Source organism: Marinobacterium profundum, assembly GCF_001528745.1.
GTDB classification, from domain to species: Bacteria; Pseudomonadota; Gammaproteobacteria; order Pseudomonadales; family Balneatricaceae; genus Marinobacterium_A; species Marinobacterium_A profundum.
In genome coordinates this window covers 57377-114281 of the sequence record NZ_BCNS01000207.1, presented here as the reverse complement: position 1 = coordinate 114281, position 56905 = coordinate 57377, and the positions used below count along the sequence as shown (strand labels likewise).

The 56905-nt window shown below is 58.5% G+C and carries 54 protein-coding genes (2 of these 54 cut by a window edge); 33 read left to right on the top strand and 21 right to left on the bottom strand.

Annotation, left to right across the window (positions count from 1 at the left end):
- Window positions 1-635, bottom strand: the 5' portion of a protein-coding gene (locus MPRO_RS23010) for a FadR/GntR family transcriptional regulator (protein ID WP_067298639.1). Its footprint begins 85 nt before the window's first position; only the first 635 of its 720 coding nucleotides appear in the window; its start codon is at window positions 633-635; its stop codon lies off the left edge, out of view.
- Window positions 636-764: 129 nt separating this feature from the next.
- On the opposite strand from MPRO_RS23010, the gene acuI reads away from it, so the two are divergent.
- From acuI to MPRO_RS22985, 5 genes are all read left to right on the top strand, one after another.
- The gene (acuI, locus tag MPRO_RS23005; protein WP_067298638.1) at window positions 765-1748 is read left to right on the top strand and encodes an acrylyl-CoA reductase (NADPH); all 984 of its coding nucleotides are present in this window, start codon (window positions 765-767) and stop codon (window positions 1746-1748) included.
- Between the two features lie 150 nt (window positions 1749-1898).
- Complete coding sequence (locus MPRO_RS23000; protein WP_216821360.1) at window positions 1899-2750, top strand: cobalamin-binding protein; 852 nt, start codon at window positions 1899-1901, stop codon at window positions 2748-2750.
- A 31-nt stretch (window positions 2751-2781) separates the two neighbouring features.
- Window positions 2782-3294, top strand: a complete 513-nt coding sequence (gene cobU, locus MPRO_RS22995; RefSeq protein WP_067298691.1) for a bifunctional adenosylcobinamide kinase/adenosylcobinamide-phosphate guanylyltransferase — start codon at window positions 2782-2784, stop codon at window positions 3292-3294.
- The gene (gene cobT / locus MPRO_RS22990; protein ID WP_102136354.1) at window positions 3294-4361 is read left to right on the top strand and encodes a nicotinate-nucleotide--dimethylbenzimidazole phosphoribosyltransferase; all 1068 of its coding nucleotides are present in this window, start codon (window positions 3294-3296) and stop codon (window positions 4359-4361) included. Before cobU ends, cobT begins: the two co-directional genes overlap by 1 nt.
- Window positions 4358-4984 carry a histidine phosphatase family protein gene (locus MPRO_RS22985; protein ID WP_067298637.1) on the top strand — a complete coding sequence of 209 codons (627 nt, stop codon included), beginning with the start codon at window positions 4358-4360 and terminating at the stop codon, window positions 4982-4984. The genes cobT and MPRO_RS22985 overlap by 4 nt, the downstream gene beginning before the upstream one ends.
- A 96-nt stretch (window positions 4985-5080) precedes the next feature.
- Here MPRO_RS22985 and MPRO_RS22980 read toward each other — a convergent pair whose 3' ends face one another.
- From MPRO_RS22980 to MPRO_RS22970, 3 genes are all read right to left on the bottom strand, one after another.
- A complete protein-coding gene (locus tag MPRO_RS22980; RefSeq protein ID WP_067298636.1) occupies window positions 5081-5377 on the bottom strand; it encodes a hypothetical protein in 297 nt (98 codons plus the stop codon).
- 76 nt (window positions 5378-5453) lie between these two features.
- Complete coding sequence (locus MPRO_RS22975; RefSeq protein ID WP_067298635.1) at window positions 5454-6014, bottom strand: cob(I)yrinic acid a,c-diamide adenosyltransferase; 561 nt, start codon at window positions 6012-6014, stop codon at window positions 5454-5456.
- A 33-nt stretch (window positions 6015-6047) separates the two neighbouring features.
- The gene (locus MPRO_RS22970) at window positions 6048-6998 is read right to left on the bottom strand and encodes a ketopantoate reductase family protein (RefSeq protein WP_067298634.1); all 951 of its coding nucleotides are present in this window, start codon (window positions 6996-6998) and stop codon (window positions 6048-6050) included.
- 315 nt (window positions 6999-7313) lie between these two features.
- On the opposite strand from MPRO_RS22970, the gene MPRO_RS22965 reads away from it, so the two are divergent.
- Complete coding sequence (locus MPRO_RS22965; RefSeq protein ID WP_067298633.1) at window positions 7314-7796, top strand: YajQ family cyclic di-GMP-binding protein; 483 nt, start codon at window positions 7314-7316, stop codon at window positions 7794-7796.
- A gap of 50 nt (window positions 7797-7846) precedes the next feature.
- On the opposite strand, the gene MPRO_RS22960 is transcribed toward MPRO_RS22965, so the two are convergent.
- From MPRO_RS22960 to MPRO_RS22950, 3 genes are all read right to left on the bottom strand, one after another.
- Window positions 7847-8095, bottom strand: a complete 249-nt coding sequence (locus MPRO_RS22960; RefSeq protein WP_067298632.1) for a PA4570 family protein — start codon at window positions 8093-8095, stop codon at window positions 7847-7849.
- Window positions 8096-8162: 67 nt separating this feature from the next.
- Window positions 8163-9569, bottom strand: coding sequence for an AmpG family muropeptide MFS transporter (locus MPRO_RS22955; RefSeq protein WP_067298631.1), 1407 nt, complete (start codon window positions 9567-9569; stop codon window positions 8163-8165).
- 188 nt (window positions 9570-9757) lie between these two features.
- Window positions 9758-10519, bottom strand: a complete 762-nt coding sequence (locus MPRO_RS22950; RefSeq protein ID WP_067298630.1) for an SDR family oxidoreductase — start codon at window positions 10517-10519, stop codon at window positions 9758-9760.
- Between the two features lie 361 nt (window positions 10520-10880).
- Here MPRO_RS22950 and MPRO_RS22945 point away from each other — a divergent pair, with 361 nt between their 5' ends.
- The 5 genes from MPRO_RS22945 to MPRO_RS22925 all read left to right on the top strand — a co-directional run bounded on the left by MPRO_RS22945 (window position 10881) and on the right by MPRO_RS22925 (window position 17344).
- Window positions 10881-11366, top strand: coding sequence for an FxsA family protein (locus tag MPRO_RS22945; protein WP_067298689.1), 486 nt, complete (start codon window positions 10881-10883; stop codon window positions 11364-11366).
- Between the two features lie 318 nt (window positions 11367-11684).
- Window positions 11685-11978, top strand: a complete 294-nt coding sequence (locus tag MPRO_RS22940; protein ID WP_067298629.1) for a co-chaperone GroES — start codon at window positions 11685-11687, stop codon at window positions 11976-11978.
- Between the two features lie 59 nt (window positions 11979-12037).
- Entirely contained in the window at window positions 12038-13681 is a 1644-nt protein-coding gene (gene groL, locus MPRO_RS22935) for a chaperonin GroEL (RefSeq protein ID WP_067298628.1), read from the top strand.
- 369 nt (window positions 13682-14050) lie between these two features.
- Window positions 14051-15379, top strand: a complete 1329-nt coding sequence (gene pepQ / locus MPRO_RS22930) for a Xaa-Pro dipeptidase (RefSeq protein ID WP_067298627.1) — start codon at window positions 14051-14053, stop codon at window positions 15377-15379.
- Window positions 15380-15415: 36 nt separating this feature from the next.
- Complete coding sequence (locus MPRO_RS22925; RefSeq protein WP_245635189.1) at window positions 15416-17344, top strand: RecQ family ATP-dependent DNA helicase; 1929 nt, start codon at window positions 15416-15418, stop codon at window positions 17342-17344.
- Window positions 17345-17509: 165 nt separating this feature from the next.
- Here the strand turns inward: MPRO_RS22925 and MPRO_RS22920 are convergent, their stop codons facing one another.
- Window positions 17510-20500 (bottom strand): transglycosylase domain-containing protein, encoded by a 2991-nt coding sequence (locus MPRO_RS22920; RefSeq protein ID WP_245635188.1) that lies wholly within the window; start codon window positions 20498-20500, stop codon window positions 17510-17512.
- Between the two features lie 274 nt (window positions 20501-20774).
- Entirely contained in the window at window positions 20775-21008 is a 234-nt protein-coding gene (locus MPRO_RS22915; RefSeq protein ID WP_067298625.1) for a hypothetical protein, read from the bottom strand.
- Between the two features lie 51 nt (window positions 21009-21059).
- Between MPRO_RS22915 and MPRO_RS22910 the strand changes: the two genes are divergently transcribed.
- The 9 genes from MPRO_RS22910 (at window position 21060) to MPRO_RS22870 (ending at window position 33797) form a co-directional block, all read left to right on the top strand.
- Entirely contained in the window at window positions 21060-22703 is a 1644-nt protein-coding gene (locus MPRO_RS22910) for a fatty acid--CoA ligase (RefSeq protein ID WP_067298687.1), read from the top strand.
- A 266-nt stretch (window positions 22704-22969) separates the two neighbouring features.
- Window positions 22970-24373, top strand: a complete 1404-nt coding sequence (locus MPRO_RS22905) for a sodium-dependent transporter (protein ID WP_082709079.1) — start codon at window positions 22970-22972, stop codon at window positions 24371-24373.
- Window positions 24374-24460: 87 nt separating this feature from the next.
- Window positions 24461-25537: a coiled-coil domain-containing protein gene (locus tag MPRO_RS22900; RefSeq protein ID WP_067298624.1), complete on the top strand. Its 1077-nt coding sequence runs from the start codon at window positions 24461-24463 to the stop codon at window positions 25535-25537.
- Window positions 25538-25688: 151 nt separating this feature from the next.
- Window positions 25689-26270 carry an RNA 2',3'-cyclic phosphodiesterase gene (gene thpR / locus MPRO_RS22895; protein WP_245635187.1) on the top strand — a complete coding sequence of 194 codons (582 nt, stop codon included), beginning with the start codon at window positions 25689-25691 and terminating at the stop codon, window positions 26268-26270.
- Window positions 26271-26795: 525 nt separating this feature from the next.
- The gene (locus MPRO_RS22890; protein ID WP_067298623.1) at window positions 26796-28067 is read left to right on the top strand and encodes a M24 family metallopeptidase; all 1272 of its coding nucleotides are present in this window, start codon (window positions 26796-26798) and stop codon (window positions 28065-28067) included.
- Between the two features lie 27 nt (window positions 28068-28094).
- Window positions 28095-29141 carry a threonine aldolase family protein gene (locus MPRO_RS22885; protein WP_067298622.1) on the top strand — a complete coding sequence of 349 codons (1047 nt, stop codon included), beginning with the start codon at window positions 28095-28097 and terminating at the stop codon, window positions 29139-29141.
- A gap of 108 nt (window positions 29142-29249) precedes the next feature.
- Window positions 29250-30677, top strand: coding sequence for an aldehyde dehydrogenase family protein (locus MPRO_RS22880; RefSeq protein WP_067298621.1), 1428 nt, complete (start codon window positions 29250-29252; stop codon window positions 30675-30677).
- A 43-nt stretch (window positions 30678-30720) separates the two neighbouring features.
- Window positions 30721-32034 carry an amidohydrolase gene (locus tag MPRO_RS22875; RefSeq protein WP_067298620.1) on the top strand — a complete coding sequence of 438 codons (1314 nt, stop codon included), beginning with the start codon at window positions 30721-30723 and terminating at the stop codon, window positions 32032-32034.
- A gap of 257 nt (window positions 32035-32291) precedes the next feature.
- Window positions 32292-33797, top strand: coding sequence for a fumarate hydratase (locus tag MPRO_RS22870; protein ID WP_067298619.1), 1506 nt, complete (start codon window positions 32292-32294; stop codon window positions 33795-33797).
- Window positions 33798-33976: 179 nt separating this feature from the next.
- Here MPRO_RS22870 and MPRO_RS22865 read toward each other — a convergent pair whose 3' ends face one another.
- Window positions 33977-34306, bottom strand: coding sequence for a hypothetical protein (locus tag MPRO_RS22865; protein ID WP_067298618.1), 330 nt, complete (start codon window positions 34304-34306; stop codon window positions 33977-33979).
- Window positions 34307-34478: 172 nt separating this feature from the next.
- Between MPRO_RS22865 and MPRO_RS22860 the strand changes: the two genes are divergently transcribed.
- Entirely contained in the window at window positions 34479-34925 is a 447-nt protein-coding gene (locus MPRO_RS22860) for a flavodoxin domain-containing protein (protein WP_067298617.1), read from the top strand.
- Window positions 34926-34979: 54 nt separating this feature from the next.
- Here MPRO_RS22860 and nfsA read toward each other — a convergent pair whose 3' ends face one another.
- Complete coding sequence (nfsA, locus tag MPRO_RS22855; RefSeq protein ID WP_067298616.1) at window positions 34980-35717, bottom strand: oxygen-insensitive NADPH nitroreductase; 738 nt, start codon at window positions 35715-35717, stop codon at window positions 34980-34982.
- An 80-nt stretch (window positions 35718-35797) separates the two neighbouring features.
- The gene (locus MPRO_RS22850) at window positions 35798-36400 is read right to left on the bottom strand and encodes an alpha-ketoglutarate-dependent dioxygenase AlkB family protein (RefSeq protein ID WP_067298615.1); all 603 of its coding nucleotides are present in this window, start codon (window positions 36398-36400) and stop codon (window positions 35798-35800) included.
- A 266-nt stretch (window positions 36401-36666) separates the two neighbouring features.
- On the opposite strand from MPRO_RS22850, the gene MPRO_RS22845 reads away from it, so the two are divergent.
- The 3 genes from MPRO_RS22845 (at window position 36667) to MPRO_RS22835 (ending at window position 39107) form a co-directional block, all read left to right on the top strand.
- Window positions 36667-37074, top strand: coding sequence for a CBS domain-containing protein (locus MPRO_RS22845; protein WP_067298614.1), 408 nt, complete (start codon window positions 36667-36669; stop codon window positions 37072-37074).
- A gap of 85 nt (window positions 37075-37159) precedes the next feature.
- The gene (locus MPRO_RS25345) at window positions 37160-38386 is read left to right on the top strand and encodes a DnaT-like ssDNA-binding domain-containing protein (RefSeq protein ID WP_067298613.1); all 1227 of its coding nucleotides are present in this window, start codon (window positions 37160-37162) and stop codon (window positions 38384-38386) included.
- A complete protein-coding gene (locus MPRO_RS22835) occupies window positions 38304-39107 on the top strand; it encodes a replication protein P (protein ID WP_245635186.1) in 804 nt (267 codons plus the stop codon). Before MPRO_RS25345 ends, MPRO_RS22835 begins: the two co-directional genes overlap by 83 nt.
- An 18-nt stretch (window positions 39108-39125) precedes the next feature.
- On the opposite strand, the gene MPRO_RS22830 is transcribed toward MPRO_RS22835, so the two are convergent.
- The 4 genes from MPRO_RS22830 to MPRO_RS22815 all read right to left on the bottom strand — a co-directional run bounded on the left by MPRO_RS22830 (window position 39126) and on the right by MPRO_RS22815 (window position 44232).
- A complete protein-coding gene (locus MPRO_RS22830; protein WP_067298612.1) occupies window positions 39126-40178 on the bottom strand; it encodes a DUF3549 family protein in 1053 nt (350 codons plus the stop codon).
- Between the two features lie 74 nt (window positions 40179-40252).
- Window positions 40253-42223 carry a monovalent cation:proton antiporter family protein gene (locus tag MPRO_RS22825; RefSeq protein ID WP_067298611.1) on the bottom strand — a complete coding sequence of 657 codons (1971 nt, stop codon included), beginning with the start codon at window positions 42221-42223 and terminating at the stop codon, window positions 40253-40255.
- A 327-nt stretch (window positions 42224-42550) separates the two neighbouring features.
- The gene (locus tag MPRO_RS22820; protein WP_067298610.1) at window positions 42551-42877 is read right to left on the bottom strand and encodes a YqcC family protein; all 327 of its coding nucleotides are present in this window, start codon (window positions 42875-42877) and stop codon (window positions 42551-42553) included.
- Window positions 42874-44232 carry a class II 3-deoxy-7-phosphoheptulonate synthase gene (locus MPRO_RS22815; RefSeq protein WP_067298609.1) on the bottom strand — a complete coding sequence of 453 codons (1359 nt, stop codon included), beginning with the start codon at window positions 44230-44232 and terminating at the stop codon, window positions 42874-42876. The genes MPRO_RS22820 and MPRO_RS22815 overlap by 4 nt, the downstream gene beginning before the upstream one ends.
- A gap of 264 nt (window positions 44233-44496) precedes the next feature.
- Here MPRO_RS22815 and MPRO_RS22810 point away from each other — a divergent pair, with 264 nt between their 5' ends.
- Window positions 44497-44886: a carboxymuconolactone decarboxylase family protein gene (locus MPRO_RS22810; protein ID WP_067298608.1), complete on the top strand. Its 390-nt coding sequence runs from the start codon at window positions 44497-44499 to the stop codon at window positions 44884-44886.
- 170 nt (window positions 44887-45056) lie between these two features.
- Here MPRO_RS22810 and MPRO_RS22805 read toward each other — a convergent pair whose 3' ends face one another.
- The 3 genes from MPRO_RS22805 to MPRO_RS22795 all read right to left on the bottom strand — a co-directional run bounded on the left by MPRO_RS22805 (window position 45057) and on the right by MPRO_RS22795 (window position 48273).
- Complete coding sequence (locus tag MPRO_RS22805) at window positions 45057-45971, bottom strand: LysR family transcriptional regulator (protein WP_067298607.1); 915 nt, start codon at window positions 45969-45971, stop codon at window positions 45057-45059.
- A 157-nt stretch (window positions 45972-46128) separates the two neighbouring features.
- Window positions 46129-47034 (bottom strand): ornithine carbamoyltransferase, encoded by a 906-nt coding sequence (argF, locus tag MPRO_RS22800; protein WP_067298606.1) that lies wholly within the window; start codon window positions 47032-47034, stop codon window positions 46129-46131.
- Between the two features lie 45 nt (window positions 47035-47079).
- Window positions 47080-48273, bottom strand: a complete 1194-nt coding sequence (locus tag MPRO_RS22795; protein ID WP_067298605.1) for an aspartate aminotransferase family protein — start codon at window positions 48271-48273, stop codon at window positions 47080-47082.
- Between the two features lie 325 nt (window positions 48274-48598).
- On the opposite strand from MPRO_RS22795, the gene grxD reads away from it, so the two are divergent.
- Together grxD and MPRO_RS22785 are read left to right on the top strand one after the other, a co-directional pair.
- Window positions 48599-48937: a Grx4 family monothiol glutaredoxin gene (grxD, locus tag MPRO_RS22790; RefSeq protein ID WP_067298604.1), complete on the top strand. Its 339-nt coding sequence runs from the start codon at window positions 48599-48601 to the stop codon at window positions 48935-48937.
- A 97-nt stretch (window positions 48938-49034) separates the two neighbouring features.
- Window positions 49035-49637 (top strand): peroxiredoxin, encoded by a 603-nt coding sequence (locus MPRO_RS22785; RefSeq protein WP_067298603.1) that lies wholly within the window; start codon window positions 49035-49037, stop codon window positions 49635-49637.
- A gap of 116 nt (window positions 49638-49753) precedes the next feature.
- On the opposite strand, the gene rnt is transcribed toward MPRO_RS22785, so the two are convergent.
- The gene (rnt, locus tag MPRO_RS22780; RefSeq protein ID WP_439646792.1) at window positions 49754-50410 is read right to left on the bottom strand and encodes a ribonuclease T; all 657 of its coding nucleotides are present in this window, start codon (window positions 50408-50410) and stop codon (window positions 49754-49756) included.
- Window positions 50411-50632: 222 nt separating this feature from the next.
- Between rnt and MPRO_RS22775 the strand changes: the two genes are divergently transcribed.
- Window positions 50633-51490, top strand: coding sequence for a flagellar protein MotY (locus MPRO_RS22775; RefSeq protein WP_067298682.1), 858 nt, complete (start codon window positions 50633-50635; stop codon window positions 51488-51490).
- Window positions 51491-51620: 130 nt separating this feature from the next.
- Window positions 51621-52847 (top strand): argininosuccinate synthase, encoded by a 1227-nt coding sequence (locus tag MPRO_RS22770; RefSeq protein WP_067298602.1) that lies wholly within the window; start codon window positions 51621-51623, stop codon window positions 52845-52847.
- 245 nt (window positions 52848-53092) lie between these two features.
- Here the strand turns inward: MPRO_RS22770 and MPRO_RS22765 are convergent, their stop codons facing one another.
- Complete coding sequence (locus MPRO_RS22765; RefSeq protein ID WP_067298601.1) at window positions 53093-53905, bottom strand: inositol monophosphatase family protein; 813 nt, start codon at window positions 53903-53905, stop codon at window positions 53093-53095.
- 133 nt (window positions 53906-54038) lie between these two features.
- Here MPRO_RS22765 and MPRO_RS22760 point away from each other — a divergent pair, with 133 nt between their 5' ends.
- The 4 genes from MPRO_RS22760 to iscU form a co-directional block, all read left to right on the top strand.
- Window positions 54039-54773, top strand: a complete 735-nt coding sequence (locus MPRO_RS22760) for an RNA methyltransferase (protein ID WP_067298600.1) — start codon at window positions 54039-54041, stop codon at window positions 54771-54773.
- A 126-nt stretch (window positions 54774-54899) separates the two neighbouring features.
- Window positions 54900-55400: a Fe-S cluster assembly transcriptional regulator IscR gene (iscR, locus tag MPRO_RS22755; RefSeq protein ID WP_067298599.1), complete on the top strand. Its 501-nt coding sequence runs from the start codon at window positions 54900-54902 to the stop codon at window positions 55398-55400.
- Window positions 55401-55423: 23 nt separating this feature from the next.
- A complete protein-coding gene (locus tag MPRO_RS22750; RefSeq protein WP_067298598.1) occupies window positions 55424-56638 on the top strand; it encodes an IscS subfamily cysteine desulfurase in 1215 nt (404 codons plus the stop codon).
- 31 nt (window positions 56639-56669) lie between these two features.
- A protein-coding gene (gene iscU, locus MPRO_RS22745; RefSeq protein WP_020683723.1) for a Fe-S cluster assembly scaffold IscU crosses the window boundary here: on the top strand, window positions 56670-56905 show its 5' portion. Its footprint extends 148 nt past the window's final position; only the first 236 of its 384 coding nucleotides appear in the window; its start codon is at window positions 56670-56672; the stop codon falls past the right edge of the window.

The following is a 56905-nucleotide window of genomic DNA, read 5'->3' as shown; positions in this document are numbered from 1 at the left end:
AGGGCTTCGATCAGGCGCTGATGCTGGGTGCTGACCAGAGTCCGGTCACGAAAGCGGTGTGCCACCATGTTGGTCACCGGCTGCAGGGCCTCGATCACCGAAAACATGACAAATCCGAGCAGACGATTGCCGCTGGCATCGGCCAGGGTGCGGTGCAGGGCGACATCAGAGGCGCAGAAATCTTCGCCGCTCAGGCTACCGTCACGCTGGAGTTCCAGTTGCTGGCGCATATGCTCAAGCTGCGCCTGGGTTCTGTTCTGTGCCGCCAGCCGGCAGCATTGCAGCTCCAGCAGTTCGCGGGCTTGCAATACCTCGTCCATATTGAAGGCGTCCATGCCCACCAGCAGGGTAGTGGCGCAGGTGAGGGATTCACTCAAATCGTTGACGCTAGGACAGTTGATAAAGGTGCCGCCAGTGGGGCCGCGCTTGGAGCGGATCAGGTTCTGGGCGGCAAGAATTTTCAGGGCTTCACGAATGGTCGGGCGTGACACGCTAAAGCGCAGAGCCAGTTCGTCTTCGGTGGGCAGGCGGTCATCGGCGCGCAATTCGCCATCGACAATGGCGCGGCGCAGCTGATCGGCGATCTGACGCGAAAGGTTGTCCCGTTTTATTGGCTCGAAGGCTGAGTTCGTCATCTGTGCTCCCGGTTGTGGCGCTCAGTATTTCACAGAATGACCTATTTGTTAATTTGCTTTACAAATAGACGAATTACTCCTAATGTTAATTCGTCTTACAAATAGAAATTGCAGCAAATTGGAGGCGATATGTTCAGAGCACTGGTACTGGATCAGCAGGACGGCAAAACTCAGGCGCAGGTCAGGACGCTGGAAGAATCGGCCCTTCCCGAGGGCGAAGTCCTGGTGGCGGTGGACTATTCGTCGCTTAATTTCAAAGACGGTCTGGCAATTACCGGAACCGGCAAGATCGTCAATCAGTTCCCGATGGTACCTGGTGTCGACCTGGCCGGCCGGGTACTGGAATCTGCGGATGAGGCTTTCTCCCCCGGTGATGCGGTAGTACTCACCGGCTGGGGCGTGGGGGAGCGTCACTGGGGTGGCATGGCCGAGAAGGCGCGTCTAAAAGCCGACTGGCTGGTGCCCATGCCCCAAGGCATGGATGCCCGTACGGCTATGATGATTGGTACCGCAGGGCTTACGGCCATGCTGTGCGTGATGGCGCTGGAAGAAGGCGGCCTGACGCCTGGGGCCGGTCCTGTGCTGGTGACCGGTGCTGCCGGGGGTGTAGGTAGCGTGTCGGTGGCGATTCTGGCCGGGCTGGGGTATGAGGTCCATGCAGTTACGGGACGGCCGGAGACAGAGGCCTATCTCAGGGGGCTGGGTGCCCAGGCGCTGGTGAGTCGTGAAAGCATGGCGGCCAAGCCCCGGGCGCTGGAAGGGCAGCGCTGGGCCGGCGCCATTGATACCGTGGGTGACACCATTCTGGCGCGAGTGCTGGCGGAAACTTGTTACGGCGGCACGGTGGCGGCCTGTGGCCTGGCGGCGGGCTTCAGCCTGCCGACGACGGTGATGCCGTTTATCCTGCGTAACGTACGCTTGCAGGGGGTGGATTCGGTTATGTGTCCGCTGTCACGGCGCCAGCAGGCCTGGCAACGCCTGGCGCGGGATCTGCCCGCTGCGGCACTGGGTGAAATCGGTCACAGTATCGGGCTGGATGAGGTGCGGGACTATGCCCAGCGTATCGTCGAGGGTCAGGTGCGAGGCCGCGTGATCGTCGATATGTCGCGCTAGCCTGCCAGCGACAGGCCTGGGGGCAGGGGGGCGTATCCAGGTCTGCGTCCAGGCCTGCACCGGGGTATAATGGCGCCTTTTTCGCAGCGGCCCATTATGCTACATCTTCGTTCACAGCTCCTTAGGCTTTGCCTGTCATTTGTGTGTTTGGTGCTGGTGCGGCCCGCTCTGGCCGCGATCACTGTGGTGGACAACGGGGGGCTCAGTGTCACCCTGGAGCAACCCGCCAGGCGCATTCTCGCCCTGGCGCCCCATATTACTGAAAACCTCTTCAGCATTGGCGCAGGCGATCTTATCGTTGGCGCTGTGGCGCATAGCGACTATCCAGCGCAGGCGCAGGCAATCCCCCGCGTGGGGAGTTATGGCCAGCTGAATCTGGAGCAGGTGCTGGCATTGCAGCCGGATCTGGTGATTGCCTGGTCAGGCGGTAACACGCCGGCACAGCTGGAGCGTGTACGCCAGTTTGGTATTCCTGTTTTCGAATCGGATCCTCACAGTTTTGCCGCCATTGCCGCCAATCTGCGCCTGTACGGCGAGCTTACAGGGCTGCAAACCCTGGCCGAGACCGCAGCCTCCGGGCTGGAGTCGAGAGTGGAACTGTTGCGTCTGAAGCATCAGAATGCAGCGCCGGTGCGGGTGTTCTATCAGCTGTGGCATGAGCCCCTGATGACGGTGAACCGTACACTGCTGGTCGATCAGATGCTGCGTCTGTGTGGCGGTGAAAACCCCTTCGCCGATAGGCCAGAGGCGGTGCCCCAGCTTGGCGTAGAGTCGGTGCTGGCGGTACGTCCCGAAGTCATACTGACCACAACTGAAGAAGCCCCCCACGACTGGATCGAACGTTGGCAACGCTGGCCCGAATTGCCGGCGGTGCAGCACGAACTGTTCTATCAGCTTAATGCCGACTGGATGCACCGTGCGACGCTGCGGGCGCTGTCCGGCGCCGAGCAGTTGTGCCTTCATCTGGATGATGCTCGTAAAAAACTCGGACAGGGTAAGTAGTTTTAACGGATAACGGATAATGGAGAAGTGCGTGAAGCAATTGATACTCGGCGGTGCCCGCTCAGGCAAGAGCCGGCTGGCGCAAGAGCGAGCGCTAGCCAGTGGTCTGCCGGTGGCACTGGTGGTCACCATGGTTCCGGGGGAGGATGAGGAGCTGTCCGAGCGCGTTCGCCGTCATCAGGCGGATCGCCCTGCCGACTGGCGTCTGGTGGAAGCGCCCACTGGCTTGGCCGCTGCGCTTGAGCCGCTGTTGCTAGCAGGCTACTGCGTACTGGTAGACTGCCTGACCTTGTGGCTGACTAACCTGTTGCTGCTGGAGTGCGATGCGACCCTGCAGGCTGAACTGGATGCACTGGATGCGCTGCTGGCACGCATCGATGGAAACCTGATCATGGTGAGCAATGAAGTTGGTATGGGGATTGTACCCATGGGGGCGCTCAGCCGGCGCTTTCAGGATCAGACCGGTTGGCTGCACCAACGCATGGCGGCGGTCTGTGATCGTGTGACCCTGAGCGTGGCCGGTTTGCCGCTGGAGGTAAAGTGATGGCCTTTTCCCTGGCCTCCAACTGGCTTGACGAACCGATGCAGCAGCCCAATGCCGAGGCCGAGGAGCAAGCCAGAGCCCATCAGCTGCAGCTGACCAAGCCCGCAGGCGCTCTGGGCGAGCTCGAGCAGCTGGCGGTTCGTCTTGCCGGCTTGCAGGGGCGGGTTTATCCCCGTGTGGATGCCTGTCATATCAGCCTGTTCGCTGCCGATCACGGTATCGCTGCTGCCGGCGTATCGGCTTACCCCCAGGCGGTCACCGCGCAGATGCTGGCCAACTTTGTCTCTGGTGGTGCAGCCGTTGCGGTATTGGCCAAACTTGCCGGTGCCCGTTTCGATGTGGTGAATCTGGGAACGCTGCAACGGCCTGAGCCCGACCCAAGAGTGGTTGATCGCTGGCTGGGGCCGGGCACGGCGGACTTTAGTCAGCAGGCCGCGATGACGGCTGAGCAACGCGACGCCGCCTTGCTGGCCGGGGCCGAGCGTTTGGCCGAGGCGCAGAAGGCCGGTTGCGAGCTGTTTATTGCCGGCGAGATGGGCATTGGCAATACCAGTGCTGCAACGGCGCTCGGTACCGTGTTGCTTGAACTGGATCCAGCGCAGCTGGCGGGCCCTGGGACCGGCGTCAACGCCACTGTGCTGGCCCACAAGGTGGCATTGATTCGTCAGGGGCTCAGTCTGCATACCGGCGATAACCCTGCTGTGCTTGAGTTACTACGCCGCCTGGGGGGCTTTGAAATCGCCGCCATGGTGGGGGCTTATCTGCACGCAGGTCAGTGCGGCGTGCCGGTGCTGGTAGATGGTTTTATCAGTACCCTGGCGGCGCTGGTGGCGGTAAGACTCAAGCCTGATCTGGCACCCTGGCTGCTCTATGGTCACTGTTCGGCCGAACCCGGCCACGGGCTTATGCTGGAGGCGCTGGGCGCCAGGCCTTTGCTGATGCTGAATATGCGACTTGGAGAGGGCAGTGGAGCGGCATTGGCGTTGCAGATCGTCCGCAGTGCCTGTGAATTGCACAGTGGCATGGCAACCTTTGCCCAGGCCGGTGTGGCGGGCCCCGGCGGTTGAACGTACTGACGCTGGATCTGCTGCGCCACGGCGACGCTGAAGATGCTGGCTGCTACCGCGGGCGCACCGATTCTGCCCTGACGCCCCTGGGCTGGCGCCAGATGCAGGCCTATGGTGCCGAAAGCTCTGGCTGGCAGCGCATCCTTTGCTCGCCATTGCGTCGTTGCGCGCAGCCCGCAGCAGAACTCGCCCAGGCGTTGCAGCTTGAGTACGCTGCGGATGCGCGCTTGCTGGAGCTGGATTTTGGCCGCTGGGACGGCCGCCCTTATGCGGACGTCTGGCAGCAGGAGCAGGCAGCGGTAATGGCCTTCTGGCGAGATCCGCAAGCGCATCCGCCGCCCGGTGGGGAAACCATAGCGGCCTTCTGTGCGCGTCTGGCCTCACTGCAGCACGAATTAAAGACAGAAAGTTTTGCCGCGGCCCAGGGCGATACCCACCTGCTGTTGCTGACTCACGCTGGGGTCATACGGGGACTTCTTGGCGAGGCACTAGGACTGGAGGTCAGCAACTGGTCACAGCTGCGCGTTGATACCGGTTCCCTGAGCCGACTTCGGCTGGGGCAGGATGGCGCCCATGGCTGGTGTGAATTGTCGTTTATGAACCGGGTGAGCGATATCAGTTGAAAACTGCTTTTTCGGTTAGGTGTGACAGTTGGCTATTGCAACAGCGCTCTTCACCGCGGAGAGCGCTATTGCTGTCAGTGGGAGAGTGTCACTGCATCAGGGCTCGCTAATACCCTTGATAAAGGACTTTGTGCCTTCCCAGGCATCCTTGCTGGCTTCTACTGCCGCATCGGCACCTTCCTTGCCGAGCTCGACCGCGGTTTCGGCGCCCTTGCCCGTTGAGCAGATGGCGCGTTGCACGGCGCAGCGCGCCTTGCATCCGGTGACAGCGGCGTCATCGGTGAAGTGCCGGATTTCGCATTCGGTGCGACAAAACTGCTGATCCAGGGCGCAGTCGGCGAACGCCAGTTGGGGTAGCCAGGCCAGTATCAGTGCGGGCAGAATTCTTTGCATTTTTATCCTCCTTGGCTTGAATGAAGTATAACCGATCCGTTGCTGCTGCCGGTGCGACAGTAACGGCTGATGCTGTTCAGCGTTTGTTGCGCGCCTGCCAGTAAACCTCCTGACCGTCGCCGCGGCGCGCCAGTACCCTGGCGCAGACAAACAGCAGATCAGACAGGCGGTTAATGTAACCCAGGGCATGGGGGTTGACCGACTCAAGCTGTGCCAGTTCCACCAGGCGCCTTTCAGCCCGCCGGCACAGGCTGCGACTTTGCTGGCACAGGGCGCTGACGCGGTTGCCGCCTGGCAGGATAAATTCGCGCAGGGCGGGCAGCTCCGCGTTCAGGCTGTCCAATTGCTGCTCCAGTGCGCTGATGGCGGCGTCGTCCAGCACCCAGTACTGTACATCGACCATTGCCAGCTCGCCGCCCAGGTCAAACAGGTCGTGCTGCAGGCCGGGAAGGAAGCTATGCAGAGTATCATCGGGGCCAAGTTCCGCGATCAGTACGCCCAGGCTCGAGTTCAGCTCGTCGATATCGCCCAGGGCTTCGATACGCGGATGATATTTTTCTACCCGGCGACCATCGGCAAGGCCGGTGGTCCCCTTGTCGCCGCTGCGGGTGTAAATGCGATTAAGACGATCCGACATTGTGTGGGTTCCCTGTCTGAGGTGATTCTTGGGTTAGCTCGAAGGTGAGTTCGGTGATTCTGAACACAGGTCTGAGGCTTTACCACTGTTGCGCTGCAGTTGGCGTACCTGCTGCAGCGCTGCGCGGTTGCGGGGCACATCAATGCCAGCCAGTTGGGCTTGGTTGCACAGAAAACCGGTGATCTGTTCAATCTCTGTCGGGCGCTGATGGCGAATATCCTGCAGCATCGACGAATAGTTATTTGCGGTTGCGCGCGCGACCATCAGGGCCTGTTCGTGCAAGGGGCCTTCAAAGAGTGGGATGTTACACGCCTGGGCTACGGCTTCGAATTCTTTGCACAGGGCTTCGAGCGCATGGCTATAGGCGGGTACTGTTGCCAGCTCGCCGTTGCGACAGCCATAGAGCGCTGTCAGCGGGTTAATGGCGCAGTTGATCGCCAGCTTGCGCCAGAGGGTGGTTTCAATCGCCGGGTCCTGTCGCAGTTGCAGCCCGAACTTTGGGCCGAAATCCGGCAGTGATGCGTCCGTGCTGTAGAAGCGGCCAATGGCGGTTTCACCTCGCCCTGCATGAACGACTTCGAAGGGCGCGCGCATGTAGGCACCATCGGTGGTGGAGCCGATCAGCACGCGGTCATTGCCGGCACGCTCAATAACCTGTTGCTGACTGCCCATGCCATTTTGCAGTACCAGAATGTGACTGTCGGCATTGAGTCTGTGCCACACGGACTCCAATGCCCTCTGGCTGTCGTACGCCTTGGTGCAGAGTAGCAGTTGCGCAATAGACTGGGGTGTTGCCGCCAGGGTGGCGTTTAGCGGGCAGAAAGTTTCGCCGCTATCGTCAATCAGCTTAATGCCGCCACGCTGCCGGAATTGTGCCAGGCGTTCAGGGCTGCGCAGAACCAGGCTGACCGAAGCCCCGGCGCGCTGCAGGTGCGCGGCCCAGAGGCAGCCGATGGCGCCGGCACCAAGGATTGTCCAGTGCATGAGAAATCCGTCGTTGAATAAAAGTGCGTACTAAATTGTGAGAACAAACGGGCGCTTTGCACCAGTTGTTCATCCTTGCCCTGAAAATTAGCGCAAGTGCAGGCGCTTGGGGCATTGTTCCTGAGAAAGCCCCGGTGATGACGTAGCGGTGCTTTATGTAGCAACTTTGCCGGTAAATCACAGCGCTTATGATAACCAGAGTGAGCAATGGGTGAAATGGCCACGTGCCTTCGTTAAAATGCCCTCACTTAGGTTCGACCCGGTGCTGTGCGCTGTGGAGTCTGCGGGCCGCTTCAATTTAGAGGAGATCGGGTAATGCCGTCATTTGACATAGTGTCCGAGCTGGACATGCATGAAGTCACCAACGCCGTAGATCAGGCCAACCGTGAAATTCAGAACCGCTTCGACTTCAAGGGTATCGATGCGCGCTTCGAGCTGGGCGATGGTCATGTGGTGCTTTGGGCCGAAGTGGACTTCCAGCTGCAGCAGCTGCAAGAAGTGCTGCGTGCCAAGCTGACCAGCCGCAAGATTGATATACGCTGCATGGACGTTAAAGATGCAGAAAAGGCGAATATGCGCGCCCGCCAGCAGGTAGATCTCAAGCAAGGCCTGGATCAGGCGCTGGCCAAGAAGATTATAAAGCTGATCAAGGATGCCAAACTCAAGGTGCAGACCCAGGTGCAGGGCGAGCAGGTGCGGGTAACAGGTAAAAAACGTGACGATCTGCAGGGCGCGATGGCGATGCTGCGGGCGGCTGATCTGGAACTGCCACTGCAGTTCAACAACTTCCGCGATTAAGCTTTGTGGAGCCGGCCTGCAATGGGCCGGCGTCGTTACACCCTGGCTTGTTAGTGCGGCTCGCCGGTCTCGCTCAGGCAGCGGCCGCCTTCCAGGCAGGCCAGTACAAACAACTCCTGAACCAGTTCCTTGCTGCAACATTGTGATTGCTGCAGATCCTGTGGGCAAATCACGCCCTGCTCCAGCAGGGTGGCGATTCTCTCGTTACGCCATTCAATAACGCGGATGCCGGTATGGCGATGGGTGATACGAAGGTATGGATCTGACCGTTCCAGCCAGGCGTCGATGATATAGCTCATAGCAGTCCCTTCTCTTGAGTGGTGTAAGGACTCTATGATATCGATTATAATTTGTAAATGATAATCGTTACTGTTTGGTGGGCGCTTCTGCCTGAACCGGTGCATGGCGTGCCGCCAGCCAAACCAGGATCAGTACCGGCAGACCAAGCACCGCAGTACCGGCGAAGAATAGCGGATAGCCCATCAGATTGACCGCATCGCCGGAGAAGCCCGCCAGAAACTTTGGCATCAGCAGCATGACCGAGCTGAAAAGTGCATATTGCGTTGCGGTATAACTGATGCTGGTTAGGCTCGACAGGTAGGCGATAAAGGCCGCGGTGGCGATGCCGGCACTGAAGTTATCCAGGGATACCGTCACTATCAGAAAGCCGACGCTGTGGCCGGTCAGTGCCAGGGCAGAAAACAGCAGATTGGTAGCGGCAGCCAGCACGGCGCCGATAAAGAGTATCCGCATCACGCCAAAACGGTACACCAGCAGTCCGCCCACCAGGGAGCCTGCAATCGTCATCAGGGTGCCGAACAGCTTGGTGATTTCCGCCACTTCAACCTTGGTGAATCCCATGTCGACGTAAAACACATTGGCGATGATACCCATGACGACATCAGCGATGCGGTAGCTGCCGATCAGCGCCAGAATCAGTAGCGCAGGTTTGCCATAACGGCTGATAAAATCGGCGAAGGGGCAGTAGGCCGCAACATAGAACCAGCCCAGTAGCCGTGCCAGGGCGTGGGGCAAATGCTGGCGCTGTTCCATAAAAGCTTCGATGTCTTGTCTTTTCTGCTCGGCTGCGGCGCCATCGGGCGTGGGTTCTGGCGCACACAGTGTCGTTATAATGCCGACGCTCATCAGGGCAGCCATGGCCCAGTACGCCATCTGCCAGGACTCGCGGCTATAGCTGTCGGCGCCCGGGTCGTGCCAGGCGGCGATCAGCAGGGCGCCTGTGGTCGCCAGTATCATGGCCAGACGGTAACCGAGCATGTAGGTGGCGGCCATGGCGGCCTGAATGCGCGGCTCGGCCGATTCGATGCGATAGGCGTCGATGGCTATGTCCTGGGTGGCAGAGCAAAAGGCGACGGCGAGGGCGAACCAGGCCATGAGTTCAAGGTTTTGCTGCGGGTCGGAATCGGCCAATCCGACTAGGCACAGGGCGATGAGCAGCTGTGCCGTCAGCATCCAGCTGCGCCGCCGGCCCAGCCAGGCGGAGAGTAGTGGAATGGGCATGCGATCAATAATCGGTGACCACACCCACTTGAAGGCGTAGGCCAGGGCGACCCAGGAAAAGTAGGTTATGGTGCCGCGGTCAATGCCCGCTTCACGCAACCAGTATGACAGGGTGGAGAATACCAGCATGAGTGGCAGGCCGGCGGAGAATCCAAGGAATAACAAAGTGATAGGTCGAGGTTGCAGATAGACACGGGCGCTGTATAGCCACTCTTTCCAGCTTTGGGTGTGCTCGGCGTTTTCAGATTGCATGGTGGGGCATTTCCCTGGGTGTCCGTGAACAAGCATTGTGTCCATCGGCCGCAGGCTTGTAAACGGCGGCGGCGGTGGATGTGCCACTCGGGCGGGCTGCGCCAGCTTGGTCATTGTAAAAACGCATAAAAAAAACCGGCTCAGGCGCCGGTTTTAAAGGTGAATAAATACTTTTTCAGGAAGGAAAACTAGATACGCAGAGCGCCGTCGACTTCGATGCAGCGGCCGCTGATGTAGTCGTTTTCAAGAATAAAGGTTACGGTGCGGGCGATCTCTTCAGGCTGACCAAGGCGCTTGGCAGGAATACCCGCTGCCATTTTTTCCAGCGCTTCGGGTTTCATGGCCATGACCATGTCGGTGGCGATAAAGCCCGGTGCGATTGAGGCTGCGCGGATGCCGTAGCGTGCCAGTTCCTTCGCCCAAGTCACGGCCATGGCCTGAGCGCCGGCTTTGGTGGCAGTGTAGTTGGTCTGGCCCATGTTGCCGGAGCGGGAAATGGAGGAAATGTTGATGATGCAGCCAGGGTTACCCAGCTCGATCATTTTGCACGCGGCTTCACGGGCACAGAGGAAGGTGCCGGTGAGGTTAACGTTCATGACCATGTTCCAGTTGTCCAGGGTCATCTTGGAGACAACCTTGCCGTCTTTGGCTTTTACCAGCAGGGCATCGCGGGTAACGCCGGCGTTGTTGATCAGACCGTTGATGGCGCCAAAGTCCGTGGCGATATCAATGAACAGTTGCTCGACCGCGGCTTCTTCGGTGACGTTGCATATATAGGAGCGTGCTTCTACGCCTTTTTCCATGCACAGGCCTGAGGTTTCATCTAGGTCCGGACCGTTCATGTCGACCAGAGCAATGCGTGCGCCCTTGTCAGCCAGTTCCAGTGCCATGGCGCGACCCAGACCACGACCGCCACCAGTGATTACGATTACCTTGTCTTTAATGTCCATTGTTTTCACCTGATTCCAAGTATGATTCTTGTATTGTTTTATTATTGTGCGCTGCAGTATGTTGCATTGCACAAAGCTATATCGCTTGTGCACAAATGTCTACCCGGTTCAGCTGCCTGTCATCAAACTGTTGCTGAAGCTTGTTATGAATAGCTCTGAATTTCTGCTTTTTCTGATTTTAAGTCACTGATTTTAATGAGTTTTATTTTTAGTCCTGTTTTAGGCAAAAATATTCTTATACTTTGGTCTAATTTTGCTGCAGCATTTTGCCACGGCGGCACAAGTACCTGCTTGAGGGCATTTAAGTTGCGGATTCAGCCATCATCTGGTGTGATGAGGAAAATTATTTCGGACTATGGCAATGCGGTTTCTTTTTCTGCTTTTTATCATCATCCCAATTATCGAAATTACCCTGCTGATCAACGTCGGTCAGGCCATCGGTGCCTGGTACACGGTGGGGCTGGTGCTGCTGTCGGCCTTTATCGGCGTTAATATGCTGCGCTATCAGGGGTTGTCGACGCTGGCGCGGGCGCAGCAGAAGATCAATGCCGGCGAGATGCCGGCCGGTGAAATGATCGAGGGCTTGGTGTTGGCCGTGGGCGGTGCGCTGCTGATCACGCCGGGTTTTTTTACCGATGTCATCGGCTTTTGTTGCCTGATTCCCTTTACCCGCCAGCTGCTGTCAAAAGCGCTGGTGAGTCGCTTTACCCTGGTGGCGGCGTCTCACCGACGCCCTCCCTTCGAGGGGCCCGAGGTTCCGCCGGGGCCGGGCCGCCCCCGGCCGGATCCCCGTGTCGATGGCAAGGGTGACACCATTGATGGCGAGTACCGCCGCGAAGACGACTAACCAGAGGCCAGAGCCGCGACCTTCCAGTAACAGCGGGTCACCCCGTGTTTTTGTCCTTCCTTATACAGGCGCCGTTGGCGCCTGTTGTTGTTTGGGCTCTGGCCCGTACTTTGTGGGCTACTTCAGCGTGGGGCTTTGGATTACAGCATAGGCGTAAGCAGGGCAGAAATTTTTCACATTTTTTTGCTGGCGCTGTTGAAATGCATTTCCCCGCCCCCATTATCCTGATCATCCAGTATTTGGGGCAGCAGATGGCCTGTTGTCCTTTCTCTGTAAACAATAGCTTTGGATCCTAATAAGATCAGGAGAGTAGAACAGATGAAAATTCGTCCGCTTCACGACCGAGTAGTAGTTCGTCGCAGTGAAGAAGAAACCACCAGCGCTGGCGGCATCGTTCTGCCGGGTTCTGCTGCAGAAAAGCCGAACCGCGGAACTGTAATTGCAGTAGGTGAAGGGCGCACGCTGAACAACGGTGATGTGAAAGCACTGACCGTTAAAGAAGGTGACGTCGTTCTGTTTGGCCAGTACTCAGGTAGCAACGTCGTCAAGCTTGACGGCGAAGAGCTGCTGATCATGAACGAAAGCGAAATTTTCGGTGTGGTTGAAGGCTGATCAGCTGTCCTGCCCCGCTAATTCCCGACTTAATAGCATTTGTATAGGATTATTAGACAATGGCTGCAAAAGACGTACGTTTTGGTGATGATGCACGCAAGCGCATGCTCAAGGGTGTCAACATCCTGGCTGACGCTGTAAAGACTACTCTGGGGCCTAAAGGCCGTAACGTAGTACTGGAAAAATCCTTTGGTTCCCCGCTGGTAACCAAGGATGGCGTTTCCGTTGCCAAAGAAATCGAACTGAAAGACCGCTTTGAAAACATGGGCGCGCAGATGGTCAAGGAAGTTGCTTCCCAGGCCAGTGACGTTGCCGGTGACGGTACTACCACTGCAACTGTTCTGGCCCAGGCGATCGTTAATGAAGGCCTGAAATCTGTTGCTGCCGGCATGAACCCGATGGACCTGAAACGCGGTATCGACAAGGCAACCATCGCCGTTGTTGAAGAACTGCGCAAAATGGCTGTGCCTTGCACAGACTCCAAAGCCATTTCCCAGGTTGGTTCCATCTCCGCCAACTCCGACACTGATGTCGGCGAGCTGATTGCTGAAGCAATGGAGCGCGTTGGCAAGGAAGGCGTCATCACCGTTGAAGAAGGCACCGGCCTGCAGAACGAGCTGGACGTTGTTGAAGGCATGCAGTTTGACCGCGGTTACCTGTCGCCTTACTTCATCAACAACCAGGAAAACATGTCGATCGATCTGGATCACCCTTACATCCTGTTGTTCGACAAGAAAATCTCCAACATCCGTGATCTGCTGCCGACTCTGGAGCAGGTTGCCAAGTCTTCCCGTCCGCTGCTGATCATCGCCGAAGACGTTGAAGGCGAAGCGCTGGCAACTCTGGTTGTCAACAACATGCGCGGTATCGTCAAGGTTGCTGCCGTTAAGGCGCCAGGCTTTGGCGATCGTCGCAAGGCCATGCTGGAAGACATCGCTGTTCTGACCGGCGCAACTGTCATCGCTGAAGAAGTGGGTCTGAGCCTTGAAACTGCCACGCTGGAACAGCTGGGTCAGGCCAAGCGCATCAACATCACCAAAGAAAACACCGTTATCGTTGACGGTATTGGTGAAGCCACTGATATCCAGGCTCGCGTACAGCAGATCCGCGCTCAGATCGAAGAAACCTCTTCTGATTACGACCGCGAAAAACTGCAGGAACGTGTTGCCAAGCTGGCTGGCGGCGTAGCCGTTATCAAGGTCGGTGCTGCCACCGAAACTGAAATGAAAGAGAAGAAAGCCCGCGTTGAAGACGCCCTGCATGCAACCCGTGCAGCCGTTGAAGAAGGCGTGGTTCCTGGCGGCGGTGTTGCACTGATCCGCGCTCTGTCCAACGTACAGGGCCTGGAAGGCATCAACCACGATCAGACCGTGGGTATCGAGCTGGCATTCCGTGCCATGGAAGCTCCGCTGCGTCAGATCGTTGAGAACGCCGGCGAAGAAGGATCCGTGGTTGTCTCCAAGGTTCGCGCAGGTACTGGCGCCTTTGGTTACAACGCTGGTACTGGCGAATACGGCGACATGCTGGAAATGGGTATTCTGGATCCGGCCAAGGTGACACGCTCTGCTCTGCAGGCGGCGGCATCTGTTGCTGGTCTGATGATCACCACCGAAGCCATGATCGCTGATCACCCTGAAGACAAGCCGGCCATGCCGGATATGGGTGGCATGGGTGGCATGGGCGGCATGGGCGGCATGATGTAAACAGCCTGCCCAGGCTCCTTTGACTCGCCTTTGGGCGGATCATTGCTACAAGCTAGGTTCGTACGGCAAGGCTGTTTAAACAAGGCTTGCCAGCGACCCAAAGCTTGAACAGAATCCGGCATTCTTTATTGAATGCCGGATTTTTTTTGCCTGATAAAAGACGAACACAGGTTAAGGACTTAGGTCGCTCAGGAGGGCGCATCTTCTGAGCGTGCGCAAAACCTCTCCAGCGGCCTTGCAGCCGCAACAGGTGCGAATAGCTGAGAGCGCAGATACAATCATGAGCCATGATTAGAGAGGCAGTATTGCCGCCAGTGAGTGGGTGTAAAAGTCCTGACCGGATTCAGGCCGAAGGTCGGAGTAGATTGTATGCACAGACTGTTTGAACGTCATATCACAACGCTCAGGACGCGCTTCGACCGCATCCTGAGTGAAACTGGCTTTGATGCTTTATTGCTGGGTTCAGGCACGGCGCCGCGACGTTTTCTGGATGATACCCAGTACCCCTTTCGTGCCCATCCGCCTTTTGTGCAATGGCTGCCGCACTTGAGAGAGCACCCCGGTAGCTGGTTGCTACTGCGCCCAGGTCAAAAGCCCTTGCTCTATCTCTACTGTCCGGACGATTTCTGGCACCAGACGCCCGAAGCGCCGAGCGGTGACTGGACTGAAGAATTCGAAATTGAATGTTTCGCTGATGTCCGCAGGCTCAGTTCAGTTTTCCAAAATCTCGGTAATACGGCATTGATCGCTGAAGCGCGCGGGGCCTTCGCGCGGGATGACTGGGCGCATAATCCTGCCGCGCTTATCGCTCGGCTCGATTTTGAGCGAGCAGTAAAGACCGACTGGGAGCTGCAGTGCCTGCGCCGGGCCAATCGTATTGCCGTTCAGGGCCATATAGCGGCAGAGGGACTGTTCCGGGCTGACGCCAGTGAGTACCGTATTCACCAGGGTTACCTTGCCGCCACCGCTCATAACGAGCGGGATCTGCCCTACGATAATATTGTTGCGCTGAACAGCAATGCCGCCGTGCTGCACTACCAGTTTCAGCAGCATCAGGCGCCGTCGCTGCACCGTACGCTGCTGATTGACGCCGGCGCTAGGTTGCACGGTTACGCCGCCGATATTACTCGCACCCATGTCGCCGATGGCGAGTCCGTCTTCGCCGGGCTGGTATCGCTGCTTGATGGGGCGCAGCGGGCGCTGCTGCCGCAGGTTCGGGCGGGGGTCGATTTCGTCGAACTGCATCAGCAGATGCATTTATCCCTGGCGCAGATTCTGCGCGACTGCGGCCTCGTGAATGCTAGCGTCGAAGCGCAGGTCGAACAGGGAATCACCCGCACCTTCTTCCCCCACGGTCTTGGTCATTTGCTAGGCCTGCAGGTGCATGATGTTGGTGGCTGGCAGCAGGACGCAAAGGGTTACCTGCGTGAGCCGCCACTGGAACATCCGTTTCTGCGCCTGACTCGAACGCTGCAGCCGGGTTTTGTTGTCACTATTGAGCCGGGACTTTATTTCATCCCGTCGTTGCTTGGCAAACTGCGCCAAACTCCAGGCGGTGACACCGTGAATTGGGCGCTGGTGGATACCCTGCTGCCGTTCGGCGGTATCCGTATCGAGGACAATGTTGCCGTGACTGCACTGGGCTGCGAGAACTTAACCCGCGATGCGTTTGCAGCCGCCGGGCGAGAAGGGTTCTAATAGCGTTTTTCGAGCAGCCTTCAGGGAGATCGGCTTGTGATCACAGCGCCTGCTACCACGGCATTAAATACGCTTCAAACCACTTTCGGTCTGGCGGCATTTCGTGACGGCCAACAGGCCGCCATCGACAAGCTGCTGCAGGGTGAGTCGGTACTCACTGTCTTTCCCACAGGCGGTGGCAAGAGTCTGTGCTACCAGCTGCCGGCGCTGCTGATCGAGGGGCTGACGCTGGTGGTTTCCCCACTGATCGCGCTGATGCAGGATCAGGTTGCGGCTCTGCACGCAAAGGGGGTAGCTGCGGCGCGGCTGGATTCCAGTCGCAGCGGTGATGAGGTACGCGAGATCTACCGCCAGTTGCGCAGCGGTGAGCTCAAATTGCTCTATGTGGCGCCGGAGCGGCTGCAGAATTCGCGCTTTCTGGCCCTGCTGCAGGGGCTGCATATCGGCATGATGGCGGTGGATGAAGCCCACTGCATTTCCGAGTGGGGTCACAATTTTCGCCCCGACTATCTCAAGCTGGCGAAGCTGGCCCGGGATATAGGCGTACAGCGGGTACTGGCACTGACGGCTACCGCAACGCCCTCAGTGGCTGCGGATATCTGCCGCCAGTTCAATATCCCTGCGGAGAATCATATCCACACCGGTTTCTACAGGGCCAATCTGGCGCTGGCGGTAACGCCCTGTCGCGACGATGAGAAACTGCCGCTGCTGTTGCGGGCGCTGCAGGCCGCGTCCGGAGAGGCGAGCATCGTCTACGTTACGCTGCAGCAACAGGCCGAAAGCGTAGCGGCGCAGCTGCAAGGTGGCGGTATCCGGGCCCAGGCTTACCACGCCGGCATGAAGCCTGAGGTGCGTGAGTCTATTCAGAACGCCTTTATGGCGGGGGAGGTCGACACGGTGGTGGCGACCATCGCCTTTGGCATGGGGATCGACAAGGCCGATATTCGTGCCGTGTATCACTACAACCTGCCCAAGTCGCTGGAAAACTACATGCAGGAGATTGGCCGTGCCGGGCGTGATGGTGCAGCGTCGCGCTGCGAGCTGTTCGCCTGCCCGGATGATATACGCGTGCTGGAAAACTTCACTTACGGTGACACGCCAGTACCCGAGCACCTGGATGCACTGATCGGCCACCTTCTGTCCCTCGGCGATGCCTTTGATATTGCGGTCTATGACCTGTCGAACCAGTTCGATATACGCCCACTGGTGATTAATACGGTGCTTACCTACCTGGAACTCGAGGGCGTGATCGCCGGCACCGGGCCTTTCTACAGCAGCTACCAGATCCGCTTTGAGGTGCCTGAGGCGCAGTTGCTGGCCGGTTTTGATGCCGCTCGCGCTGAGTTTCTGCAACGGGTGTTCGCCAGCGGCAAGCAGGGGCGGATATGGCTGACGCTGGATGTTACCCATGCCGCCGAGGCGCTGGGCGAACCGCGTGAACGCCTGCTTAAGGCGCTGCAGTATCTGGAGCAGCAGGGCAGCATCAGCACTCAGGTCAAAGGCGTGCGCCAGCAATACCGCAGGCTGCAGACGCCGGACCTGGCGCAGCTCTGCGTGCGCCTGGGTCTGCTTTTCGTCAGGCGCGAAGAACAGAGCCTTTCCAGGCTGCGCCAAGTGCTGGATTATGCCGAGGATGCCCGCTGTCTGCCAGCCCAGCTGTGCGGCTACTTCGGCGACAATCTAACGGAACCCTGTGGGCAGTGCAGCAGCTGTCTGGAGCCGGGTGCCCGCCGCCTGCCGACCCTGGGCGATGTACCCATGAGCGCCGCGCAGCAGCAGAGAATAGACACCCTGATCGCAGAAGGTCAGGGGGCGCTGCAGCACCCGCGTCAGCTGGCCCGTTTCCTCTGTGGCCTGTCGAGTCCGGCGACCTTTCGGCTGCGCAAGAATGCGGCTTACGGCAGCCTGAGCGCACAACCGTTTCAGCAGGTGCTGGAGGAAGTGGAGCGACGCCTGAGGGCTTAAAGGGCGTTGAGATTTTACCTGGATGGCCTGTGCGGCGTTAATAACTCGGGTGGTCTTGTCGCAGGTTCGCGCAGAGGTTGTCGGGTTTTGCTTGGCTTTACCGCAACCTGATCTATCGGAGTCGCGCAGGCGCCAGAGTTTGGGCGCCAGCGCAGCTGTGATCTATCAGGACGACGTCGTCTGCATTGGCAGCGGTGCGCCACACTGGCTGCCGGGTTGCAGGTAGGGCTGCAGTATCGGCGCCATGCCCTTGAGCACCTGCACCGGCAGGGCCGAGGTGAACCTGAAGTCCTTGGCGTCACTGCCGGGTACGAAGGCGGTGAGGGTGCCGAAGTGATTGGGGCCCAGGTAGAACACAAAGGTGGCGGTGCGGTTCAGGACTCTTGAATTCAGAACCTGGCCGCCGCGACCTGTCTGCTCGATACGGTTGTCGCCGGTGCCGGTCTTGCCGCCAACAGGCAGAGCGGCGTCCTGATTGTCCGTAAAGGTGCCCCGCAGGCGTCTGGCGGTACCGCCTTCAACCACGGTGTTGAGCGCTGAACGCAGTACTCTGGCGACCTCCGGCTGCATCACACGCACGCCGCCACTGGCGCGATGGCCCAGGCGGGTCTCGTAGGGCGTGTCGGTGGCAAAGTCGAGCTGTTCGATACGCAGGCTCGGCAAGCGCAGACCATCGTTCATGATGATTCCCATGAGTTCTGCCAGTGCCGCCGGGCGATCGCCGGAGCTGCCCAGCGCTGTGGCCAGGGATGGCACCAAGTGCTCGAACGGATAGCCCAGGCGCTGCCAGCGCTCATGGATGTCGAGGAAGGCTTCGACCTCCAGCATGGTGCGGATGCGACTGTCGCGGGCGCTTTTGTGGCGGGTGCGGAACAGCCAGCGATAGACATCCTGGCGCTGGGTTTCGCTGGCGCCGACGGCATCGCCGAAGGTGGCGATGGAGTGTTCCAGGCGGTAGCGCAGCAGCCAGAGTTCCAGCGGGTGCACGCGGGCAATATAGCCCTGGTCGGTCAGGTTGAATGCGCCGGGGCCGTATTTTTCGTAGAGGCCGGTGAGTTCCTTTTCGGTGAGCTTTTCGCCGGGTAGACGCTCGCGCAGGAAGGCATCGAAGCTGGCCTGGCCGGCATCCGGCATCAGATAGCGATGTACAGCGGCGAGCCGTACCGGCGTCTGGCGCAGGCCGTCAAGAAAGATGTCCAGCTGTTCCTGGGGTGTCTTGTTGTTGTATTTGCGCCAGAAACGCAGCAGAAATACTTTGCCCTCCTTGTCTGCGAAACGACGCAGGTAATCCTCGCGCCGCGGGTCCTGATCGTCTTTCAGCAAGGTGCCAGTATTGCCCGGTGCCTGGTAGATGCTGTAACGCACCAGGTCACGCATCAGGCGCACGAAGGGGAGGTTAAGGGATTCGCGCACGGCATCGCTTACTGTGGCCTGGCGCCCGTTGTCTTCACTGCGAAAGTTGTTGAAGGTGTGGAGCCCGCCGCCGGTGAAAAAGCGCTCGTAGGGGCTGGCGGAATAGCGCCGCTCCATCGCTGCCTGCAACATTGCTTCAAGGTCAGGGTCGTTGCCCCTGGCCAGGTAGTCCTGCACCCAGCGGGTCAGGTAGTCGTCCGCGGCAACATCCACCGCCAGCAGTTCTGGGCGGCTAAGGTCGGCAAAACGCTGATGCAGTTCGGCGATAACGCCCAGATAGTGCGCCAGTACCCGCAACTTGGCGGTGGAGCCAAGCTCAAGCTTGCTGCCCTCGTTGATGTCGAACGGCTGGTCGGTGTTGTCGGTCTGCACCCGCACGCGGTTTCCATCTGCGCTGCGCTCAAGCAGGGTAAAACTGTAGCGTACCTGGTCGGTGTTGCTGGCGGATAGCAGTCGCTCGCCGAGCAGGCCGATTTCGGTGGCGAAGTCCGGATCTGCAAGGCGACGCAGGTACTGGCTGACATCACGCTGCAGCTGCCCGGCCAGGGTGCTGCCTGCAACCAGGTCGATCCGGTCGAGGTCGTACAGTGGCAGCCCGAGCAGGCTCGATAAGCGGCTGCGAGCGACATTGATGCCCTTGCTGCTGTCGACCTGATGCTGAATTGGGCTATTGATCCAGTCGCGGAATTCAACCTGCTGCTCCAGAGCGGCACTGCGCAGCGCATCATCGATCATGCCACCCCGGGCCAGCAAGCGTATATGGCTGTCGGTGAGCTCGGCCAGATCGGAGCGGCCACGGCGGAGGTAATAGGAGGGCCTGCGCTGGGCGATCAACAGCGACAGTACCTGGCGCAGGGCCTGGCCACGGGCCGCCAGGGTGCTGGCGTCGACGGGTTGGGCATCGTTGGCCGCGCCAAGCAGATGGTTAAGCTGATCGAAGTCTGCGTTGAACCAGACCTTCAGGCCTGCCGCGAGACCATGGACCTCGCCATGCCCCGGCGCTGCCGCCAGTGGCACTGTGTTGAGGTAATCGCGCACCACCCGCTGACGCCATTCCAGGGTGTCGGGACCCTGCTGATAGGCGCGCACGCTGGCCGAAAACATTTGCCGCAGCTTTTCGTTGGGCGAGTCGGTCAGGCCTCTGGGGGAGTGACGGTATTTTTCCAGCTGGGTTGCGAGCGTACTGCCGCCCGCGGAATCGCTGGCAATGTCGAGACGCTTGCCCAGCTGCGACAGCGCCGCCTTGACGAAACGTAGCCAGTCGACCGCGGGGTTGGCACGGGGTTGTGCAGGGTCCAGCAGGTCGCGGTTTTCGATAAACAGCAGGCTCTGTACTACCAGTGGGGGTATTGCCGAAAAGCTCGGATAATACTGCTGGGGGTAGTCGAAGTTGTACAGCGGCTCCTTGCGGCAGTCATAGATGATCAGACCCGCCTGGGATTTTTCCGCGAAGGGAACCGGCAGGCCGCGCAGACCATAATTGAGCAGCGGCTCGGAAAAGCGTGACTGCTGCAGAATTTCAAAGTTCTGGCGCTGGGCCCGCTCAAGCAGCCAGGGTAGGCGGGCATAGCCCAGGCGCAGGTCGAATGGGCCGTGCTGGGGATACAGGATGGCGTCGCTGGGCCCGGGTTGCAGCGTATATTGCAGGGTTTGGGCGTACCGGCTCAGTTCCCGAGACTGCAATTCAGCGGTGCGGATTTCGTGAGCAATCAGCAGACCGGCCACTGCCGCGACTGTGACCATGGGAGATACCCAGAACAGCAATATTGACCGCCAGCGGCGGGGCTTGTGCTTGGCCAGTGGTGTGGGACGAATCCCCTTTTTTACGCTGCCAGTCCCGCTTACATCAGATTGCAAATAAGCCCCCATTCAAGTGACCCTGATTCATACATCATGACTACCGATGACAGTATAGTCACCACTGATATAAACATTTTTACCTGACTGAACGGGCCAGTTCGGCTCATCGTCTGCCATGACGGGGCCTTGGGCGCTGTGAAGCCTTCCCCCTTGTACATCAATAGCATTGCGCCGGGTCTGTCCGCCAGAGGCCGGCGAGGAATATTTTTTCGGGCTGCAGTTGGTGGTCTTTAGGGCACCTCCCTTTGCCGCTCGCCCGCATGAATTCAAATACCGCTGAGCTGGTTTTGTGCAGTATCGAGTGTTCGGGTTTGGGGATGCGCACCGGTGCGATCTGATCTTTTATTGCCTGCAGCGAGCTGCCTTGGATTGACCCAGTACTGGCGCTCATGGGTGGGGCTTCCATACTGGAACTGTCATTTTGATGTATCCGGGGAAAACCATGCCGACAAAAATAATTGAACCCTGCGAGGGCGCCTACCAGTATCCACTGCTGATCAAGAGCCTGCTGCTGTCGGGGCAGCGCTACGGGCGGGGGCGGGAAATCGTGCACGGGGACAGACGTTACAGCTACCCGGAGCTGAATGAGCGCATTTGCCGTCTCGCCCATGTGCTGAGGGCGGCGGGCGTCGAGGCGGGCGACACAGTCGCTATGATGGATTGGGACAGTCATCGCTATCTGGAGGCCTACTTCGCGGTGCCGATGATCGGTGCGGTACTGCACCATGTCAATGTGCGCCTGAGCCCGGATCAGGTGGGCTATACCATGCGCCACGCCGAGGATAATCTGGTGCTGGTACACGATGACTTTCTGCCGCTGATGGAAGCGCTGGCACCGACGTTGCCCAGCATACGGGGCTACATCCAGCTCAGTGACACCGCCAAGACTGTGACCTGCACACTGAAGCCGCTGGGCGAATACGAGTCTCTGCTTGCCGGCGCTGACAGTCAGTATGACTTTCCCGATTTTGATGAAAACTCCGTTGCCACCACCTTCTATACCACCGGGACGACCGGTAACCCCAAGGGTGTCTGCTTCAGCCACAGGCAACTGGTACTGCATACGCTGAATATGACCACCACTCTGGCGGCCTATGAGGGCTTTGCGCTGCTGCGATCGGAAGACGTTTATATGCCCATGACGCCCATGTTCCACGTACATGCCTGGGGTGTGCCCTATGCTGCCACTGCGCTTGGGGTGAAGCAGGTGTATCCGGGGCGCTATGACCCCGATCGTCTGGTGCGGCTGTTCCGGGATGAAGGCGTGACCTTCTCCCACGGTGTGCCGACGGTGCTGCAGATGGTGCTGAATTGCGACGAGGCCGCCAAAACCGATCTCTCTGGCTGGAAACTGCTGACCGGTGGCGCGGCCCCGACGGAAGGCATGGTACGACAGATGGCAGAACGTGGCATTCAGTTCTTTACCGGCTACGGCCTGTCCGAGAGTTGCCCGTTGCTCAGTGCTTCTTTTCTTACTCCGCAAGAGCATGATCTGCCGCTGGAGCAGCAGCTGCCACTGCGCATGTCTACCGGTGTGCCTGTGGGGCTGGTGGATCTCCATCTGGTCGATGCCACGGGGCAGCGGGTGCCGGAGGATGGCAGCAGCGTGGGCGAGATAGTGGTGCGGGCACCCTGGCTTACCCAGGGCTATTACCGTGATGAGCAAAAGGGAGCCGAGCTCTGGCAAGGCGGCTGGATGCACACCGGTGATGTGGCCACTATAACGCCCGCCGGGGTGCTGCAGATTCGGGATCGCATCAAGGATGTGATCAAGACCGGCGGAGAGTGGGTGTCTTCGCTGCGCCTGGAAAACCTGATCAGTCAGCATCCTGCAGTGGCGGAGGTCGCAGTGGTGGGGGTGCCGGATGCACGCTGGGATGAGCGCCCTCTGGCGCTGGTGGTACTGGTGCCTGATACGCAGCTAGAGGCAGATGCATTGCAGCAGCACCTGCTGCAATTTGTCAGCAGTGGCGAGATCAGCAGGTGGGCCGTACCGGATGAAATCCGTATCGTTGACGAGATCCCCAAAACCAGTGTGGGCAAGATCAACAAGAAGCTGATTCGAGAACAGTTGCACGACGCCTGAAGCGGCTGCGTGGGTGGTTGTCTGGGCACCACAGAGGTTGCGCTGCGGATAGCGGTGAAGCGCCTGTTTTTTATGCTATTCTTGCCGCCGAAATTTTGCGGACTAGGGCCACAAGCCCGCCGCATCCGTAGCAAAATGGAGGCGACCCTCGCACCTTGGGTACTCGCTGCATTTGTGCGCGCAATTCATATGGCCCTAGCCTATCGGTTTTGGCCCGGCACACCTGCGTTATCCCCCAGGTGTGTTGCAGATTCAGGAGACGTTTGATGTCCAGGGTTGACTCGGTTCCAGGCTCCGATGCCAGCAGCGGTGGGGTGATGCACCCTCAGTGGTCCTCCAGGCTGGCATTTATTCTTGCTGCCACGGGCTCCGCCGTTGGCCTGGGCAATATCTGGAAATTTCCCTATATCACCGGTGAAAATGGCGGCGGTGCATTTGTGCTGGTGTACCTGCTGTGTATTCTGGTGGTGGGTCTGCCGATTCTGGCCGCTGAAATTCTGCTGGGTCGGCGCAGTGGCTGCAGTCCCATTCAGGGCATGGCACTGCTAGCCCGGCGCGATGGTGTGTCGGCGCGCTGGGGCTGGATGGCCTGGATTGGTTTTGTCGCGGCCTTTGTACTGTTGTCGTTTTATTCAGTGGTGGGAGGCTGGTCCCTGGCTTATGTGGGCCTTGCGGCAGAAGGGGCTTTCAACGGTGCTGACGCCGCCACCATTGGCGGGCTCTTTGGCCAGCTGCTGGCAGATCCTGTATCGCTGCTATTCTGGCACAGCCTGTTCATGTTACTGGTGGTGCTTATTGCCGGCAGCGGTGTACGCGCCGGTATGGAGCGCAGCATCAGGCTGCTGATGCCGCTACTTTTCGTGTTGCTGCTGGTGCTGGTAGCTTACGCGGCGGTGCGCGGCAATTTTGCCCAGGCACTGGCTTTCCTGTTTACACCGGATTTCAGCAAGCTGACCACCGAAGGTGTACTGACCGCGCTGGGCCATGCCTTCTTTACCTTGAGTACCGGTATTTGCGTGATGATGGCCTATGGCTCTTATCTGCCCAAAGACGTCAATATTGCCCGTACCGTCGTCACCATTGGTCTGCTGGATACACTGGTGGCGCTGCTGGCGGGGCTGGCGATTTTTCCGCTGGTCTTCGCCAACGGTCTTGAGCCGGGCGCAGGCCCAGGGCTTATTTTCGTGACCCTGCCGCTGGCCTTTGGGCAGATGACCGGTGGTGTCGTGTTTGGCACCCTGTTCTTTGTGCTGCTGCTGGTGGCCGCGGTGACCTCGGCCATTTCTATGATCGAGCCGGTGGTGGAATGGTTGGAAGACAAGGGCATTGGCCGCATGCTGGGTGCATTTATGTCCGGTGCCATGATCTGGTTACTGGGCATCTGTACTGTGCTGTCCTTCAATATCTGGGCGCAGTTTCATCCGCTGGATTTCCTCGCCCGCTTTGAGGGCAAGACGCTGTTCGATCTGTTCGATTTCCTGGTGTCGAATCTGGCGTTGCCGCTGGGCGGCCTGGCAATTGCGCTCTACGCCGGCTGGGCCATGAAGCCTCAAACATTGCGCGAGGGTATCGGGCTGGGTGAGGGCCTCACTTTTGAGGTATTTCATTTTGTGCTGCGTTATCTGAGCCCGGCAGCCGTGCTGGTGGTGTTTGTCTACAACCTTGGCTGAACCCCGCTCAGATGCGCGTACTTTTGCAGGGCTGGCAAAACTGCTAGGGTGACTTTCTTTCGGGGCTGAACAGGTTGAACCACGACTATGAGTCGTTCGCAAGAGTTTGATATTCCGGATCTGGGGCCAGCGCGCGAAGGTGCAGCCCCTGGTCGTGGTCAGGCCGAGCCACCGCCTCGTCGTGCGGCTCCAGTACCGCCGCCAGCGGCGAAGGGCAGCAACCTGTTGCACAGCCTGGTACTGGTGCTGCTTACCGCTGCTGCCAGCGGCCTGGGCTACTGGGGCTACGGCCTGCAGCAGCAGCTGGACGACAGCCTGGAGCAGCAGGCGCAGGCGGTGCAACGACTGACAGACCTGGAGCAGCTGCTTGAGGTTACCAGTGACAGTGCCAGCCAGTCGGGCCAGACACTCAGTGGCAGGCTGGAGCAGCAGGGTAAAACCGCGATCGAAAAATATCAGCAATATGACTCCGAAATCGCCAAGCTCTGGACTATCGCCTACCAGAGCAACAAGCCCAAGCTCGAAGCGCAGGAAAAACTGCTTGCCAGCCAAGTGGAGTTACAGGCACAGCTGGGCAAGCAACTTGACGTTCAGGCAGCCCAGCTGACTCAGCTTTCACCACAGGCGGAACAGCTTAAGGTCCAGGCGGCTCAGTTACAGTCGCAGGTCGCGCAACTGGAATCCCAGGCCGCTCAGCTGCAGTCTCAGGTTGCACAACTAGAGTCCCAGACGACAGAGTTACAGTCCCTGGCCACTGAGGTTAAATCCCTGCAGGCGGGGCTGGCCGCCAGCGACAAGGCACGCGCTGCAACCGACAAGCAGCTGGCTGCACTGGCGGGTCTGGAAAAAGGGCAGGCGAGCCTAAAGGGCGATCTGGACAAAACCGTACAGGACCTCAAGCGCTCCCTGGCAACCCTGGAGACCCAGGTGCGTATCAGCGAAGAGGTGCAATCGGAGAAGGTAGTGGTTCAGCAGCAAGCGCTGCGCAAGCTCAGTGACAAGGTGGCGACGCTGGAAGCCGGTGCCGGCAATTCGGATGTGAGCCGCCGTGTTCGTGTCAATGAGCAGGCGATTCACGCCATAGATGGCAGTCGTCGGCAGCTTAATCAGGAATTGCTGCAATTGCGCCAGCAGCTCAACAATTTGCAGTTACGTTTGCAGTAAGCGTTTGATTTGACTGAGCCGCTAAATATTAGCGGTTGAGTTTCTGCCCGGCGAGTGGCACAAGCGACTGTACTAATGCTGAATCAGGCATTGCGTCGCTGGCGCCGGCAGGGCAGAATGACCCGTCTATCCATAAGGCTAATAGCTACTAGTGAAGAAATTACGTGCATTTTTTGCACTCAAGCTGAACGATCAGATGGTACGTAGACTGTCTGATCATGCTGATACCCTGTGTGCCTACGACCGCCACATGGAAGTGAACTGGGTCGACTCCGAAAGCTATCACCTGACGCTCTGTTTTCTGGGCGATATCGGGATTTCCCAAGTCGATACCCTTGAACGCCTGACCCGTGAACAGCTGGCCCAGGTTGATCCCTTCCATGTACGTCTCAATGCTGTCGACTACTATCCGGTCAGCCGCAGGCTTGCGCTGGTCGCAGCCCTGAGTGAAGGCAGTGAAGAGCTGCAGTCGCTGCACCAGCAGATGGTGCAGGTGGCTATTGCGGCGGGCCTTGACTACGACGACACCGATTTCAGGCCCCACGTTACCCTTGGGCGCTTGCCTGCGGACAATAGTTTTGAGCCCCCGGCCAGCTGGCCTGAGCTCAATCTGCAAAGTCCGGCGTCTTCAGTGGTGCTCTATATGAGTAAGCCAGGTGAGCGGGGATCCCTCTATAATCCCCTGTTCGAAGTGCCGCTGCAGTATCCGTTGCCACGGGTGCGCTCCGCCTGACTCCCTGCTTGATGCCTGATTCCAGCCTTAGCTTGTCGCGGGCTGGAGTCATGGCGAGCTCATTTTCTTCAGCTGCCTGATTCTTGTACCCCGCGATCGACAATGCACCAAGCCCTGTTTCAAAGGGTAACCCCGGCGAGCCTGAGCCCCGGATTCCGCGTCCTTTTCTGTTGTCAAAAGCTCGGGGTGCGTTCGACCGTAATTGGTCGGTGCCGTGCAGAGCTCGACCCCCTCTCCGTCATTGTCGGCGATGCCTGTTTGGCTGCTCACTCAAATTCGACCTGATTATGAAATTTACTCATAATCATATTAATTCGCGTCTATGTCTCGTAGGCTGGATTGGACCTTGACTCGCCCCTGCGGTGTGAAAGCAGAGCGCACGCCGTTCTACTTGTCGCTGTCTGTAGCCATTTAGGAGTGCAGCCGGGGACACAGGGTTCGATCAAGGCATTTCGACGTGGCCATACCGTTTTGCGAAGCGGATGAGTTGCCAGTGAGGCCCCTCAAGCAACGGGAGACGCAAGGATGAACGATATCAGTGGCCGTTATTTTGATGATGCTGAATATGAACGACGTCGTCGCCAGGTCCGGGACGGTATGTCTATCCGAGGGCTGGATGCCTGTCTGATCGCCAGCCCCGAAAATATTTACTACCTCACAGGACTGGATCACCAGGGGTATTTTGCCTGCCAACTGCTGATCCTGCCGGCCAGTGGTCAGCCGGTTCTGATCACTCGGGCGATGGAGAAGGCCACGGTGCGCGACCAGGCCCCCGATGTGCTGCATGTCGGCTATACCGATGGCACCGAGCCGCCGCCAGGCGCTCAGACCGACGATGAGCTGATCGACAAAACCTGGTCGCAGACCATGGGGGCGCCGACACGGGAACCCAGGCGCCGGCCCTATCTTATGCCCAGTGCAGCGGTACGCGAAACGGTGCGGGCGCTTGCCGATGCAGGACTTTCGAAAGCCGTGGTCGGCATCGATATGAACAGCACCTTCCTGCCCTACTCGATTGCTGAGGGGATCATGAATGGCGTGCCCGATGCCGACTGGCAGCAGCTCGAGAGTCTGGTCGACGATGTGCGTATCGTACAGTCGCCGGCGGAGCTCGAACTGACACGTCAGGCCGCCGCTATTTCGGACTCCATGGTGCTGTCGGCCATTGCCGCAGCCGGTCCAGGCGTTCATGCCCGCGAGGTCATGGCGGCCATCTATGACGCCATGTTCAGGCGCGGCGGTACCTATCCCGGCTTCGTGCCGCTGGTGCGTTCGACCCGTAACCTGGCCCATGAACACGGTACCTGGGAGGATATGACACTAGTGACGGGTGATCTGCTGTTTCTCGAAATGGCCGGCTGCGCGCGACGTTACCATGCGCCGGTTGGTCGTTTCGTTTTTATCGGCGAGGAGCCGCCGCAGGCACAGAAAGTCAATGCTGTTTGTCGGGAAGCGATGATGGCGGCTGCCGATACCATTAGGCCCGGTGCCCTGGCCGGTGATGTCTACGAAGCCTGGCAGGCGGTGCTCGACCGCCATGATCTGTCGCACTATTCACGCCATCACTGCGGTTACTCTATTGGAATCGGCTATCCACCGAGTTGGTCCGGCAGTGGTGTCCCTGTTGGGCTGCGGCGCAATTCCCAGATGCGTCTGCGCGAAGGCATGACCTTTCATTTGATGAGCTGGCTGCTGAATTCGGGCATCGGCGATGCTTTTCTGTCCGATACCGTGGAGGTCACGGCCAACGGCTGCACCTTCCTCACGCTGGCGAATCGTGATGTGCTGGTTCGATAGCACCAATATTCAATTCTGGAGATACCCATGGACGCAGTGCGAAGGCATCTGCTGGCCAGCGACAATGCCTCGGGGGTTCATCCCGAGGTAATGGCCAAACTGGCCGAAGTGAATCAGGCTCATGTACCGGGCTATGGCGCCGATGAGGTGACGCAGCAGGTACTGGCGCGTTTCAAAGCTCTGTTTGGCGAACAGAGCGAAACCCTGCTGCTGTTCAACGGTACCGCTGCCAACGTACTGGCCCTCAAGGGCATGATGCAGAGCCATGAGGCGGTCTTGTGCAGCGAGGAGGCGCACCTGCAGGTCGATGAATGCGGGGCCCCCGAACATTTCGTCGGCTGCAAGCTGTTACCAGTACCGAGCCTTGGGGGCAAACTGACCCTGGCCAATATGGAACAGCGGGTGGCGGCCGAGCGAGATGTAGTGCACCGAAGTCAACCGCGGGTGATCTCGCTGGCCCAGGCCACCGAGCGCGGTTCGGTCTATAGCCTTGAAGAGCTGCGGGCCATTACGGTGTTCGCCCGGGAAAAGGCGCTGCTGGTACATATGGATGGGGCTCGGCTTGCCAATGCCGCGGCGGCGCTTGGCGTTGGGTTCGCCGAGATGACGGCGGATCTGGGAATTGATGTGTTGTCTTTTGGCGGCACCAAGAACGGCCTGATGATGGCCGAAGCGCTGGTGGTGCTTAATCCTGAGTTGCAGCAGGCCTATCCCTATATCCGCAAGCAGGGCATGCAGCTGGCTTCGAAGCAGCGCTTTCTGGCGGCCCAGTTCCTGGCCTATTTCGACAATCAGCTGTGGCAGCGCAATGCGGCTAACGCTAATGCGATGGCGGCCTACCTGGCCAAACAGCTGGCGCAGTTCGAACAGGTCCGCTTGAGCGCACCGGTCGAGATCAATATGGTGTTTGCGCAGCTGCCGACTGCCTGGGTCGAGCCGCTGCTGCAACATACGCCCCTGCTGGTGTGGCCGGGCGAAGTTTGCTCCGAGGTACGCCTGGTGACCTCCTTCGATACCTGTCCTGAGGATATCGATCAATTTGTACATCACATCAGCCAATTATCCCGTCGTTAATGGCTCATGTCGCTTTAATGACCGGCATTGGGGCCGGTTGGCACGGCTCCCGCCATATCAGGCAATTTATAGCCGCAAAGGATTTATAGCAGACCAGGAGGCAAGTCCATGAGTCAGATCGAAGTCCATAACCCCTTTACCGGGGAGTCTGTATTTTCGCAGCCATCGGCAAGCTTTGAGGCTGTCGGCACGCATATAGATGCAGCCCAGCGGGCTTCCCGAACCTGGCGGGCGATCAGTCCGGCCGAGAGGGCGCGGCATCTACTCGTGGCGCTGGATTATTTTCGCGACCATAGCGATACGATCGCTGAAGGGATCACGCGGGAAGTCGGCAAGCCGCTGGCGGCGGCGAAGGAGGAGCTAACCTTCATGCTGGAGCGGGCCCAGTACCTGTGCCGATTTGCCGCCGACGGCGCGCTCGAGGCCAGGCGACATCCTGAGTACGAGGACGAGGGGTTCGAAGGGCGCATTGAGTGCCGAGCCAAAGGGGTGGTCTATATCATTACGCCCTGGAACTACCCGCTGTTCTGCGCCATTAACGGCACCGTCTGCGCCTTGTTGAGCGGCAATGCGGTGCTGCTCAAGCACAGCACCGCGCCCTCGGTCGGCGATCATTTCGAGCAGGCCTTTGGAGCTATGGCCGGAATCGACCATTTGCTAACCCACGCGGTGGTGGATTATGAGGTCTCGGCACGCATAATCGAAGAAACCGATATCAACCATGTGGTTTTTACCGGGTCGGTGCAGGGGGGGCGCATGGTGCAACAGAGCGTTGCCAAGCGTGCCTTTAATCAGGTGCCGGAGCCCTTTATCCAGTGCTCGCTGGAGCTGGGCGGCAGCGATGCCGCTTATATCGCGGAGGATGCTGATCTCGAGCAGGCGGCTTTCTGGGCGGTGAAAATCGGCCGATTGCATAACTCCGGCCAGTCCTGCTGTGCCGTAAAACGGGTGTTTGTTCATGCCAGCCGTTACGACGACTTTCTGGCCCTGGCCCAGGCGATCATGGAAAGTGAGAAAAGCGGTGATCCGATGGCGCCGGAAACGACCCTGGGGCCGCTGCATGGCGGCGAGCGGACGGTCGCAGGGCTGCTCGCGATGGTGCGGCAGGCACAGGACGGCGGTGCCCGGATCTGCACCGGTGGCGAGACTGAGCAGATTGGCGGTGTGACCTTCCTGAAGCCAACGCTTCTGGCCGAGGTGACGCCGGCAATGCAGGTGCTGCAGGAGGAAACTTTCGGCCCGGTACTGCCGGTCATGCAGGTGGCCAATGACGATGAGGCTGTACAGCAGGTGTGTAACAGTCGCTATGGCCTTACGGCATCGATTTTCACCCTGTCGCGGGAACGGGCCGAGCGTTTTGTGGCGCAAGTGGATACCGGCACGGTCTACGTTAATCGCTGCAATTTTGTCGATGCCAGGCTCGGCTGGATCGGTCAGCGCGCCTCCGGCAATGGCTCTCTGGCGCTGGCCCCCGAGGGGCTGCGGGCTTTCAGTGCACGCAAATCGGTGAATCTGGATCCCAGCCAGCTGAAATAGAACTGTTAGCGGGCGTCAGCAGATGGCGCCCCGGGAGTCTGACATGTCACTACTACCCCCCTGCCCGGATACCGCGCTGATGCGGGAGTTGAGCGAAACGCGACGCGGTTTTCACCGTACCCCTGAGCTGTCCTGGACCGAGTATCTGACCACGGCGCGGCTTTGTGCCGAGCTCGAAGCCCTGGGCTTTGCGGTTGAGTGGGGACAGGCACTTTACGGCACACAAAGGCCCCCCAATCCACCGGATGGCGAAACCGATCGTCTCGCCTACGAACGGGCTCTGCAGGTGCTCGGTGCGGATAACCGCTATCTGCCGTCGATGCAGGGCAATCGCACCGGGTTGGTTGCAACGCTGGAGGGAGGCCTGGTGGCTGCGGAGCCAGGGCCGGTGTTCGGTTTTCGCTTTGATATCGATGCGCTGCCGGTCAGGGAAAGCCAGAATGCCGATCACCTGCCTGCGGCCGAGGGCTTTGCCTCTGAGCATGTTGGCATCATGCATGCCTGTGGTCATGACGGCCACCTGACCATTGGCCTTGGGCTGGCGCGTCGGCTGGCGGCCAGCCGCGCGCGCTGGACCGGCAAGGTGCATTTCTTTTTCCAGCCGGCCGAGGAGGTGGCCGGCGGTGGTGTACTGTTCGCAGGGCTGCCGCAGATGGCCGAGGTGAAACGCTTCCTGACGTTGCACCTGGGGATTGTCGATCGCTATCGAATCATCTTCGATGCCACCTGGATCGCGGCAAGAATCTACGATGTTGTGTTTCATGGCCGCGCCAGCCATGCCGGCAATGCGCCCCAGGACGGCCGCAATGCGCTGCTGGCGGCGTGCCAGGCTGTGCAGGGGCTCTATGGGCTACCGCGTCACAGCGCCGGTATGTCGCGGGTTAATGTCGGGCGATTTGCCTCGGACAATGCTCACAATGTGATAGCCGACGAAGTGCGCTTTCGCTACGAGGTGCGAGGAGCCGACAATGATATCTGCGACTTTATGGCCGCGGCGGCCGAGCAGGTGCTCGATGGTGCGGCCCGCATGAACGGCGTAACCTGGGAACGCCAGGTGTTCGCCGAATTCTCCAGCTACCCCAACAGCCGTGAGCTGGCCAAACAGGTCGCAGCTATGGCACTGGAAATAGGCCTGCCAGAGGCGCTGCTGCAGGACAGCTTTCTGGTTTCGGCCAGTGAGGATGCGGGATTTCTGATCCAGAAAGTACGCGAGCAGGGCGGCGAGGCGACCCATCTGATCCTGGGCTCGCCCGTCGGTGGCGGTCACCACTGCGGCACCTTTGATTTCGACGAACAGATGCTGGGCTGGGGCGTGCTGCTGTTTGAGCGCCTGGTACTGAGCAGCTCCCAGGCATAATCTTGCCTCCTAGGAATAATGTACTGACCTGCCTGGGGCCGGCTGGAGGGCTTAGCCCTCCCCCTGCTGATCCCGTGACCCGCTGTGCACACTTGTCGGGGGCCGCAACTCTCGTCTTTGGCTATTTGGTGTATAATCGCGCCGCGATACGATAAAGCAGGCCTCGGGGCCAGACCCCGTGAGCCCAAGCAGCCGAGAGGGATTCGCCCTGTAATAGAGCTGCAAACCAATGACCCTGAGCCAGACGGAGAGTCTCAATGAGCGTGATTCGCCAAGACGATTTCATCAGCAGCGTCGCAGACGCGCTGCAATTCATCTCCTACTACCACCCGATCGACTTTGTTCAGGGCGTGCATGAGGCCTACCTGAAGGAACAAAATCCGGCCGCCAAAGATGCCATGGCGCAGATTCTGATCAACTCCCGCATGAGTGCGGAAGGTCGCCGGCCGATCTGCCAGGATACCGGTATTGTGACGGTGTTTGTGAAGGTGGGCATGAACGTGACCTGGGACGCCACTATGGGCGTCACCGACATGATCAACGAAGGCGTACGCCGCGCCTATACCCACCCCGATAACGTGCTGCGTGCTTCCATTCTGGCGGACCCCGCCGGCAAGCGTCAGAACACCAAGGACAACACACCTGCGGTGATCCATTACGAAATCGTCGAAGGCGATGAAGTGGATGTGCAGATAGCAGCCAAGGGCGGTGGTTCCGAGAACAAGTCCAAGATGGTGATGCTTAACCCGTCCGACAGCATTGTCGACTGGGTCGTCAAAACCGTACCCACCATGGGGGCTGGATGGTGCCCGCCGGGCATGCTGGGTCTGGGCATTGGCGGCACGGCCGAGAAGGCCGCGGTACTGGCCAAGGAGTCTCTGATGGACTCTATCGACATTCATGAGCTGCGCGAGCGCGGCCCGCAGAACCGGGTTGAAGAGCTGCGTCTTGAAATCATGGATGCGGTCAATGCGCTGGGCATCGGTGCCCAGGGCCTGGGTGGCCTGACCACGGTGCTGGACGTCAAGATCAAGGATTATCCGACTCACGCGGCCTCCCTGCCGGTGTGCATGATCCCGAACTGTGCCGCTACTCGCCACACGCACTTCACCCTCAACGGCAATGGTCCGGCCATCCTGACGCCGCCGAGCCTGGAAGACTGGCCGCAGGTCACCGCCGAAGTGGGTGCCAACACGCGCCGGGTCAACCTGGATGGCATTACGCCGGAAGAAGTGGCCACCTGGAAAGTGGGTGAAACCGTACTGCTCAACGGCAAGATGCTGACCGGACGTGATGCGGCGCACAAGCGCATGATCGAAATGCTCAATCGCGGCGAAGAGCTGCCGGTCGACCTGAAGGGGCGCTTTATCTACTACGTAGGCCCGGTTGATCCGGTGCGTGACGAGGTGGTGGGGCCTGCAGGCCCGACTACGGCAACCCGCATGGACAAGTTTACCCGCCAGATCCTGGATCAGACCGGTCTGCTGGGCATGATCGGTAAGTCCGAGCGTGGCCCCATTGCGATCGAAGCGATCAAGGACTACAAAGCGGTTTACCTGATGGCCGTCGGTGGTGCAGCTTATTTGGTGTCCAAGGCGATTATTGGTGCCAAGGTGCTGGCCTTCGAGGAAATGGGCATGGAAGCGATCTACGAGTTTGACGTCAAGGACATGCCGGTTACGGTGGCGGTAGATGTGAACGGCGAGTCGGTGCACAACACTGGCCCCGCCAAGTGGAAAGAAATCATCGCCCGTTCCGCCTGATCCTGGCGACACAGATCAGGCCGGTCAGCACAGCGCTGTATTGATTCGCCGATCCGCCCATAAAAAAATCCGGAGTCCTGTTGGGGGCTCCGGATTTTTTACATATGCCTTTTGCAATTGCCTTTTGAGTCAGCTTTTATGCCTGGATGGGTGCCTTGCATGTTCGTGCTGGAGGTTGCTCAGACGCAGTCGTGCGCCTTTTCAATTTTTCGTTTGGCATCAAGATAGCGGGGCATGGGGCCTATATCTTCGTAAATCGGGTCGCCATCCTCCATGCGTATAATCTTGGAGCCTGGTCGATAGGGCATTTTTTCTTCCACTTCCATCAGAATGGTATGCAGCAGGGATGTGCAGACCTCTTCCCGGGTCAGGCCGAAAGCGCTGGCCATGGCTTCTATTCTGACGAGGTCCTCGCGGGCAAGGGTGACATTCAGATCGGTCAGGCTGCTTTCGTGCAGGGCTTTGCGTTCAAGCTCTTCGAGCAGGCGGGATACATGACTGACAGGCATTGGGCATCTCCTCGGGTGACTACAGTGTAAAAGCTAGCTCAGTCGCGGGGATTTGGCGAGTGGTTTTGTGCAGACTGCGGGCAGGTTCGACGGTAGTAAGCATGGTTTATATCATCCGCCATTTTCTCTAGAATGTTGCGTTTGCGAAATATTAACGGGGATCTGGCGGGTTATGGCGAATATCAAGATTTTGGTGGGATCCACTTTCGGCGCAACCCAGGAGATAGCTGAGGACTGTGCGGCGCAGCTCAATGCATTGGGCCATGCTGCCAAGGTGCTGCGTCAGCCGCAGTTTGACGATGTGGTGGCTGAGGATACCGAGGTGTTGCTGGTGTGTTCTGCCACTATTGGGCAGGGCGAAGTGCCGGAAAATCTGCTGCCGCTTTATCTGGAACTGCGTGATCGTTTTCCGTTGCTACCCAAGGTGGGCTTCGCCGTGATTGCCAGGGGGGATAGCTCCTACGATGACTTTGCCGAGGGCGGTCGCCAGATGGCTGACCTGCTGCGTGAACTGCAGCTGCGTGAACTGGTGTCACCGCTGTTTCTGGATGCCTGTGAAACCATGGATCCGGAAGCCGAGGTGGATGCCTGGATTCAGGGGCTGGCTGCGAAAATCTGATCAAGCATTAGCGGGAGTCGCAGTCAGCAAGCGGGTCCCGCCAATGCCGCTACATTACTTCTTCAGGAAGCCGCAGCGCTGCAGAAACGCCAGCATGTGCGGGCGCGCTTCCTTGATCAGCATGCCGGAAATCTGCTCGCTCCAGCTCACCACTTTGGCGGCTCCCGTGCGGCTGCGGTAGTAGGCGCGTATTTCATCATCGTACTTGGCAATGACCGCACTATCCTCGCTGTCGTCATAACGATCCTGTTTCAGCACCACTGACAGGGGCAGCCGTGGTTTGGATTCCGGATCCTGGTCGGGAAAGCCCAGACACATGCCAAATACCGGGTAGACCAGCTCCGGCAGTTCCAGCAATTCTGCGACCTCGGCGATTTCATTGCGCAGGCCCCCGATGTAGACGATCCCCAGCCCCAGTGACTCGGCGGCGATGGCCACGTTCTGTGCAAACAGGGCGGCGTCGGCGGTAGCGGTGATGAATTGCTCGGTAAAGCCGGACTGCATCTGGGCCTGGTGCATGTCGCAGGCCAGCTGGTGGCGCTTCATGTCGGCGCAGAACACCAGGAAGGTCGGAGCGGTGGCAATATAGGCCTGGTTACCGGCGCAGGCGGCAAGGCGCTCACGCTTGGCCTGGTCCTGAACCTGGATCACGGTACAGGCCTGCAGGAAGCTGGAGGTGGCGGCGGCCTGGCCGGCACGCACCAGTTCTTCTACGGTGTTCTGCTCGATAGGTTCAGCGGTAAACTTGCGGATGGAACGATGAGACTTGAGTAGTTCGATAACCTGATTCATGTAAGCGGATCTCCTTTGCAGCGGGCATTCTAGCGTCTTGGCCCCGCGGGCGTCACTGTCTGACTTGGGGCAATGGGAATTCAGCCAATGATGCAGCGAAATGTCAGGTTGAGGCGCGGCTCGCAGGTTCTGCGGGTGCGGGGCAGGGCATGTTGCCAGTGATGCTGGGTGCTAGCGCGCATTAGTAGCAGGGAGCCATTATCCAGCATCAGTTCGATCTTGGGCTGCTGTGGGTGCTGACGGTGGCGCAGTAAAAAGCGTCGTGGCTGGCCGAGACTGAGAGAGGCAATAACCGGGTTGGGTCCAAGTTCTGGCTCATCATCACTGTGCCAGCCCATGCTGTCGTTGCCATCGCGATAGAGATTGAGCAGAACACAATTAAAGTCGGCGGGCTCCAGCGCGCTAATACGTCGGCGCAGCTGTTCGATCAGCGGGTGCCAGGGGCCTGTTTCCAGCAGCAGGCCTGAGTAACGGTAGTGCAGGCCCGGCTCGCCCTGGAACTGCTGCAGACGCGGAATCGGATGTTCCCGGCCGAACAGCCGGATGCGGTCCTGGCGCCAGTCGATTTCCTGAGTCAGGCAGCTGAGTAGCTGTGCGCTCTGCTGCGTATCAACAAAGCCGCGCAGCAGCACCAGGTCTGCGCCCGGCGCCTGAATTTTTTGTATGCTTTGTTTCTCTTGCATGCCCGCTATCTCGGTCTCTTATGTGCAGCGCCTTTGGGCGCATTTTTGGTTGCGCTTTTATTGCCAGATGGTGGTCGTGGCGCCCGGGTGAGATCGCACTGCTACTGTATCAGGGCGGCTTAACTGTTAGAATCCGGCCTGTTTCGAATGCCCGATCGGTGGTGAGAGTCTGCTGGCTGCGACAGCCTGAACTACTATTCAGTCAGGTGACTGTGGCCGGATTGAATGATGGCGACAGTCTTGGGTTCTCGCAAGGAGATACGCTTATGCTCAGATCCGTCAAGGCATCGGATTACATGGCTCGGGATTTGGTGACATTCACACCGGACACCGATCTGTTTCAGGCCATACGCCAGCTGCTGGCGCGCAAAATCAGCGGTGCGCCTGTGGTGAATGCCGAAGGTGCGTTGGTGGGGGTACTGTCGGAGGTCGACTGCCTGCGGGCTATCCTGACCCTGACCTACCATGAAGAGGAATTTGGCGGTAAGGTCTCGCAGTACATGTCGAAGGATATCTGTACCATCGAATACGATGCCGATATCATCAAGGTCGCCGAGACCTTTATCAAGAATGGCATGCGCCGCCTGCCGGTGGTTCAGCACGGCAAATTGATCGGGCAGATCAGTCGGTGCGATGTATTGCGCGCCGTGGAAGTCTTTGCCCTGGATGGCTGAGTAGCCACTCTGCGCTGCAAGGATGTCGGGACGGCAGTTCACTGGGCGGATTCAAGCCTGGCCACCTTTATTACACTGGAGTCTCATGGGTTATCGCTTCCCGGAACAACCGATTCTGTTCTATCCCTCACTGGCAAGGCGCATTGGCAGTGATGAGGCCTTGCTGTTGTCGATTTATCACGACCGGGCCCGTAATGGTGGGCGTGCCGAGCCCTCTGAACTGGTACTGAGCCGTGCCCACTGGCTGAAAATCGCTGACTTTTGGGATGAAGACTACCTGCGCAGTGTCACAGAGAGTCTGGTGCGCCAGGGCTGTATCAGGGCCTCGGTCGGCAATGCGCTGGTGCGGCTAAGTCTGGAACCCCAGGATGTTTCCACGTCACGCGCAGAGGTACTGCCTGAAGCTGAAGAGGCGGCGATGGCTGCCCCTTTGATGGCAGAGCCTGTCGCCGCTAGCACATCTACCCACTCAGCCACAGCAGCGCCTCTGGCTGATAGTTTCAATACTGCAGATCGGGTGGATGAAGACTCAGTGCATGACGGACTCTTCGAAGAGTCCGTCCCGTTGCCGGGGCTTGACGCCGATACCGCCGCTCAATACATGCCTGGATCCCAACCCGCCCGTCATTCAGCGTCGTCACCACGCTGGGACGGTGCTGCTCGGGCTATCGAGCCGCACCGACAGCCGGTTATAGAACAGCGCAGAGAGCAGGGCAGAGAACAGACAGCCGCGCCCTATGCCGATCCTTATCCGGAGCCGAGCCGACAGGTCCCGCCCGGCCCCCAGGCTGATGCGCTCAGCCGGCTGGATGTACACGATACGCCGCCCCGCCCGTTGACGCGCCAGGCGTTGCGCGCGACGCCGCAAACCATTCAGGCGCGCGGGCCGGCGCCGACCTTTGGCGGTGCCAGTGGCTGGCGGCGGCACAAGGATGAACTGCAGGTGCTGTTCGAGCAGCATGAAGAACGCAATCAGCAGCTTAAGCCCATGCAGCTCGGCTGGCAGCCCTCTGAAACCTTCTTTGCGCTGCTGCCAAGGCACAATATTACGGTTGAGTACGCCGAGGGTCTGCTGGATGAGTTTGTGCTCTACTGGCTCGACAAGGACCGCAAGGAAACCAACTGGGATCAGAAATTTCTCGCCTGGGTGAAACGGGAATGGGTACGCAAGCAAACCCGTGACGGCCGGGATTCCGGCGCCGACAAAGAGCGACAGACAGGTTTTAAAAATGAAAACACCCGCCGAGATACTCGGGAAAAACGCAAACAGGTTACCGCAGCAATCATGGACATCCGCGACACCGACTGGTAATCGTGGCGCCGGTGAGAGCGATGCAGGCCCCTTGCCGCTGGAAACCAAGGCGCTGGTGAACATGCTGTTTGCGCGCTTTATGGCGATTTATGGCCACAAGTTCAAGAGCTGCTTTGAAACCCAGGATGAGATCCGCATCGCCAAGCGCGAGTGGGCGTTGAGCCTGCGGGGTTACGGCGAGCGCGAACTGGTGTCGGCTATCGACCACTGCAAGGAGCAGCTGGCCTGGATGCCCACCATCTCTGAGTTCCTCAAAATTCTGCACGAGCAGGAAGGGAATTTCGGACTGCCCGGCGTGCTGAGGGCCTACGAGGAGGCGTGCATGCATGCCGATCGCCCGACGCGCCATGAGTGGTCTCATCCGGCGGTGTATCAGGCCGGGCGTGCAACTGGCTGGTTCCGGCTGCGCGCCGAAGAGCAGCGCCGGGTACTGCCTGATTTTCGCTACAACTATGAAGTGATGTCGCGCCGGGTACGTGAGGGTGAAGACCTGAGCGTGGCGGTGGCGGTGGGTTTGCCCGATGGGCGCAGCAATACGCTGGTGGCCTTTATTCAGCGCTGGGGCGAAGAGCAGGAACTGGCGCCTGAAGTGGCAGCGTCACTGCTGTACTACCTAACCAAACCCAAAGGCTCGCGCGTGCGAGACCTGTATCGCGGTGCGTCCGAGAAAAAGGTGCAGCAGCTGGGTCTCAGCCTCGAGCTGCCGCTGGATTACCAGTAACGCCCAGGTTCTGGCTACCTATACGCCGGGCTCATTGGAAAAGTTGCTTCCAAACATGGCGCCGATTGCCGCCGACAGGGTTTCGCTGCGCTCGGGATTGCGAAACGCCTGCATGATGGGACGGCGCAGTGCCGGCATGAACATTAGATCGGCCATAATGCGCGAAAACCCGCTCTGACCCGTTTCCCCCGCCGCCAGGCGTTCCAGAAAAGCCTGCAGTAGTGCAGGGTCTTTGAGGCTCTCGCAGCAGCGGGTTGCAATCGCTACCAGTACTTCCGTTTCCAGTGAGCGATCACTGGCCAGTATCCGGCTCAGCCAGGCCTGTCTGTGGGTGTCGCTGGAGCTGTTGGACAGCGCCCGTACCAGCGCAGCCAGCATTCCCTGATCATCCCCGTGCTGTTCCAGGCACTGATCAAGGCGAGGCTGCAGCGCCTGAATCAGGCGGTGGCTCGGCTCAACATGCTCCAGTGCACAGCATAGCGCCTGCAGGGGTTCGTCGGGCAGCTGCGCCAGGGCGCTGATGAGCAGGGTCTCGTTATTACCCTGCTCAAGGCGCACCACCATATCGGCGATGCCCTGCAACCCCAGGTTCGGCCACAGATCAAACCCAAGCTGGCCGGCAAAATAGTGTTGTGCATATTCGTAGTGCCGGGACGCGGGCAGCCCCAGTACGCGGTTGGCATGGGCGTGAAAAATGGCCATTTTTTCGGCATCGGGCTTGAACGAAAAAGGGTTGTCCTTGAGCGCATCGGGGCCGCCATCGAGCAGGCCGCTGATGTTTTGCAGCAGGCGTTGCAGCAGGTCGTCCCGCACGGCCTGAATCAGGAAGCCCTGCTCATCCAGCGGCAGCTTGAGAAACCAGACGGCATTGCGTTGGGGCTCCTTGGGGTGCCACAACAGCAGGCCGACCCAGGCGTGGTGCAGATAGGGTTGCGGATAGGCGATCTGCCCCTGCTCGACACGGCCAAAAACCTCAGCCGACACTTTGCTGACCCGTCGGCCCATGTCAAACAGGCGACAACGCGCGCCTGTCTGGTGAATCAGGTCCAGTAGCGATTGAATAGGGTCCACAGTGCTGTCCTCGGGTCCGGTGCATCAAGGGGGCGGATTTTACCAGCCCCGCAAGGGTGAGGACAGCGAGGATCTCAACCTGCCAGCAGTATGGCCTCGGCCCGCTCCACCAGGCTGACGCTGCCGCGCAGAATCACGATGTCGTTATCCTGCAGTTGTGTATCAATGTCGACGGCGCTGAGCAGCTCATCGCCACGGCGTATGGACTCTACCTCGGCCTTGATTTGTAGCTCACGCAGGCTGTGGCCGGCGCCGTGGCAACCGGGTGAGAGTACCACCGGGTGCAGCACTTCGGCCTGGGCGCCACGGTGGTCAAGCTTGCGGGATTGGCCGCCATGGTAGTAGCCATGCAGCAGGCGGTAGCGCTCCTCGCGCACGCGGTTGATGCGTGACTCTATGGCGTCGCGGGGAATGTCGAGCAGCGTCAGTACGTGGGAGACCAGCATCAGGCTGCCCTCTAGCGCTTCGGGTATAACTTCGGTGGCACCTGCGTCCTGCAGCTCCTGCAGGCGGCTGTCATCCTGGGTGCGCACCAGCACCGGCAAGTCCGGGAAATGGTGCTTGAGGCCATGCAGGGCGGTCAGGGCATCGCTATCACTGGGGAAGGTGAGAATCAGTAGCCGGGCCCGGCTTGAACCCAGGGTTTTCAGCAGATCGGTGCGCCTGGCGTCGCCATAATAGATGCGTTCGCCCGCCGCCGCCGCTTCCTGCACGCGCACCGGATCACTGTCGATGGTGATATAGGGGATCTGCAGTGGTTGCAGGAAGCGGGTGATAACCTGGCCGACCCGGCCATAGCCGCAGAGGATGACGTGGTCGGACAGCTCTTCCAGGTCTTCCGGCAAGGGTGCGTTACGGGCCGGCACTGTGGCGTCCCTGGCGGGTCTGTGGATGCGCCGACTCAGGCTGGCGCTAAAGCGAATCAGCAGGGGCGTGCACAGCATGCTGAGAATAATAATGGCTACCACCTGGGCGTTCAGTTCGCTGCTGATCAGCTGGTGGCTTGAGGCCAGGGTGAGCAGGGCGAAGCCAAATTCCCCGCCCTGGGCGAGGCAGATTCCGGCGCGCAGCGCATTGCTCATGTCCCGTTGCAATAGCCAGGCCGCCAGTGCAATCAGGCTGGCCTTGAGCAGCAAAAGGCCCAGCGTCAGCAACAGTACCCAGTGTCCGTTGTGCGCCAGTGCGGCCAGGTTCAGCTGCATGCCCACCGAGACAAAGAAGAGCCCCAGCAGCACATCGCGGAAAGGCCGGATATCGGCTTCAAGCTGATGGCGGTAGCGGCTTTCGCCCAGCATCATGCCGGCGAGAAAGCCGCCGAGCGCCATCGACAGGCCGGCGGCATGGGTGAGCCAGGCGGCGGTGAGGGCTGCGACCAGGGTGGTCAGCACAAAGAGTTCGTCCGAGCGGGACTTGGCAACCTCGTTGAGCAGGCGCGGCAGCAGGGTGCGGCCAAACAGGAGCAGGGCGGCCAGGATTGCGGCGCCCTGCAGCAAGGTGGGAATAAGGCTGTGCAGGTTGATGGAGGTATGATCGCTGGCGAGAGTTGGCACCAGAATAAGGAAAAAGACCGCCGCCAGGTCCTGGAAGATGAGTATGGCCACCGACAGGCGGCCGTGGGGCGCATTGATCTCGCTGCGCCGGATCAGTTCGCGGGTGACGATGGCGGTGGATGATAGCGCCAGGGCGCCGGCGACGACCAGACCTGCGGCAAAGGGCAGGCCGGCGAGCATGGCCAGCCCCATGATCAGGGCGGTGGTGCCCAGTACCTGGATGGAGCCCAGGCCAAATACCGTGCGGCGCATGGCAATCATGCGGGGCAGGGAAAATTCCAGCCCTAGCATGAACAGCAGAAAAACGACCCCTAGCTCACTGAGCAGGGCAATGCTTTCGTCGTTGCTGACCAGCCCCAGCGCGTAGGGTCCCAGCAGGCTGCCGACGCAGAGATACGCCAGTATGGGCGGCAGGCCGATACGGCGAAACAGGCTTATGACCACCACGGCGGCAGCAATGATGGTCAGAAACTGATGGAAAAATCCCTGTTCCATGGATGTCAGTTCCGTCACTGGAAGCGAATAGGAGTCATACCAGACCCGGGGACAGGTCTGATATGGCGGCAGGTCTGATTGAGCATCGGAGCTTGGGTGTTAGCAGCCTGTCGGGCTTGGCCGATCGTAGCGAGGGAAAGATCGATTTGCGGCAGTTTTTGAGCTCTTTTGAGGCGAATAGTGGTTCTATTTAACACTTGGAACGCAGTGTAAAGAACCGCTTTAGCGGGGTCGCAGACCGAGGAGCCTGTGACGAGTAAAAAAGAGTACATAAAATGACCAAGCTCGGCTTTTCCGCAGTAGATCAGTGGTAAGTTCGGCAGGCTGCTAGTGCACCAGGCGCAGGGTGCTGTCGATCTGACGGATCAGGTCAAGCAACACTGCGGTATCTGCATTGATGCCTTTGAAGGCTTCTTCGGCCATGGCGGCGATGTCACTGTTACCGGGCAGGGTGCGCTGCTGCTGAATCATCGCATCGAAGCGAGGAATCATGACCCACTGCAGCCATTCGCTGAACGCCAGGCTGTCGACGCAGAAGGGTTCGATGCTGTTCAGTGCTTCGCTGCTGGGGGCGTTCTGCTGCCAGAGTTGCAGCGTTTGCAGCTCCTGTTCGAGTTGGCGCAACAGCAGGTTCAGTTGCTGTGGGCGGGTCACCGGTTTGAGCTCCGGGCGTGCTTGAGGGTATCGGCTATCATGAAGGCCAGCTCAAGTGCCTGCTCGCCATTGAGGCGCGGATCGCACTGGGTCTGGTAACGATCAGCCAGACCTTCTTCAGTGATCTGGAAGGCGCCGCCAACACATTCGGTGACATTCTGTCCGGTCATTTCGAAATGCACACCGCCGGCGTGGGTGCCCTCGGCGTTGTGAACCTCGAAGAAGCCCTTGATTTCGCGCAGTATGGCCTCAACGCTGCGGGTTTTGTAACCGCTGGATGCCGTGGTGGTGTTGCCGTGCATCGGGTCCGAGCTCCAGATCACGGAGCGGCCGGCGAGCTGTACGGCACGTACTAGCGGGGGCAGCTTCTCGGTGATTTTGTCGGCTCCCATGCGGGCGATCAGTGTGATGCGTCCTGGCAGGTTTTGCGGGTTGAGAATATCCAGCAGGCGCAGCAGGTCATCGGTATGGGTACTCGGACCCACCTTGATGCCGATCGGGTTTTTCACGCCGCGCAGGAACTCCACGTGGGCATAATCCGGCTGGCGGGTACGGTCGCCGATCCACAGCATGTGGGCCGAGCAGTCGTACCAGTCATTGGTTTGACTGTCGCGCCGGGTGAGGGCTTGTTCGTAGCCCAGCAGCAAGGCCTCGTGGGAGGTGTAGAGCGAGGTTTCCTTGATCTGCGGAGTGTTCTGGGCGTGGACACCGCAGGCTTCCATAAAGGCCAGGGTCTGGTCGATCTGATCGGCCAGGTGCTGGTATTTTTCACCCAGTGGGCTTTTTTCCACGAAGCTCAGGTTCCAGCGATGCACCTGATGCAGGTCGGCAAAGCCACCCTGGGCGAAGGCGCGCAGCAGATTCAGGGTGGAGGACGACTGGTGATAGGCACGCAGCAGTCGTTGCGGATCCGGGGTGCGGGCCGCTGCGGTGAACTCGATATCATTGATGATATCGCCGCGGTAGCTTGGCAGTTCAATGCCCTCGCGTGTTTCCATGTCGGTGGAGCGGGGCTTGGCAAACTGGCCCGCCATGCGGCCTATCTTGACCACAGGGCAACTGCCGGCAAAGGTCAGTACCACCGCCATTTGCAGCAATAGCTGGAAAGTGTCCCGAATCTTGTTGGCGTTGAACTCGGAGAAACTCTCGGCACAGTCGCCACCCTGCAGCAAAAAGGCACGGCCTTCGGCAACGTTAGCCAGCTGCGTGTGCAGTGAGCGGATTTCACCGGCAAAAACCAGCGGCGGCAGCGCACTCAGTTCGGCTTCCACGGCGCTAACGGCTGTTGAGTCTGTATAGGTCGGCTGCTGCACGATGGGCTTTTCGCGCCAGCTGCTGGGGCTCCAGTCTTGCATGGTATTTGATTCTGTCTGATGTCAATTTAGAGGAAGGCAACAGTGTACGGGATCATCGACAAGAAACAAGGCCCGCCGTGGCTTTGAGGCCTGTGCCGACGCTGGTTTTGGGGCGGTCGAAGGGCATTTTTTCGCGTCGGTTAGCGTCGAAAGTACATGGCATTTTATGAGGGTGGCGCGTTACTCTAGCTTGAGTTGGCTGCTCGGTAGGCCTATCTTCAGGCCTTTGCTATCGGGTGTTAACAACAGTCTGGAGAGAGCGCTGTGTCTAGGGACGATTGGGAAAAGGGCTTGCGGGTACGCACCGAAGTTATGGGTGAGGAGTTTGTCAGCCGGGCGCTGGAGGGTGCCAGTGACTTTACCCGGCCGATGCAGGACTGGCTGAACGAGCACGCCTGGGGTTCGACCTGGCAGCGCGAGGGGTTGCCGCGCCAGACCCGTAGTCTGGTGACGATTGCGATGCTGGCGGCGCTGAAGGCGCCCACCGAGCTGAAAGGGCATGTGCGGGGCGCGTTGCGCAATGGCTGCACTGTGGCCCAAATACAGGAAGTGCTGCTGCAATCCCTGATCTACTGCGGTGCACCAGCGGCACAGGAGGCCTTTCGTGCGGCCCGCGAGGCGATTGAAGACTGGGAATCAAACGGCGGCAATTAGCAGCCTGTCGGACTTGACCGATCGTAGCGAGGGAGAGTCCGTTTTGAGGCAGTTTTTGAGCTCTTTTGAGACGAATAGTGGTTCTATTTAACAAAAAAGAGCGCGGAAAATGACCCAAATCGGATTTTCCGCAGTAGATCAGTGTTAAGTCCGACAGGCTGCTAGCAGCCTCAGGCGGTCTTGATACCGCTGAGGTTGCGGAACGAGACTTCCTTGGCGGTGTTAAGGAAGTCCACCATGAACTCGGAGGATTTCTGGTCTTCACGAATGGCCGCGTAGAGAGTACACCAGACGCCCTTGTCACCCAGCGGGCGGGCGGCGATATAGTCGCGCTCCAGGTATTCGTGAATCGCCCAGTTGGGCAGTGCCGAGACACCACGGCCACTGGCGACCAGCTGCAGGATCATCACAGTCAGCTCGGCGGTGCGAATTTCTGCCGGGTCAACGCCGGCCGGATCCAGAAAGTGGTTGAAGATGTCCAGTTTTCCATGATCCACCGGATAGGTGATCAGGGTTTCCTGGCTCAGGTCTTCGGCATGTATATAGCGGCGCGCCACCAGGCGATGCTGTTTGGCGATGGCCAGCACCGATTCGTAGCTGAACAGCGGAATATAGATGATGCCGTTGCGGGTTTCGGGGTCCGAGGTGATTACCAGATCGAGGTCGCCGCGGGCCAGGGCCGGCAGTGGCTGAAAGCTGAAGCCGCTCGACAGGTCCATTTCGACTTCAGGCCAGTGCTGGCGAAAGTGATCAATAGTAGGCATTAGCCATTCAAAGCAGCTGTGGCACTCGATGCAGATATTCAGTCGTCCGGCTTCGCCTCCCGCCAGGCGGGCAATATCTCGCTCGGCATTGCGAATCATGGGTAGTACATCATCGGCCAGGGCTAGCAGGCGCTGGCCCGACGAGGTAAAACAGATGGGCTTGGTTTTGCGGATGAACAGCGAACAGCTTAGCCGCTCTTCAAGGTCCTTGATCTGATGGGAAAGGGCTGATTGAGTCAGGTGGACCCGCTCAGCGGCTTCGACCAGGCTGCCGGCGTCGCGCAGGGCCGCCAGAGTCTTGAGATGCCTTAGTTCCACCATGCCTGGTACCCATCCTGAATGAAATAAACGAAATTATAGCGGTAAACGCGGTGGTCCGTCGGGTCGCTATGGCGAACCTGAGCCAATTTGGGGATAAATGGCGCGAAATGTCGTATCGGCGGGTGCAGAGTGTGCGGCCCGCCGATACGTTTGGGGGCTACTTGACCAGCAGGAATTCCAGCAGCGCCTTTTGCGCGTGCAGACGGTTTTCTGCTTCGTCGAAGACGATGGAACGGGGGTCATCCAGCATGTCTTCGCTGATTTCCTCGCCCCTATGGGCGGGCAGGCAATGCAGGAAGACGGCGTCCGGGTTGGCCAGATCCATCAGTGCTGGGCTTACCTGGAAACCGACAAACTTGCGCTCGCGCATGCGCTGCTCGTCTTCCTGACCCATGGATGCCCAAACATCGGTGGCGATCAGGTCGCTGCCGCGCACTGCTTCCTGGGGATCGCGGAACAGCTGAATGCGGTCACCATGCTCCTCCAGCAGCGACTGCATGGGTTCAAAGCCTTCCGGGCAGCAGATGTGCAAGCGGAAATCCAGCAGGGCAGCGGCATTGATGTAGGAGTTGCACATGTTGTTGCCGTCGCCGATCCAGACCGCAGTCTTGCCCTGTATCGAGCCGCGATGCTCGTGGTAAGCCTGCATGTCGGCCAGCAGCTGGCAGGGATGATAGTCATCCGTGAGAGCGTTGATGACCGGTACCCTGGAGTACTGGGCGAAGGTTTCCACGGTTTCGTGGCTGAAGGTGCGGATCATGACCACATCCACCATGCTCGAGATCACCCGGGCACTGTCTTCGACCGGCTCACCACGACCCAGCTGGGTATCCCTGGAAGAGAGGAACATGGCGTGGCCGCCCAGCTGTGCCATGCCGGCTTCGAAAGATACACGCGTGCGCGTCGAGGCCTTTTCGAAAATCATGGCCATAACGTGGTTCTGCAGCGGCTCGTAAACGACGCCGTCATTGCGCATTTGTTTCAGTTCGCCAGCCCGCACGATGAGCTTTTTCAGCTCATCGGAGGACAGGTCTTTAAGTGTTAAAAAATGTCTCGTACTCATAGGTAGTATCTGCTTAAGCAGGTCCTCTGAGAGCGGTGATCGAGGTTAGATTTCCCGCTCGTCAGCCGCGTATATCTGAATTAGTTTTGACAGCGTGTTAACCAGCAGGTCTGCTTCGCTATCGCTCATAATCAGGGGCGGTAGCAGTCGCACAACGCGGCCGCCACCGGTTACATTTAGCAGGATGCCCTTGACCTTGGCCAGTACGGCAAGCTCGGAACCTGCTTCTGTCAGCTCGATGCCGATCATCAGACCTTTATTGCGGATTTCCCGAATGTAGTCTGAATCACCCAGTTGTTCGCGAAAACCGTCGCAGATGCGCTTGCCCAGATCTTCGGCGCGCTGGCAGAGGTTGTCGTGCTGAATGGTATCAACCACGGCCAGAGCCGCGGCACAGGCCAGCGGGTTGCCGCCGTAGGTTGAGCCATGGGTGCCCGGAGACAGAATAGTGGCAGCTTTGCCGGCGGCCAGACAAGCACCAATTGGCACGCCGTTGCCCAGACCTTTGGCTGTTGTGACCACATCCGGCAGGATGGCGTTGTGCTGATAAGCAAAGTACTTGCCAGTACGGCCGTTGCCGGTCTGAACTTCGTCCAGCATCAGCAGCCATTCGTGTTCATTACAAATGTCGCGCAACTGGTTGAGGTAGTTGGCGGCAGGAATGCGAATGCCAGCTTCGCCCTGCACTGGCTCCACCAGGATGGCAACCACGTTGGGATTGTTGGCAGCGATGGTGCGAATGGCGTCGACATCGTCGTAGGGTGCGCGTACAAAGCCGCTGACCAGAGGTTCAAAACCCACCTGTACAGCCCGGTTGCCGGTGGCGCTGAGGGTGGCAAGGGTGCGGCCGTGGAAGGAGTTTTCCATGACGATAATGGCCGGGTTGTCGATACCTTTCTGGTGGCCGTAGCGGCGTGCCAGCTTGATGGCAGCTTCGTTTGCTTCGGCGCCGGAGTTGCCAAAAAACACGCTGTTCATGCCGGAGATGGCACACAGGCGTTCGGCCAGACGTTCCTGCAGCGGAATGGTGTACAGATTCGAGGTGTGAATCAGGCGGGAGGCCTGTTCGCTGATGGCGTGGGTGACAGCCGGATGGCTGTGGCCCAGGCCGCACACGGCGATGCCGGATAGCGCATCCAGGTATTTGTTGCCGTCCGTGTCATACAGCCAGGCGCCTGCGCCGTGGTCGAAGGCAACCGAGAGCCTGTTATATGTATTCATGATAGGCGTAGCTGCCATGTTCGTGCTCCCTACAACGCAAAAAGGCAGCCCGGGCTGCCAAACAAAAGAAAGGCATTCTATTGACTGGCATTCATTTTGGCAATGGGAGTCGTACGTGTAGAAAACTGCGGCGGCAGTCTGTAAGGGGTAATGCGTAAAAAACGCGCATTGGCAGGGTTGAAAAGTTGGGCCTTGGGCGCAATATAATAGCCTGTGTCAGGTGGTCAGAAACCGGCGTTTGGGTGTTTTTTACCTGACTCTTTTGCTCGGATATATGGTAGGCTGATACAAGGCGTTCGCGCACGGCGGACTAGAGTTTCACCGTAGTTTTAAGGGTGTATCAATGAGTGTGATCGATACTATCAAAGAGCAGGTCGAGAAAAATACCATCCTGCTTTATATGAAGGGCACGCCGCGTTTCCCGCAATGTGGTTTTTCATCTCGTACAGTTGAGGCTGTGATGAACTGTGGCGAGCGCTTTGCGTTCGTGAACATTCTGGAGAATCCTGAAATTCGTGCCGAGCTGCCCAAGTATGCGAACTGGCCGACCTTCCCGCAGTTGTGGGTTAATGGTGAGCTAGTGGGCGGTTGCGACATTGTCTGCGAAATGGCTGCTAATGGTGAGCTGGAAACGCTGATCAAGCAGGCCGCGGCGAACCAGGCTCCTGAAGAAGAAGCCTGAGTTAATACAGTATTTATTCTTTCGGCGTGATCGCGTACAGCGGTCACGCCGAAGTTTTTAAGCGTTGACATACGACGACAAACGGAGAAGAGAAGCAATGGGCGTACTAGTTGGCAAGCAAGCACCGGACTTTACCGCAGCGGCTGTTCTGGGTAACGGCGAGATCGTTGATTCCTACAACCTGAAAGAAGCCATCAAGGGCAAATACGGCCTGGTTTTCTTTTACCCGCTGGATTTCACTTTCGTTTGCCCGTCTGAGCTGATCGCTCTGGATCACCGTGTTGCGGCATTCAAAGAGCGTAACGTTGAAGTTATTGGTGTTTCCATCGATTCCCAGTTTTCGCACAACGCATGGCGCAACACCCCTGTTAACCAGGGTGGTATCGGTCCTGTGAAGTACACTCTGGTAGCTGATATCAAGCACGAAATCTGCAAGGCGTACGACGTTGAGCACGCTGATGGCGTTGCATTCCGTGGCGCTTTCCTGATCGATCAGGAAGGTAATGTGCGTGCACAGATCGTCAATGACCTGCCGCTGGGTCGTAATATCGACGAGCTGATCCGTCTGGTTGACGCGCTGCAGTTCCATGAAGAGCACGGCGAAGTTTGCCCTGCTGGCTGGAACAAGGGTGACAAGGGCATGAACGCTTCCCCGGAAGGCGTTGCTGCTTACCTGGCTGAAGAATCTGGCAAGCTGTAAGCCTGCCTGCTGTAAGGGTCAACTCCTCTGGAGTGGGCTCTGCAAATATGAAAAACCCGTCTTAGTGACGGGTTTTTTACGTTTGGGTGCGGGGTTGCTGCTAGTCCGGCAGGCTGCTAATCGTCGTACTGACGGCTTTCCAGTACCATGTCCCAGCCGCCCAGATCCTTCCAGCGATTGACTATGGAGCAGAACAGTTCCGCGGTCTTGACGGTGTCGTAGAGCGCGGAGTGGGCTTTTTTGCCATCGAAATCAATGCCCGCTACGTCGCAGGCTCTTGCCAGGACTGTCTGTCCATAGGCGAGCCCTGCCAGGGTGGCGGTATCGAAGGTGGAAAATGGGTGGAAGGGGTTGCGCTTGGCGTCGGTGCGACTGGCTGCCGCCTGAATAAAGCTATGGTCAAAGGCGGCGTTGTGGCCGACCAGAACCGCGCGCTTGCAGTTATGTGCCTTGATTGATTTGCGAATGGGCTTGAAGATGTTTTCCAGCGCCAGGGTTTCAGGGATGGCGTTGCGCTCCGGGTCGAAGGGGTCAATGCCGGTGAAATCCAGTGCGGACTGCTCCAGATTGGCGCCCTCAAACGGATCAACCGCTTCGTCGAAGCTTTGGTCGATCATCAGATAGCCGTTTTCGTCCATCGTCAGAGTGACGGCGGCGACTTCCAGAAGGGCGTCGGTGCGGGAGTTGAAGCCGGCCGTTTCAACGTCAATAACGACGGGCAGAAAGCCGCGAAAGCGGTCTGCCATCAGTTGCGGAATGGTGCTGTTGCTCAAGAGGAGTCCTTAATTGCCGGGCGTGCAGTCGGTGAGTAAGGCGCTATTCTAGCAATCTAGGCGCGCGGCCTCCATTGCTGAACGCATATTCCCGTAGAGTCGTGGCTGTTAAGAGTATATGTTTGTATCCTCGCAGGTCTTTTGTCGGGCTGCGTGCTAAAGGAAACGGGGTTTGGGTCGATACACTTGGGTGTGTCCGGGTTCGCGGTTGGGGTGATAAATTTGCTGTGCAGACTTTCGTTGCTATTGCTTGTCTGGCTGGGTGCCGAAACTGCCCTGGCGGTCACCTATCGGGCTGCGATTGACGATTCGCGCTGGGAGTTGGAGTCATCCAAATTTAGCTGCCGCCTGAGTCAGGCAGTGCCTGCGTACGGGCGCGCGCTGTTTGAGCGCGAGGCGGGCGAGGACGTGCGATTTAGTCTGCGGGCTGTTGAGCAGGTGAGTGCTTCTGCGCAGGCGTTGCTGGTGGCCGAGGCGCCGCCCTGGCGGCCGGGTATTGCGCCGCAGATGATCGCGACGCTCAAGGTGGATGCGGTCAGTGGCGACATTGATGTCGAGCCAGGATACGCCCGGCAGATGCTGGCGTTTCTGTATAAGGGGTTGGTGCCCACCTTTACTCGCTCGGACTGGCAGGGGACTGCGGAGGCACTGCGGGTTGGGGTGTCAGCGGCGAATTTTGGTTCGGCCTATCAGGACTACAGCGGCTGCGTCGAGGGTTTGCTGCCGGTGAATTATCGTCAGGTGGCACGCACGGCGGTGCTGTTTCCGCCGGCGACCTATGTACTATCTGATTCGGCGCGGGCGCGGCTCGACCTGATCGCGCTCTATGTTTTGCATGATGACAGCGTGCAGTCGGTCTACGTTGATGGTCATTCGGATAATCTGGGTCGGCGTCTGCTGAATCGGGATTTATCGAAGAAGCGGGCCGAGGCTGTCGCCGAGTATCTGAAGGTTAAGGGCATGGATGAATCCATGATCACAATGCGCTTTCATGGCGAGCGTTATCCGGTGGTGCCCAATAATTCGGCGGCTAACCGGGATCGTAACCGCCGCGTCACTATCCGCCTTGAGCGTGAATAGCCTTCTGAGTCCCGTGCTTTGCTGATATAATACTGCGTTTTTTCGCCAACAGATTCTTTGCTCGGTTGCTGTCGTGGTGGGCCTTTGTGCTCGCTACCGGCTGTCGGGTGATCTCATGTGGAGCCAATAGATGTCGGATATTAAAAAGGTTGTGCTGGCCTACTCCGGCGGACTTGATACGTCTGTTATCGTCCGCTGGTTGCAGGATACCTATAATTGCGAGGTAGTTACCTTTACCGCTGATCTGGGGCAAGGTGAAGAGGTTGAGCCTGCGCGTGCCAAGGCAGAAGCTCTGGGTGTAAAGGAAATTTACATCGAAGACCTGCGTGAAGAGTTTGTGCGTGACTTCGTATTCCCGATGTTTCGTGCTAATACTGTGTACGAGGGTGAGTACCTGTTGGGCACTTCCATTGCGCGTCCGCTGATTGCCAAGCGGCTGATTGAAATTGCCAATTCAACCGGCGCTGATGCTATTTCCCATGGCGCGACCGGCAAGGGTAACGATCAGGTGCGTTTTGAGTTGGGTGCTTACGCGCTTAAGCCTGGTGTCAAAGTGATTGCGCCCTGGCGCGAGTGGGATCTGACGTCCCGTGAAACTCTGATGAAGTATTGTGAAGAGCGCAATATTCCGGTCGATTTCGCTGGCAAGAAGAAAAAATCTCCGTACTCCATGGATGCCAATCTGCTGCATATTTCCTATGAGGGTGGTGTGCTGGAAGATCCCTGGGCGGAAGCTGAGGACGATATGTGGCGCTGGTCGGTATCGCCTGAGCAGGCGCCTAATGAGGCGACCTACCTTGAATTGACCTACGCCAAGGGCGATATTGTTGCTATTGATGGTGAGGCTATGTCTCCGGCGACCGTGCTGGAAACGCTGAACCGGATTGGTGGTGCCAACGGTATAGGGCGACTCGATATCGTTGAAAACCGTTTTGTCGGCATGAAGTCCCGTGGCTGCTATGAAACGCCGGGTGGCACCATCATGTTGCGTGCTCACCGTGCCATCGAGTCCATTACGCTGGATCGTGAAGCTGCGCATCTGAAAGATGAGCTGATGCCGCGTTATGCTGAAACCATCTATAACGGTTTCTGGTGGTCTGAAGAGCGCAAGATGATGCAGCAGCTTATCGATTACAGTCAGCGTCACGTGAATGGTGATGTGCGTCTGAAGCTGTACAAGGGTAATGTCGAGGTTGTTGGCCGTCGCTCTGTCGATAGTCTGTTTGATGAAAGTATCGCTACTTTTGAAGACGATGCTGGATCCTACGATCAGAAAGATGCAGAGGGCTTCATCAAGCTGAATGCGCTGCGCATGCGTATTGCAGCGAGCAAGGGTCGTAATCTGCTGGAAGACTGATCAGTATCTGGCTCTTAAAGCCAGTAGCGGGTTCTGATGTTTGTTGTCTGGGCTCTGTTGCTCGTCTGAGGCTTTAGCAGAATCCGGAATCCACCCTGTGGGTTCCGGATTTTTTATGCGCTTGAGTCGGGAGTGTTGCTGGCGAGGTCGAGAGTAGGGCGTCGGACACAAAAAAAATGCCAGGCGGTGAGTGTCACCGACTGGCATTTTTGTAGGCGCAGGCTTTTAAATAGTGCCGGGTGCCGCTATTTCAGCGATTCGTTCAGGGTTGGGCGAATGCTTTGCAGCAGGGCCTTGAACATTTTCGGGTTGCCGGCTACTACATTGCCGCTAGTGCGATAGCCGGTACCGCCGGTGAAGTCGCCGATCAGGCCGCCAGCTTCCTGTAGTAGCAGCATGCCTGCTTCAATTTCATTCTGCTGCAGGCCGATCTGGAAAAAACCGTCCAGGCGTCCTGCGGCGGTGTAGGCCAGGTTCAGGGCGGGGGAGCCGCCGTTGAAGGTCTTGCCGTCTGCCAGGATGATGTTGCGGAACATCTCCTGAAATTCGTTCAGGTGGAGCTTGTCGCTGTTGCGACCGATAAAGCCGGTGCCGATCAGTGAGCCCTGGATGGCTTTGCGATTGCTGACGCGCAGGCGCTTGCCGTTGAAGTGGGCGCCATAACCGCGGCTGCAGGTAAATTCTTCACCGGCCATGGGGTTCAGGACTATGGCGTGCTCGATCTTGCTGCTGCTGTGACCGGACATGCTGATGGCAAAGACGGGCAGGCCGTTGGCGAAGTTGGTGATGCTGTCGATCGGATTGATGTTCCAGGTGAAGGATGGACCTTCCTGCTGTGGTGCGTGCTCCCCTGAGTATTCACCGACGATGGTGTGGCTCGGGTAAGCCTTCTGAATCGTGTGCACGATGGTCCGCTCGGCCTGTACACAGGTCTCGTTCAGGAATTCAGCAACGCCTTGTTGCTCGGATTTAATCAAATCAAGGCGCTCTACGGCACGTGCGATTTGCTCTCCTGCAAGACGCGCAGCGCGCAGGGCAATGTTTACCATCGGTTGCATCAGTAGGGACCTAATATGTAGCGAGCCAAAACCCGGTATTATACAAAATCTGTGGCCTTGGAATAACACTAATTCACCTAAAACGGCTTGTTCTGTTAAAATATCGCCCCCCTCGAACCTACAGGCGCGAAAAATGCTCGAGAATATCCGCATTGTGCTGGTCAATACCTCCCATCCGGGCAACGTTGGCGGCGTGGCCAGGGCGATGAAGAATATGGGGTTGTCTGACCTCTGTCTGGTTGCCCCCAATGACTTTCCGAGTGAGGCCGCGGTGGTGCGTGCGTCCGGCGCAACCGACCTGCTGGATAATGCCCGCATCGTGCCTGAGCTCACCGATGCCGTGGCGGACTGTCATCTGGTGATTGGCGCCAGTGCCCGTGGTCGTCACATTCCCTGGCCGGTAATAGACCCGCGGGAAATGGCGGCGATTGTCTCTGAAGTGCGTCCGGAGCTGCGTGTTGCCATCGTTTTTGGGCGCGAAGATCGGGGTTTGACCAATGAAGAATTGCACTGCTGTCATCATCACGTGCATATCCCATCGGTTGAGGGATTCAGTTCGCTCAATCTGGCGGCGGCGGTGCAGGTTATTGCCTACGAGTTGCGCATGATGGCGCTGTCAGGTGTTGCGGTTGAGAAACCGCGCTGGGGTACACCCTGGGATATCGACCTGGCTGACAGTGGCGAGATTGAGCGGATGTTTGAGCACCTGGAGAGCACCCTGGTTGATATCGAGTTCCTGAATCCGGAGAATCCCCGTCAGCTGATGCCCCGGCTGCGTCGTCTGCTGTTGCGTGCGGTGCCGGACAAGGTCGAAGTCAATGTGCTGCGAGGCATTCTGACTGCGGTCAACAAGAAGGTCGGTGGTTGAGATGCAGCGCCTATAGCTGGCGCCAGTCGCATATTAGCCGACTGTTTTAGTAGGTTAAATAGTTGATCGTTTTCGTCGGCTATTGCATAATGCTTGCACGAGTCGCCCGGTGTCGAGAGGAAACTTATGCGATTGACCACCAAAGGCCGTTATGCAGTTACAGCGATGCTTGATTTGGCGTTGCACGCAGGAAAAGGCCCGATCAGTCTGGCTGATATTTCCGAGCGTCAGGGTATCTCGCTGTCTTACCTTGAGCAGTTGTTCGCCAAGCTAAGACGCAATGAACTGGTGCGCAGTGTGCGAGGGCCCGGCGGTGGTTATCAGCTGAGTCGTGATCAGGTACACATCAATGTGGCCGAAGTGATCGACGCGGTGAATGAGTCCGTTGATGCTACGGGTTGCCACGGCAGTGGTGACTGTCAGTCGGGTCAAACCTGTCTGACGCACCATCTGTGGTGCGATCTGAGCGAGCAGATTCATGCATTCCTGAGCAGTATCACTTTGCTGGACCTGGTCCAGCGCAAAGATGTACAGCAGGTTGCCAAGCGGCAGGATCGTCGTTATGTCGATCAGCTGATTATGAGTACGGGTGAAAAAACGCCTGCCGATCGCAAGGCGGCGGTGTAACCGATTTGTACCGGAGATAGAGAATGAAGTTGCCGATTTATCTGGATTATTCCGCCACCACCCCGGTTGACCCGCGGGTTGCGGAAAAGATGATTGAGTGTCTGACGATGGAGGGTAACTTTGGTAACCCTGCATCCCGCTCTCATCTGTTTGGCTGGAAGGCCGAAGAAGCGGTTGAAAATGCCCGCCGCCAGGTAGCTGATCTGATTAACGCCGACCCGCGCGAGATTGTCTGGACCTCCGGTGCGACCGAGTCCGACAATCTGGCGATTAAGGGCGCGGTGCATTTCTACCAGAAGAAAGGCAAGCACATCATCACCTCGCGCATCGAGCACAAGGCCGTACTGGATACAGCCCGTCAGCTGGAGCGCGAAGGTTTCGAGGTCACTTATCTGGACCCCAACAAGGAAGGCATTATTGAGCCTTCGGTCGTTGCGGATGCCATTCGTGAAGACACCATTCTGGTGTCCCTGATGCACGTGAATAATGAAGTCGGCACCCTGACTGATATCGCCGCTATTGGTGAAATCACTCGAGCCAAGGGCATCATTTTCCATGTTGATGCCGCTCAGAGTGCTGGCAAGGTTGCGATCGACATGTCCGCCCTGAAGGTTGATCTGATGTCCTTCTCGGCGCACAAGGTATACGGCCCCAAAGGCATAGGTGCACTTTATGTCAGCCGCAAGCCGCGTGTTCGCATTGAAGCTCAGATGCACGGTGGCGGTCACGAACGTGGCATGCGCTCCGGTACTCTGGCGACGCATCAGATCGTCGGGATGGGCGAGGCGTTTCGTATCGCCAAGCTGGAGATGGCGGCTGAAAATGAACGTCTGATCACCCTGCGTGATCGCCTGCTGGCGGGCGTCAAGGATATGGAAGAGGTTTATGTAAACGGATCTCTGACTCAGCGCGTACCGGGCAACCTGAACATCAGTTTCGCTTTCGTTGAAGGTGAGTCTCTGCTGATGTCACTGAAGGATCTGGCGGTGTCTTCGGGTTCTGCCTGCACCTCGGCGAGCCTGGAACCTTCCTATGTACTGCGTGCATTGGGTCTGAACGACGAAATGGCGCACAGCTCAATCCGTTTCTCCATCGGGCGCTTTACTACCGAAGACGATGTAGATCACGTGATCCAGGATATCCGTGGAGCGGTAGGCAAGCTGCGAGAGTTGTCTCCTCTGTGGGACATGTTTAAAGATGGCGTTGATTTGAGCAAGGTCGAGTGGGTTCACCACTAAGGCATCTGCGGACGAATAAGAGGATATAGTCATGGCTTACAGCGAAAAAGTTATAGATCACTACGAAAACCCGCGTAATGTCGGCAAAATGGACGCCGCGGATCATAGTGTAGGTACCGGCATGGTCGGCGCACCGGCCTGTGGCGATGTGATGCGTCTGCAGATCAAGGTCAGCGATACCGGCGTCATCGAAGATGCCAAGTTCAAGACCTACGGTTGTGGTTCTGCCATAGCATCCAGCTCCCTGGTGACCGAATGGGTCAAGGG

Excerpts from the sequence above, each read along its gene's own strand:
- acuI (WP_067298638.1), top strand. The coding sequence starts at position 765 with ATGTTCAGAGCACTGGTACTGGATCAGCAGGACGGCAAAACTCAGGCG.
- cobT (WP_102136354.1), top strand. The coding sequence starts at position 3,294 with ATGGCCTTTTCCCTGGCCTCCAACTGGCTTGACGAACCGATGCAGCAG.
- MPRO_RS22980 (WP_067298636.1), bottom strand. The coding sequence starts at position 5,377 with ATGCAAAGAATTCTGCCCGCACTGATACTGGCCTGGCTACCCCAACTG.
- MPRO_RS22975 (WP_067298635.1), bottom strand. The coding sequence starts at position 6,014 with ATGTCGGATCGTCTTAATCGCATTTACACCCGCAGCGGCGACAAGGGG.
- MPRO_RS22970 (WP_067298634.1), bottom strand. The coding sequence starts at position 6,998 with ATGCACTGGACAATCCTTGGTGCCGGCGCCATCGGCTGCCTCTGGGCC.
- MPRO_RS22965 (WP_067298633.1), top strand. The coding sequence starts at position 7,314 with ATGCCGTCATTTGACATAGTGTCCGAGCTGGACATGCATGAAGTCACC.
- MPRO_RS22960 (WP_067298632.1), bottom strand. The coding sequence starts at position 8,095 with ATGAGCTATATCATCGACGCCTGGCTGGAACGGTCAGATCCATACCTT.
- MPRO_RS22955 (WP_067298631.1), bottom strand. The coding sequence starts at position 9,569 with ATGCAATCTGAAAACGCCGAGCACACCCAAAGCTGGAAAGAGTGGCTA.
- MPRO_RS22950 (WP_067298630.1), bottom strand. The coding sequence starts at position 10,519 with ATGGACATTAAAGACAAGGTAATCGTAATCACTGGTGGCGGTCGTGGT.
- MPRO_RS22945 (WP_067298689.1), top strand. The coding sequence starts at position 10,881 with ATGCGGTTTCTTTTTCTGCTTTTTATCATCATCCCAATTATCGAAATT.
- MPRO_RS22940 (WP_067298629.1), top strand. The coding sequence starts at position 11,685 with ATGAAAATTCGTCCGCTTCACGACCGAGTAGTAGTTCGTCGCAGTGAA.
- groL (WP_067298628.1), top strand. The coding sequence starts at position 12,038 with ATGGCTGCAAAAGACGTACGTTTTGGTGATGATGCACGCAAGCGCATG.
- pepQ (WP_067298627.1), top strand. The coding sequence starts at position 14,051 with ATGCACAGACTGTTTGAACGTCATATCACAACGCTCAGGACGCGCTTC.
- MPRO_RS22920 (WP_245635188.1), bottom strand. The coding sequence starts at position 20,500 with ATGGTCACAGTCGCGGCAGTGGCCGGTCTGCTGATTGCTCACGAAATC.
- MPRO_RS22915 (WP_067298625.1), bottom strand. The coding sequence starts at position 21,008 with ATGAGCGCCAGTACTGGGTCAATCCAAGGCAGCTCGCTGCAGGCAATA.
- MPRO_RS22910 (WP_067298687.1), top strand. The coding sequence starts at position 21,060 with ATGCCGACAAAAATAATTGAACCCTGCGAGGGCGCCTACCAGTATCCA.
- MPRO_RS22905 (WP_082709079.1), top strand. The coding sequence starts at position 22,970 with ATGTCCAGGGTTGACTCGGTTCCAGGCTCCGATGCCAGCAGCGGTGGG.
- MPRO_RS22900 (WP_067298624.1), top strand. The coding sequence starts at position 24,461 with ATGAGTCGTTCGCAAGAGTTTGATATTCCGGATCTGGGGCCAGCGCGC.
- MPRO_RS22890 (WP_067298623.1), top strand. The coding sequence starts at position 26,796 with ATGAACGATATCAGTGGCCGTTATTTTGATGATGCTGAATATGAACGA.
- MPRO_RS22885 (WP_067298622.1), top strand. The coding sequence starts at position 28,095 with ATGGACGCAGTGCGAAGGCATCTGCTGGCCAGCGACAATGCCTCGGGG.
- MPRO_RS22880 (WP_067298621.1), top strand. The coding sequence starts at position 29,250 with ATGAGTCAGATCGAAGTCCATAACCCCTTTACCGGGGAGTCTGTATTT.
- MPRO_RS22875 (WP_067298620.1), top strand. The coding sequence starts at position 30,721 with ATGTCACTACTACCCCCCTGCCCGGATACCGCGCTGATGCGGGAGTTG.
- MPRO_RS22870 (WP_067298619.1), top strand. The coding sequence starts at position 32,292 with ATGAGCGTGATTCGCCAAGACGATTTCATCAGCAGCGTCGCAGACGCG.
- MPRO_RS22865 (WP_067298618.1), bottom strand. The coding sequence starts at position 34,306 with ATGCCTGTCAGTCATGTATCCCGCCTGCTCGAAGAGCTTGAACGCAAA.
- MPRO_RS22860 (WP_067298617.1), top strand. The coding sequence starts at position 34,479 with ATGGCGAATATCAAGATTTTGGTGGGATCCACTTTCGGCGCAACCCAG.
- nfsA (WP_067298616.1), bottom strand. The coding sequence starts at position 35,717 with ATGAATCAGGTTATCGAACTACTCAAGTCTCATCGTTCCATCCGCAAG.
- MPRO_RS22850 (WP_067298615.1), bottom strand. The coding sequence starts at position 36,400 with ATGCAAGAGAAACAAAGCATACAAAAAATTCAGGCGCCGGGCGCAGAC.
- MPRO_RS22845 (WP_067298614.1), top strand. The coding sequence starts at position 36,667 with ATGCTCAGATCCGTCAAGGCATCGGATTACATGGCTCGGGATTTGGTG.
- MPRO_RS25345 (WP_067298613.1), top strand. The coding sequence starts at position 37,160 with ATGGGTTATCGCTTCCCGGAACAACCGATTCTGTTCTATCCCTCACTG.
- MPRO_RS22835 (WP_245635186.1), top strand. The coding sequence starts at position 38,304 with ATGAAAACACCCGCCGAGATACTCGGGAAAAACGCAAACAGGTTACCG.
- MPRO_RS22825 (WP_067298611.1), bottom strand. The coding sequence starts at position 42,223 with ATGGAACAGGGATTTTTCCATCAGTTTCTGACCATCATTGCTGCCGCC.
- MPRO_RS22815 (WP_067298609.1), bottom strand. The coding sequence starts at position 44,232 with ATGCAAGACTGGAGCCCCAGCAGCTGGCGCGAAAAGCCCATCGTGCAG.
- MPRO_RS22805 (WP_067298607.1), bottom strand. The coding sequence starts at position 45,971 with ATGGTGGAACTAAGGCATCTCAAGACTCTGGCGGCCCTGCGCGACGCC.
- argF (WP_067298606.1), bottom strand. The coding sequence starts at position 47,034 with ATGAGTACGAGACATTTTTTAACACTTAAAGACCTGTCCTCCGATGAG.
- MPRO_RS22795 (WP_067298605.1), bottom strand. The coding sequence starts at position 48,273 with ATGGCAGCTACGCCTATCATGAATACATATAACAGGCTCTCGGTTGCC.
- grxD (WP_067298604.1), top strand. The coding sequence starts at position 48,599 with ATGAGTGTGATCGATACTATCAAAGAGCAGGTCGAGAAAAATACCATC.
- MPRO_RS22785 (WP_067298603.1), top strand. The coding sequence starts at position 49,035 with ATGGGCGTACTAGTTGGCAAGCAAGCACCGGACTTTACCGCAGCGGCT.
- MPRO_RS22770 (WP_067298602.1), top strand. The coding sequence starts at position 51,621 with ATGTCGGATATTAAAAAGGTTGTGCTGGCCTACTCCGGCGGACTTGAT.
- MPRO_RS22765 (WP_067298601.1), bottom strand. The coding sequence starts at position 53,905 with ATGCAACCGATGGTAAACATTGCCCTGCGCGCTGCGCGTCTTGCAGGA.
- MPRO_RS22760 (WP_067298600.1), top strand. The coding sequence starts at position 54,039 with ATGCTCGAGAATATCCGCATTGTGCTGGTCAATACCTCCCATCCGGGC.
- iscR (WP_067298599.1), top strand. The coding sequence starts at position 54,900 with ATGCGATTGACCACCAAAGGCCGTTATGCAGTTACAGCGATGCTTGAT.
- MPRO_RS22750 (WP_067298598.1), top strand. The coding sequence starts at position 55,424 with ATGAAGTTGCCGATTTATCTGGATTATTCCGCCACCACCCCGGTTGAC.